General features: G+C 64.2%; 50 protein-coding genes, 1 tRNA gene, 2 pseudogenes and 1 riboswitch (2 of these 54 only partly in view). Of the genes and pseudogenes, 17 read left to right on the forward strand and 36 right to left on the reverse strand.

What is annotated here, in order from left to right:
• From PSELUDRAFT_RS17550 to PSELUDRAFT_RS19535, 5 genes are all read right to left on the reverse strand, one after another.
• Positions 1–617, reverse strand: the 5' end (the start) of a protein-coding gene (locus PSELUDRAFT_RS17550) for a nitrate reductase subunit alpha (protein WP_088968055.1). The gene continues 3,073 nt to the left of window position 1, outside the view; the window shows 617 of its 3,690 coding nt (coding positions 1–617); the start codon lies at positions 615–617; its stop codon lies beyond the left edge, outside the window.
• Between the two features lie 317 nt (positions 618–934).
• Positions 935–2,077: an acyl-CoA dehydrogenase family protein gene (locus tag PSELUDRAFT_RS17555; RefSeq protein ID WP_088968056.1), complete on the reverse strand. Its 1,143-nt coding sequence runs from the start codon at positions 2,075–2,077 to the stop codon at positions 935–937.
• Between the two features lie 10 nt (positions 2,078–2,087).
• Positions 2,088–3,272, reverse strand: a complete 1,185-nt coding sequence (locus PSELUDRAFT_RS17560) for an acetyl-CoA C-acyltransferase (RefSeq protein WP_088968057.1) — start codon at positions 3,270–3,272, stop codon at positions 2,088–2,090.
• Between the two features lie 101 nt (positions 3,273–3,373).
• On the reverse strand, positions 3,374–3,769 hold the full coding sequence (locus PSELUDRAFT_RS17565; protein ID WP_088968058.1) for a MerR family DNA-binding transcriptional regulator: 396 nt from the start codon (positions 3,767–3,769) through the stop codon (positions 3,374–3,376).
• Positions 3,766–3,933, reverse strand: coding sequence for a hypothetical protein (locus PSELUDRAFT_RS19535; protein ID WP_157725170.1), 168 nt, complete (start codon positions 3,931–3,933; stop codon positions 3,766–3,768). The genes PSELUDRAFT_RS17565 and PSELUDRAFT_RS19535 overlap by 4 nt, the downstream gene beginning before the upstream one ends.
• A 207-nt stretch (positions 3,934–4,140) precedes the next feature.
• Between PSELUDRAFT_RS19535 and PSELUDRAFT_RS17570 the strand changes: the two genes are divergently transcribed.
• The 8 genes from PSELUDRAFT_RS17570 to PSELUDRAFT_RS17605 all read left to right on the forward strand — a co-directional run bounded on the left by PSELUDRAFT_RS17570 (position 4,141) and on the right by PSELUDRAFT_RS17605 (position 13,467).
• On the forward strand, positions 4,141–4,989 hold the full coding sequence (locus PSELUDRAFT_RS17570; protein WP_088968059.1) for a 3-hydroxybutyryl-CoA dehydrogenase: 849 nt from the start codon (positions 4,141–4,143) through the stop codon (positions 4,987–4,989).
• Positions 4,990–5,077: 88 nt separating this feature from the next.
• The gene (locus PSELUDRAFT_RS17575) at positions 5,078–6,577 is read left to right on the forward strand and encodes a CoA-acylating methylmalonate-semialdehyde dehydrogenase (protein WP_088968060.1); all 1,500 of its coding nucleotides are present in this window, start codon (positions 5,078–5,080) and stop codon (positions 6,575–6,577) included.
• A gap of 22 nt (positions 6,578–6,599) precedes the next feature.
• Positions 6,600–7,760 carry an acyl-CoA dehydrogenase family protein gene (locus PSELUDRAFT_RS17580; protein ID WP_088968061.1) on the forward strand — a complete coding sequence of 387 codons (1,161 nt, stop codon included), beginning with the start codon at positions 6,600–6,602 and terminating at the stop codon, positions 7,758–7,760.
• A gap of 19 nt (positions 7,761–7,779) precedes the next feature.
• Positions 7,780–8,559: an enoyl-CoA hydratase gene (locus PSELUDRAFT_RS17585; RefSeq protein ID WP_088968062.1), complete on the forward strand. Its 780-nt coding sequence runs from the start codon at positions 7,780–7,782 to the stop codon at positions 8,557–8,559.
• 174 nt (positions 8,560–8,733) lie between these two features.
• Positions 8,734–9,852 (forward strand): enoyl-CoA hydratase/isomerase family protein, encoded by a 1,119-nt coding sequence (locus PSELUDRAFT_RS17590; RefSeq protein WP_088968063.1) that lies wholly within the window; start codon positions 8,734–8,736, stop codon positions 9,850–9,852.
• A gap of 30 nt (positions 9,853–9,882) precedes the next feature.
• Positions 9,883–10,767, forward strand: coding sequence for a 3-hydroxyisobutyrate dehydrogenase (gene mmsB / locus PSELUDRAFT_RS17595; RefSeq protein WP_088968064.1), 885 nt, complete (start codon positions 9,883–9,885; stop codon positions 10,765–10,767).
• 163 nt (positions 10,768–10,930) lie between these two features.
• The gene (locus PSELUDRAFT_RS17600; RefSeq protein WP_088968065.1) at positions 10,931–11,353 is read left to right on the forward strand and encodes a VOC family protein; all 423 of its coding nucleotides are present in this window, start codon (positions 10,931–10,933) and stop codon (positions 11,351–11,353) included.
• A gap of 365 nt (positions 11,354–11,718) precedes the next feature.
• Positions 11,719–13,467, forward strand: a complete 1,749-nt coding sequence (locus PSELUDRAFT_RS17605; protein WP_088968066.1) for a DEAD/DEAH box helicase — start codon at positions 11,719–11,721, stop codon at positions 13,465–13,467.
• Between the two features lie 106 nt (positions 13,468–13,573).
• Here the strand turns inward: PSELUDRAFT_RS17605 and PSELUDRAFT_RS17610 are convergent, their stop codons facing one another.
• The 12 genes from PSELUDRAFT_RS17610 to PSELUDRAFT_RS17665 all read right to left on the reverse strand — a co-directional run bounded on the left by PSELUDRAFT_RS17610 (position 13,574) and on the right by PSELUDRAFT_RS17665 (position 26,278).
• Entirely contained in the window at positions 13,574–14,335 is a 762-nt protein-coding gene (locus tag PSELUDRAFT_RS17610) for a molybdopterin-binding protein (protein WP_088968067.1), read from the reverse strand.
• A 5-nt stretch (positions 14,336–14,340) separates the two neighbouring features.
• Entirely contained in the window at positions 14,341–15,114 is a 774-nt protein-coding gene (locus PSELUDRAFT_RS17615) for a YdcF family protein (protein WP_088968068.1), read from the reverse strand.
• A gap of 105 nt (positions 15,115–15,219) precedes the next feature.
• Complete coding sequence (locus PSELUDRAFT_RS17620; protein WP_088968069.1) at positions 15,220–15,930, reverse strand: ABC transporter ATP-binding protein; 711 nt, start codon at positions 15,928–15,930, stop codon at positions 15,220–15,222.
• Positions 15,927–16,697: an ABC transporter ATP-binding protein gene (locus tag PSELUDRAFT_RS17625; protein WP_088968070.1), complete on the reverse strand. Its 771-nt coding sequence runs from the start codon at positions 16,695–16,697 to the stop codon at positions 15,927–15,929. Before PSELUDRAFT_RS17625 ends, PSELUDRAFT_RS17620 begins: the two co-directional genes overlap by 4 nt.
• A 3-nt stretch (positions 16,698–16,700) precedes the next feature.
• Entirely contained in the window at positions 16,701–17,759 is a 1,059-nt protein-coding gene (locus PSELUDRAFT_RS17630) for an ABC transporter ATP-binding protein (protein ID WP_088968071.1), read from the reverse strand.
• Positions 17,760–17,781: 22 nt separating this feature from the next.
• On the reverse strand, positions 17,782–18,711 hold the full coding sequence (locus tag PSELUDRAFT_RS17635; RefSeq protein ID WP_088968072.1) for a branched-chain amino acid ABC transporter permease: 930 nt from the start codon (positions 18,709–18,711) through the stop codon (positions 17,782–17,784).
• A 495-nt stretch (positions 18,712–19,206) separates the two neighbouring features.
• Positions 19,207–20,556: an N-succinylarginine dihydrolase gene (gene astB / locus PSELUDRAFT_RS17640; RefSeq protein WP_088968073.1), complete on the reverse strand. Its 1,350-nt coding sequence runs from the start codon at positions 20,554–20,556 to the stop codon at positions 19,207–19,209.
• Positions 20,553–22,013: a succinylglutamate-semialdehyde dehydrogenase gene (gene astD / locus PSELUDRAFT_RS17645; protein WP_088968074.1), complete on the reverse strand. Its 1,461-nt coding sequence runs from the start codon at positions 22,011–22,013 to the stop codon at positions 20,553–20,555. Before astD ends, astB begins: the two co-directional genes overlap by 4 nt.
• Positions 22,010–23,041 (reverse strand): arginine N-succinyltransferase, encoded by a 1,032-nt coding sequence (astA, locus tag PSELUDRAFT_RS17650; protein WP_088968075.1) that lies wholly within the window; start codon positions 23,039–23,041, stop codon positions 22,010–22,012. Before astA ends, astD begins: the two co-directional genes overlap by 4 nt.
• A complete protein-coding gene (locus PSELUDRAFT_RS17655) occupies positions 23,038–24,075 on the reverse strand; it encodes an arginine N-succinyltransferase (RefSeq protein ID WP_088968076.1) in 1,038 nt (345 codons plus the stop codon). The genes astA and PSELUDRAFT_RS17655 overlap by 4 nt, the downstream gene beginning before the upstream one ends.
• Positions 24,076–24,191: 116 nt before the next feature.
• Positions 24,192–25,412 (reverse strand): aspartate aminotransferase family protein, encoded by a 1,221-nt coding sequence (locus tag PSELUDRAFT_RS17660; protein ID WP_088968077.1) that lies wholly within the window; start codon positions 25,410–25,412, stop codon positions 24,192–24,194.
• A gap of 185 nt (positions 25,413–25,597) precedes the next feature.
• Entirely contained in the window at positions 25,598–26,278 is a 681-nt protein-coding gene (locus PSELUDRAFT_RS17665) for a Crp/Fnr family transcriptional regulator (protein ID WP_088968563.1), read from the reverse strand.
• 101 nt (positions 26,279–26,379) lie between these two features.
• Here PSELUDRAFT_RS17665 and PSELUDRAFT_RS17670 point away from each other — a divergent pair, with 101 nt between their 5' ends.
• The 3 genes from PSELUDRAFT_RS17670 to PSELUDRAFT_RS17680 all read left to right on the forward strand — a co-directional run bounded on the left by PSELUDRAFT_RS17670 (position 26,380) and on the right by PSELUDRAFT_RS17680 (position 29,859).
• Positions 26,380–27,570: an NnrS family protein gene (locus PSELUDRAFT_RS17670; protein ID WP_157725171.1), complete on the forward strand. Its 1,191-nt coding sequence runs from the start codon at positions 26,380–26,382 to the stop codon at positions 27,568–27,570.
• 106 nt (positions 27,571–27,676) lie between these two features.
• Positions 27,677–28,660, forward strand: a complete 984-nt coding sequence (locus tag PSELUDRAFT_RS17675; protein WP_088968079.1) for a response regulator transcription factor — start codon at positions 27,677–27,679, stop codon at positions 28,658–28,660.
• Between the two features lie 152 nt (positions 28,661–28,812).
• Positions 28,813–29,859: an oxidoreductase gene (locus PSELUDRAFT_RS17680; protein ID WP_088968080.1), complete on the forward strand. Its 1,047-nt coding sequence runs from the start codon at positions 28,813–28,815 to the stop codon at positions 29,857–29,859.
• Positions 29,860–30,354: 495 nt separating this feature from the next.
• On the opposite strand, the gene PSELUDRAFT_RS17685 is transcribed toward PSELUDRAFT_RS17680, so the two are convergent.
• The 6 genes from PSELUDRAFT_RS17685 to PSELUDRAFT_RS17710 all read right to left on the reverse strand — a co-directional run bounded on the left by PSELUDRAFT_RS17685 (position 30,355) and on the right by PSELUDRAFT_RS17710 (position 37,309).
• Positions 30,355–30,942, reverse strand: a complete 588-nt coding sequence (locus tag PSELUDRAFT_RS17685) for an SIS domain-containing protein (protein ID WP_088968081.1) — start codon at positions 30,940–30,942, stop codon at positions 30,355–30,357.
• 224 nt (positions 30,943–31,166) lie between these two features.
• A complete protein-coding gene (locus PSELUDRAFT_RS17690) occupies positions 31,167–32,855 on the reverse strand; it encodes a methyl-accepting chemotaxis protein (RefSeq protein ID WP_088968082.1) in 1,689 nt (562 codons plus the stop codon).
• A 385-nt stretch (positions 32,856–33,240) separates the two neighbouring features.
• Complete coding sequence (locus PSELUDRAFT_RS17695; RefSeq protein WP_088968083.1) at positions 33,241–34,188, reverse strand: ABC transporter ATP-binding protein; 948 nt, start codon at positions 34,186–34,188, stop codon at positions 33,241–33,243.
• Entirely contained in the window at positions 34,175–35,650 is a 1,476-nt protein-coding gene (locus tag PSELUDRAFT_RS17700; RefSeq protein ID WP_088968564.1) for an iron ABC transporter permease, read from the reverse strand. Before PSELUDRAFT_RS17700 ends, PSELUDRAFT_RS17695 begins: the two co-directional genes overlap by 14 nt.
• Before the next feature lie 53 nt (positions 35,651–35,703).
• The gene (locus tag PSELUDRAFT_RS17705; RefSeq protein WP_088968084.1) at positions 35,704–36,288 is read right to left on the reverse strand and encodes a GNAT family N-acetyltransferase; all 585 of its coding nucleotides are present in this window, start codon (positions 36,286–36,288) and stop codon (positions 35,704–35,706) included.
• Positions 36,289–36,292: 4 nt separating this feature from the next.
• The gene (locus PSELUDRAFT_RS17710; RefSeq protein ID WP_088968085.1) at positions 36,293–37,309 is read right to left on the reverse strand and encodes a thiamine ABC transporter substrate binding subunit; all 1,017 of its coding nucleotides are present in this window, start codon (positions 37,307–37,309) and stop codon (positions 36,293–36,295) included.
• 51 nt (positions 37,310–37,360) lie between these two features.
• A riboswitch (TPP riboswitch) is annotated at positions 37,361–37,467 on the reverse strand.
• A gap of 104 nt (positions 37,468–37,571) precedes the next feature.
• On the opposite strand from PSELUDRAFT_RS17710, the gene PSELUDRAFT_RS17715 reads away from it, so the two are divergent.
• The 3 genes from PSELUDRAFT_RS17715 to PSELUDRAFT_RS17725 all read left to right on the forward strand — a co-directional run bounded on the left by PSELUDRAFT_RS17715 (position 37,572) and on the right by PSELUDRAFT_RS17725 (position 40,620).
• Positions 37,572–38,978, forward strand: a complete 1,407-nt coding sequence (locus PSELUDRAFT_RS17715; RefSeq protein ID WP_088968086.1) for a DUF1800 family protein — start codon at positions 37,572–37,574, stop codon at positions 38,976–38,978.
• Positions 38,979–38,989: 11 nt separating this feature from the next.
• Positions 38,990–40,180 carry a DUF1501 domain-containing protein gene (locus tag PSELUDRAFT_RS17720; RefSeq protein WP_088968087.1) on the forward strand — a complete coding sequence of 397 codons (1,191 nt, stop codon included), beginning with the start codon at positions 38,990–38,992 and terminating at the stop codon, positions 40,178–40,180.
• A 364-nt stretch (positions 40,181–40,544) separates the two neighbouring features.
• Positions 40,545–40,620, forward strand: a tRNA-Thr gene (locus tag PSELUDRAFT_RS17725).
• 73 nt (positions 40,621–40,693) lie between these two features.
• Here the strand turns inward: PSELUDRAFT_RS17725 and PSELUDRAFT_RS20155 are convergent.
• The 6 genes and pseudogenes from PSELUDRAFT_RS20155 to PSELUDRAFT_RS19970 form a co-directional block, all read right to left on the reverse strand.
• A complete protein-coding gene (locus PSELUDRAFT_RS20155) occupies positions 40,694–40,984 on the reverse strand; it encodes a tyrosine-type recombinase/integrase (protein WP_197693904.1) in 291 nt (96 codons plus the stop codon).
• Positions 40,972–41,742 carry a hypothetical protein gene (locus tag PSELUDRAFT_RS17730; protein ID WP_197693905.1) on the reverse strand — a complete coding sequence of 257 codons (771 nt, stop codon included), beginning with the start codon at positions 41,740–41,742 and terminating at the stop codon, positions 40,972–40,974. Before PSELUDRAFT_RS17730 ends, PSELUDRAFT_RS20155 begins: the two co-directional genes overlap by 13 nt.
• A gap of 19 nt (positions 41,743–41,761) precedes the next feature.
• A complete protein-coding gene (locus PSELUDRAFT_RS17735) occupies positions 41,762–41,977 on the reverse strand; it encodes a DUF4224 domain-containing protein (protein ID WP_088968088.1) in 216 nt (71 codons plus the stop codon).
• A gap of 74 nt (positions 41,978–42,051) precedes the next feature.
• On the reverse strand, positions 42,052–42,570 hold the full coding sequence (locus tag PSELUDRAFT_RS17740) for a hypothetical protein (RefSeq protein ID WP_088968089.1): 519 nt from the start codon (positions 42,568–42,570) through the stop codon (positions 42,052–42,054).
• Entirely contained in the window at positions 42,567–43,238 is a 672-nt protein-coding gene (locus PSELUDRAFT_RS19965) for a DNA cytosine methyltransferase (RefSeq protein ID WP_255374060.1), read from the reverse strand. Before PSELUDRAFT_RS19965 ends, PSELUDRAFT_RS17740 begins: the two co-directional genes overlap by 4 nt.
• Positions 43,239–43,296: 58 nt before the next feature.
• A pseudogene (locus PSELUDRAFT_RS19970) lies at positions 43,297–43,485 on the reverse strand (DNA cytosine methyltransferase); the annotation flags it as partial.
• A 228-nt stretch (positions 43,486–43,713) separates the two neighbouring features.
• On the opposite strand from PSELUDRAFT_RS19970, the gene PSELUDRAFT_RS17750 reads away from it, so the two are divergent.
• The gene (locus tag PSELUDRAFT_RS17750) at positions 43,714–45,717 is read left to right on the forward strand and encodes an acyltransferase family protein (protein WP_088968090.1); all 2,004 of its coding nucleotides are present in this window, start codon (positions 43,714–43,716) and stop codon (positions 45,715–45,717) included.
• A gap of 169 nt (positions 45,718–45,886) precedes the next feature.
• Here PSELUDRAFT_RS17750 and PSELUDRAFT_RS17755 read toward each other — a convergent pair whose 3' ends face one another.
• Together PSELUDRAFT_RS17755 and PSELUDRAFT_RS20160 are read right to left on the reverse strand one after the other, a co-directional pair.
• A complete protein-coding gene (locus PSELUDRAFT_RS17755) occupies positions 45,887–46,123 on the reverse strand; it encodes a hypothetical protein (RefSeq protein ID WP_088968091.1) in 237 nt (78 codons plus the stop codon).
• Positions 46,124–46,169: 46 nt separating this feature from the next.
• Positions 46,170–46,349 (reverse strand): annotated as a pseudogene (locus PSELUDRAFT_RS20160) (DNA translocase FtsK); the annotation flags it as partial.
• 825 nt (positions 46,350–47,174) lie between these two features.
• Between PSELUDRAFT_RS20160 and PSELUDRAFT_RS17765 the strand changes: the two are divergent.
• Both PSELUDRAFT_RS17765 and PSELUDRAFT_RS17770 read left to right on the forward strand, forming a co-directional pair.
• Positions 47,175–47,603, forward strand: coding sequence for a MarR family winged helix-turn-helix transcriptional regulator (locus PSELUDRAFT_RS17765; protein ID WP_088968565.1), 429 nt, complete (start codon positions 47,175–47,177; stop codon positions 47,601–47,603).
• Entirely contained in the window at positions 47,603–49,147 is a 1,545-nt protein-coding gene (locus tag PSELUDRAFT_RS17770) for an MDR family MFS transporter (protein ID WP_231895256.1), read from the forward strand. Before PSELUDRAFT_RS17765 ends, PSELUDRAFT_RS17770 begins: the two co-directional genes overlap by 1 nt.
• Here PSELUDRAFT_RS17770 and PSELUDRAFT_RS17775 read toward each other — a convergent pair.
• The 5 genes in view from PSELUDRAFT_RS17775 to PSELUDRAFT_RS17795 are tightly spaced (at most 2 nt apart) and all read right to left on the reverse strand, a layout consistent with a single transcriptional unit that may run on beyond the window.
• Positions 49,144–52,563 (reverse strand): ATP-binding protein, encoded by a 3,420-nt coding sequence (locus PSELUDRAFT_RS17775; RefSeq protein ID WP_088968093.1) that lies wholly within the window; start codon positions 52,561–52,563, stop codon positions 49,144–49,146. The genes PSELUDRAFT_RS17770 and PSELUDRAFT_RS17775 overlap by 4 nt on opposite strands.
• 1 nt (position 52,564) lies before the next feature.
• The gene (locus tag PSELUDRAFT_RS17780) at positions 52,565–53,824 is read right to left on the reverse strand and encodes an EAL domain-containing protein (protein ID WP_088968094.1); all 1,260 of its coding nucleotides are present in this window, start codon (positions 53,822–53,824) and stop codon (positions 52,565–52,567) included.
• Positions 53,808–54,893 carry a chemotaxis response regulator protein-glutamate methylesterase gene (locus PSELUDRAFT_RS17785; RefSeq protein WP_088968095.1) on the reverse strand — a complete coding sequence of 362 codons (1,086 nt, stop codon included), beginning with the start codon at positions 54,891–54,893 and terminating at the stop codon, positions 53,808–53,810. The genes PSELUDRAFT_RS17780 and PSELUDRAFT_RS17785 overlap by 17 nt, the downstream gene beginning before the upstream one ends.
• Before the next feature lie 2 nt (positions 54,894–54,895).
• Complete coding sequence (locus PSELUDRAFT_RS17790; protein ID WP_088968096.1) at positions 54,896–55,390, reverse strand: chemotaxis protein CheD; 495 nt, start codon at positions 55,388–55,390, stop codon at positions 54,896–54,898.
• Positions 55,387–56,117: the 3' portion of a protein-glutamate O-methyltransferase CheR gene (locus PSELUDRAFT_RS17795; RefSeq protein WP_197693907.1), read on the reverse strand. It continues 94 nt past the right edge of the window; only the last 731 of its 825 coding nucleotides appear in the window; the start codon falls outside the window, past its right edge; the stop codon is at positions 55,387–55,389. The genes PSELUDRAFT_RS17790 and PSELUDRAFT_RS17795 overlap by 4 nt, the downstream gene beginning before the upstream one ends.

Genomic DNA, 56,117 nt, shown 5'->3' on the forward strand with positions numbered 1-56,117 from the left:
AGGTAGCGGCTGCCGGCGGCGTAGCTCACCATGGACATTGCCGGAATCGGAGAGAAGCCCACCACGCGGTCCGGGCCGTAGTTCTTGATGGTGAAGGCGTTGGCCGCAGCGATCAGCTCGTTGGTTTCTTCCCAGGTGGCACGTACGAAGCCGCCCTGGCCGCGCTTGGACTTGTACTGCTTGGCGGTTTCCGGGTTCTGGCTGATCTTTTCCCAGGCCTCGATCGGGCCCATGGTCTTGCGGGCTTCGCGCCACAGCTTCATCAGCCGGCCGCGAATCATCGGGTATTTCACGCGCTGGGCGGAATACACGTACCAGCTGTAGGAGGCGCCACGCGGGCAGCCGCGCGGTTCGTGGTTGGGCAGGTCCGGGCGGGTGCGCGGGTAGTCGGTCTGCTGGGTTTCCCAGGTGATCAGGCCGTTCTTCACATACACCTTCCAGCTACAGGAGCCGGTGCAGTTCACGCCGTGGGTGGAGCGCACGATCTTGTCGTGCTGCCAGCGTTGGCGATACCCGTCTTCCCACTTGCGGTCTTCCTTCACCACCGCACCGTGGCCGTCGGCGAAGGTGGATTTCACCTTGCCCAGAAAATTCAGTCTGTCGAGAAAGTGGCTCATTTTGCCTCCGAATGGTTGCCGCCTGGCGGCCCGCAAAGGTTGGCCGCATTGCCGTTGCGGACACCTGTGGTCACGCTGAGAAGCTTAGGCCGGCGACACCAGTGCGCCCATTCGCCACAGGTGGCAGCGGACACTGGCAGACGGAGGAAGGGAACTAGCTCGAAAGGAGTAGCCGCACTGGCCGTGCGGCGGGTGCGGTTGCCGGCAAGGGGCCTTGCCGGGCGGGCCTGCCGTGTGCCCGACGGGCAAAAGACAAGGGCCGGTGCATGGCACCGGCCCTTGTTGTTTCCAGCTGCGGCCAACGTTGGCCGCAAGCATTACGCCACTTCGTCCTCCAGCGCCCGGGCGATCACCAGCTTCTGCACGTCCGAGGTGCCTTCGTAGATCTGCGCCACGCGCACGTCGCGGTAGATGCGCTCCAGCGGGTAGTCGGCCAGGTAGCCGTAGCCGCCCAGGGTCTGGATGGCCGCCGAGCACACCGCCTCGGCCATTTCCGAAGCCACCAGCTTGGCCATGCTGGATTCCTTCAGGCACGGCTTGCCGGCATCCTTCAGCGCCGCCGCATGCCACACCAGCTGCCGCGCCGCCTCCAGCTTCGCCGCCGCCTCGGCCAGGCGGAAGCCCACCGCCTGGTGGCGGATGATGGCCTGGCCGAAGGTGTGGCGCTCGGTGGCGTAGCGGGTGGCAAACTGCAATGCCGCGCGCGCCATGCCCAGGCACTGCGCGGCAATGCCGATGCGGCCGGATTCCAGGTTGGCCAGCGCAATGCGGTAGCCCTCGCCTTCCTTGCCCAGCAGGTGGCTGGCCGGCACGCGCACCTGGTCGAATACCACCTGGCAGGTGTCGGAGGCATGCTGCCCCATCTTGTCTTCCACCTTGGCCACGCTGTAACCGGCGGTGGCGGTGGGCACCAGGAAGGCGCTGATGCCCTTCTTGTGCGCCGCCGGGTCGGTCACCGCGAACACGATGGCCACGTCGGCATGCTTGCCGTTGGTAATGAACTGCTTCACGCCGCTGATCACCCAGTCGTCGCCGTCGCGCACCGCGCGGGTGCGCAGTGCCGAGGCGTCGGAACCGGCATCCGGCTCGGTGAGGCAGAAGGCGGAAACCCACTCGCCACGGGCGATCGGGCGCAGGAAGGTGTCCTTCTGCCAGTCGTTGCCGAAGCGCTCGATCGGGCCGCAGCCCACCGAGTTGATCACCGAGATGATGGTGGACAGCGCGCCGTCGCCGGCAGCGATCTCCTCTATCACTGCGGCCAACGTCACGTAGTCGAGGCCAGCGCCGTCCCAGTCCGCCGGCACGGTGAGGCCGAAGCAGCCCAGCTCGCCCAACCCCATCAGCGCCTGGCGCGGAAAGAGGTGGCTCTTGTCCCATTCGGCAGCATGCGGCGCGATTTCGCGCTGCACGTAGTGGCGAACGGCGTCTACTACCAGTTCCTGTTCAGCAGTCAGCAGCATGTCGCGCTCCTTACACCAGCTCTACCGCCAGCGCGGTGGCTTCGCCGCCGCCAATGCACAGGCTGGCCACGCCGCGCTTGAGGCCGCGGGCCTGCAGTGCGGCCAGCAGCGTCACCACGATGCGCGCGCCGGAAGCGCCGATCGGGTGGCCCAGCGCGCAGGCGCCGCCGTTCACGTTCACCTTGTCGTGCGGCAGCGCCAGATCGTGCATCGCCGCCATGGTGACCACCGCGAAGGCTTCGTTGATCTCGAACAGGTCCACGTCGGCCACGTTCCAGCCGGCCTTGGCCAGCAGCTTCTGCATCGCGCCCACCGGCGCGGTGGAGAACCATGCCGGTTCGTGCGCATGGGTGGCATGCGCCACGATGCGCGCCAGCGGGCGCAGGCCGCGTGCCTCGGCCTCGCTCTGGCGCATCAGCACCAGCGCGGCAGCACCGTCGGAAATGGAGCTGGCATTGGCCGGGGTAACCGTGCCGTCCTTGCGGAACGCCGGCTTGAGGGTGGGAATCTTGTCCAGGTTGGCTTTCAGCGGCTGCTCGTCGGTATCGATCAGCTCCTCGCCCTTGCGGCCAACTACCGTCACCGGCGCGATCTCGCCCTTGAAGGCGCCGCTGGTGATGGCTGCCTGGGCGCGGGTCAGCGAGGTGATGGCGTATTCATCCTGCGCGCTGCGGCTGAAGCCGTACTTGTCGGCGCAGGCCTCGGCGAACACGCCCATCAGCGTGCCCTTGTCGTAGGCGTCTTCCAGGCCATCCAGGAACATGTGGTCCTTGATCTCGCCATGCCCCAGCCGCAGGCCGCCGCGCGCCTTGGGCATGATGTAGGGGGCATTGCTCATGCTTTCCATGCCGCCGGCCACCATCACGCTGGCGCTGCCGGCCAGCAGCAGGTCGTGCGCCAGCATCAGTGCCTTCATACCGGAGCCGCACATCTTGTTCACTGTGGTGGCACCGGCGGACAACGCCAGCCCGCCCTTGATCGCCGCCTGGCGCGCCGGCGCCTGGCCCTGGCCGGCCGGCAGCACGCAGCCCATGATCACCTCTTCCACCGCTTCCGGCGCCAGGCCGGCGCGTTCCACCGCGGCACGGATCGCCGCCGCGCCCAGCTCGCTGGCGCTCAATGCCGACAAGCTGCCCTGAAAGCCCCCCATGGCGGTACGCGCCATGCCCACGATTACGATTGCATCTTGTTGCATTACAGCCTCCGGCGTGATGTGTACGTTTACGTTAACGTAAAGCAATAGTGAAAAACAAGCCGCCTGCCCGGCGGCTGTCGCGTATCCGCGAAAATTCCTGCTCAGCTCTTGCTGCGCGTGTGCAGCCACTCCTCGCACTGGCCGCGCACCTGGCCGATTTCCTTCAGCACCAGTTGCAAGTCCTGCATCTGCCGCTTCAGCTGCTGCTCGCGGCTGCTGAGCAGGTCGATGAATTTCTTCAGCTGCGGCTCGTCGGTGTTGGCCGCATCGTACAGCTCGAACAGCTCGCGGATTTCCTGCAGCGACAGGCCGATGCGTTTGCCGCGCAGCGTCAGCATCAGCCGTACGCGGTCGCGGCGGGTGTAGATGCGGCGCTGCCCTTCCCGTGCGGGTGACAGCAAGCCCTCAGCCTCGTAAAAACGGATGGCGCGGGTGGTGACATCGAACTCCTGCGCCAGTTCGGAAATGCTGAAGGTGCGGTCAGCAGCTACGTTCACGACAACTCCTGGAAAGGTTCGGCAAAACTTCGGCACGGGGCCGGCGGATACGGAATCACGAAATTGTAATACGTGGCAGCGTTTGCGGCATCCGGCTTATCCCGCATTGCAACAAGGTGCGCCTCGAAAAACGCCTGCTTTCGTTGCGATACTGCGTTGCTCACGAAAAATTCCTCCTTACATATCAACCATATGCCGCGTCGGAATTTTGCGTTCGCGCCTTGTCTCGCTTAGAAAACAGGGTTTTCGCGGCACCCCACAGTGCAACATCTTCCCGCCCATGGTAAATCATGCAGGATTTTTTCATTATAGTTGACGTTTACGTAAACTAGAATTAGTTTTGCCAACCATCCATCAGCGGAGGAAGCAAGATGAGCATGACCACCATCGGCGTTGTCGGCGCCGGCACCATGGGCAACGGCATTGCCCAGGTATTCGCCCAGGCGGGCTACAACGTGATCATGGCCGACGTGGGCCAGCAGGCGCTGGATCGCGGCCTGGCCAGCATCAGCAACAGCCTGAGCCGGCTGGTGAAGAAAGGCCAGTTCAACGACAACGAGGCAGTGGCCACCCTGTCGCGCATCCGCGGCAGCGCCCAGCTGGCCGACCTGGCCGGCTGCCAGCTGGTGGTGGAAGCCGCCACCGAAAACGCCAGCATCAAGGAAAAGATCTTCCGCGACCTGGCCGGCATCGTGGCGCCGGACTGCATCCTGGCCAGCAATACCTCGTCGATCTCGCTCACCACCATCGCCTCCTGGGTAACGCAGCCGGAACGGGTGATCGGCATGCACTTCATGAACCCGGTGCCGGTGATGCAGCTGGTGGAGATCATCCGCGCGCTGCAGACCAGCGACGCCACCCACGCCGCCGTCCACGCGCTCAGCCTGCAGCTTGGCAAGACGCCGGTCACGGTGAAGGACGGCCCCGGCTTCGTCTCCAACCGCGTACTGATGCCGATGATCAACGAGGCCGCCTTCGTGCTGTACGAGAACCTGGCCAGCGCCGAGGACATCGACACCGTGCTGAAGCTGGGCATGAACCACCCTATCGGCCCGCTGGCGCTGGCCGACCTGATCGGCCTGGACACCTGTTTGTCCATCATGGACATCCTGTACCGCGAGTTCCGCGACTCCAAGTACCGCGCCTGCCCGCTGCTGGTGCAGCTGGTGGCCGCCGGCCACCTGGGACGCAAGAGCGGCCAGGGTTTCTACCGCTACTGATGCCGGAATGATTCGCCGGGCGGCGAATCCAACACTACAGATCGATTGATCGTGCGTGCTGCGCACGCCAGCAGGAAGGAGCAACACCATGTCTCAGCTTCCCACCGTCAAGCTGCTGATCGGCGGCGAATTCGTCGAATCGCAGAGCAGCGAATGGCGCGAGGTAATCAACCCCGCCACCCAGCAGGTGCTGGCACGCGTGCCGATGGCCACCGCGGATGAAGTAGCCGCCGCGGTAGCCGCCGCCAGCCGCGCCTTCAAGAGCTGGAAGAAAACCCCGATCGGCGCCCGCGCCCGCATCTTCCTCAAGTACCAGCAGCTGATCCGCCAGCACATGCAGGAGCTGGCCGCCATCCTCACCGCCGAGCAGGGCAAGACCCTGGCCGATGCCGAGGGCGACATCTTCCGCGGCCTGGAAGTGGTGGAGCATGCGGCCAACATCGGCACCCTGCAGATGGGCGAATTCGCCGAGAACGTGGCCGGCGGCGTGGACACCTACACCCTGCAGCAGCCGCTGGGCGTGTGCGCCGGCATCACCCCGTTCAACTTCCCGGCCATGATTCCGCTGTGGATGTTCCCGATGGCCATCGCCACCGGCAACACCTTCGTGCTCAAGCCTTCGGAGCAGGACCCGATGGTGACCATGCGCCTGGTGGAACTGGCGCTGGAAGCCGGCATTCCGCCGGGCGTGCTCAACGTGGTACACGGCGGGCCGGAGGTGGTGAACACCATCTGCGACCACCCGGACATCAAGGCGGTGTCCTTTGTCGGCTCCAGCCGCGTTGGCAGCCACGTCTACCACCGCGCCAGCCAGAACGGCAAACGCGTGCAGTGCATGATGGGCGCCAAGAACCACGCCATCGTGCTGCCGGACGCCAACAAGGACCAGGCGCTGAACCAGCTCACCGGGGCCGCCTTCGGCGCCGCCGGCCAGCGCTGCATGGCGCTCAGCGTTGCCGTGCTGGTGGGCGAGGCGCAGCAGTGGATACCCGAGCTGGTGACACGCGCCAAATCGCTGCGCGTGGGCCCGGGCCAGGACAACCCGGATCTCGGCCCGCTGATCAGCTGCACCGCGCGCGAACGCGTCACCAGCCTGATCGCCAAGGGCGCTGCCGAAGGCGCGCGGCTGGAGCTGGACGGCCGCCACGTGCATGTGGCCGGCTACGAGCAGGGCAACTTCGTCGGCCCCACCATCTTCAGCGGCGTGAAGCCGGGCATGAGCATCTACGAGCAGGAGATCTTCGGCCCGGTACTGTGCCTGGTGGGCGCAGACACCCTGGACGAGGCCATCGACATCATCAATGCCAACCCGCACGGCAACGGCACCGCCATCTTCACGCAAAGCGGCGCCGCGGCACGCAAGTTCCAGGAAGAGATCGACGTGGGCCAGGTGGGCATCAACGTGCCGATTCCGGTGCCGGTGCCGCTGTTCTCCTTCACCGGTTCGCGCGGCAGCAAGCTGGGCGACCTGGGGCCGTACGGCAAGCAGGTGGTGCTGTTCTATACCCAGACCAAGACCGTCACCAGCCGCTGGTTCGACGATGAAGCCAGCAGCGGCAAGGTGCACACCACCATTGCGCTGCGCTAGCCGGCCGACGAAAGGACGCCACATGGATTTCGCCCTTACCGACGACCAGAGCGCGTTTCGCGACAGCGCGCGCGAGTTCGCCCAGCACGAGCTGGCACCGCATGCCGCGCACTGGGACGAAGCGGAAATCTTTCCGCTGGACACCCTGCACCGCGCCGGCGAGATGGGCTTTTGCGGCCTGTACTCGCCGGAGCAGTACGGCGGGCTGGGCCTCTCCCGGCTGGATGCCGCCATCGTGTTCGAGGAGCTGGCCGCCGGCTGCACCTCCACCACCGCCTACCTCACCATCCACAATATGGTGAGCTGGATGGTGGGCAGCTTCGCCCGCCCGGAAGTGGCCGCCGAATGGGCGCCGCGGCTGGCCAGCGGCGAGCTGCTGGGCAGCTACTGCCTTACCGAGCCCGGCGCCGGCTCCGACGCCGCCTCGCTGCGCACCCGCGCCGAGCGCCAGGGCGACAGCTATGTGCTGAACGGCAGCAAGGCCTTCATCTCCGGCGCCGGCAGTACCGATGTGCTGGTGGTGATGGCGCGCACTGGCGGGCCGGGGCCCAAGGGCATCTCCGCCCTGCTGGTGCCGGCCGATACCCCGGGCATCCGCTACGGCAAGAAGGAAAAAAAGATGGGCTGGAACAGCCAGCCCACCCGCATCATCACCTTCGACAACGTGACCGTGCCTGCGGCCAACCTGCTGGGCGAGGAAGGCCAGGGTTTTGCGCTGGCAATGAAGGGGCTGGATGGCGGCCGCATCAATATCGCCACCTGCTCGGTGGGCACCGCGCAGGCCGCGCTGGAGGCCGCCACCCGCCATGTGCAGGAGCGCCAGCAGTTCGGCCAGCCGCTGGCCGAGTTCCAGAGCGTGCAGTTCCGCCTGGCCGACATGGCCACCGAGCTGATCGCCGCGCGCCAGCTGGTAAGGTTGGCCGCATGGAAGCTGGACAACGCCAGCCCGGATGCCAGCAGCTACTGCGCCATGGCCAAGCGTTTTGCCACCGATACCGGTTTCAAGGTGGCCAACGAAGCGCTGCAGCTGTTCGGCGGCTACGGCTACATCAAGGAATACCCGCTGGAGCGCTACCTGCGCGACAACCGCGTGCACCAGATCCTGGAAGGCACCAACGAAATCATGCGCGTGATCATCGCCCGCCGCCTGCTGCAGGAAGGCGCGCTGGACACGCTGCGCTGACCCGAACACAGGAACCCACATGAGCTACACCAATCTGCAGGTCGAAAAAATCGGCCACACCGCCCTCGTCACCCTTGCCAACCCGCCGGCCAACACCTGGACCTACGACAGCCTGCAGGCGCTGAAGCGCCTGGTGGCCGACCTGAACGCCGACCGCGACATCTACGCGCTGGTGATTACCGGCGATGGCGAGAAGTTCTTCTCCGCCGGCGCCGACCTCAAGCTGTTCGCCGATGGCGACAAGGGCGTGGCTGCCAGCATGACCATCCTGTTCGGCGAAGCCTTCGAGACACTGTCGGCGTTTCGCGGCGTGAGCATCGCCGCCATCAACGGCTATGCCATGGGCGGCGGGCTGGAATGCGCGCTGGCCTGCGACATCCGCATCGCCGAGGAACAGGCACAGATGGCACTGCCGGAAGCCGCCGTCGGCCTGCTGCCCTGCGCCGGCGGCACGCAGCACCTGCCGTGGCTGGTAGGCGAAGGCTGGGCCAAACGCATGATCCTGTGCGGTGAGCGAGTGGATGCCGCCACCGCGCTGCGCATCGGCCTGGTGGAAGAAGTGGTGCCGCGCGGCGCCGCCCGCGACGCCGCGCTGGCGCTGGCGGAAAAAGTTGGCCGCCAGTCGCCCTGCTCCGTCACCGCCTGCAAGACCCTGGTACAGGCGGCGCGCCACGCACCGCCTGCGACCAACCTGATTCACGAGCGCGAGCTGTTCATCAAGCTGTTCGACACCCAGGACCAGCGCGAAGGCGTGCAGGCGTTTCTGGAGAAGCGCACGCCGACCTGGAAAAACGCCTGAGAACCCGCTTGCGATCTGCTGCGCTTTGGCGATACGGCGTTGAATTCGATTCAGGGATGCGCATTGACCGCATGCCAACTCCGCGCCCCTCAGTTTTCGCCTTGTCTCGCCCTGACTCGCCAGATCGCAAACAGGTTCTACCCACGACTTCCGCACAAGAACAAAGGGAACACCATGAACGACGCGGTACTGTTTGACGAAATCGCCACCGCCGGCGGCCAGCGCATCGGCGTGGCGCTGCTCAATGCCGAGAAATCGCTGAACGCGCTCAACCTGGAGATGATCCGCCTGCTGGATGCGCGGCTGTCGATCTGGGACCGCGACGACGGCATCGTGGCGGTACTGCTGCGCGGCAGCGGCGACAAGGCGTTCTGCGCCGGCGGCGACGTGCGCGCCATGCGCGAGGCGATACTGGCCGACGACAGCTACCCCAACCCGCTGGCCACCGAATTCTTCAGCCGCGAATACACGCTGGACCACCGCATCCACACCTACCGCAAGCCGCTGCTGGTCTGGGGCCACGGCATCGTGATGGGCGGCGGCCTGGGGCTGATGGCCGGCGCCAGCCACCGCGTGGCCACCGCCAGCACCCGCATCGCCATGCCGGAAATAACCATCGGCCTGTACCCGGACGTGGGCGGCAGCTGGTTCCTGCAACGCATGCCGGCACGCTGCGGCCTGTTCCTCGGCCTGACCGGCACACCGCTGAACGCCCGCGACGCGCTGCTGACCAACCTGGCCGACCACATCCTGCCGCAAGCCGGCTGGCCGCTGCTGCTGGATCTGCTGCGGCAGAGCGCCTGGCAGCCGGAGCCTGCGGCCAACCATGAGCTGCTCACCGCGCTGCTGGGCGAGCTGGAAGCCGGCAACGGCGACGCGGTGCCGGAAGGCAATCTGGCGCGCAACCTGCCGGCCATCCATGCACTGCTGAACAAGGGCTCGCTGGCCGCCTTCGACCACGCGCTGCGCCACGGCAGCTTCAACGACCCGTGGCTGGCGGCGGCCACCGACACCTACCGCGCCGGCTGCCCGGCCAGCGCCGCGGTGTGCTGGGAGATCTTCCACCGCGCGCGCCACCTGTCGCTGGCCGATGTGTTCCGCATGGAGTTGGCGCTGTCGGTGAACTTCTGTGCCGCACCGGATTTCCGCGAAGGCGTGCGCGCGCTGCTGGTGGACAAGGACAGACAGCCACGCTGGTCGCGCCCCGCGCTGGCCGATGTGGATAGCAGCTATGTAGCGCAACATTTCGCTTCACCTTGGCGGCCACAAGACCATCCATTGGCTACCCTTTAAACAGGATTCCTCACTGCAAGGAGCCGCATCATGCAACACATCGCATTCATTGGCCTGGGCAATATGGGCGGCCCGATGGCCATCAACCTGGTGAAGGCCGGCTACGCCGTGCGCGGCTTTGACCTGTCGCCGGAGGCACTGGCGCACTTCGCCACCCACGGCGGCAACGCGGTGCGCTCGATAGCCGAAGCCGTGAACGGCGCCGATACCATCATCTCCATGCTGCCGGCCGGCAAACACGTGGCCGGCCTGTACCTGGGTGAAGAAGGCCTGTTCGCCAGCCTGCCGCAGGGCACCCTGGTGATCGACTGCAGCACCATAGACGCGCAGACCGCGCGCGAGGTTGGCCGCGTGGCCGAACACAGCGGGCTGTGCTTCATCGACGCCCCGGTATCCGGCGGCACCGCCGGCGCTGCCGCCGGCACCCTCACCTTCATGGTGGGCGGCGATGCGGCCAACGTGGATGCCGCGCAGCCGCTGCTGTCGGCCATGGGAAAACGCCTCTTCCACGCCGGCGACATCGGCGCCGGGCAGATCGCCAAGGCCTGCAACAACATGCTGCTGGGCATCCTGATGGCCGGCACCGCCGAAGCACTGGCCATGGGCGTTAAAAACGGGCTGGACCCGGCGGTACTGTCGGAGATCATGGTCAGCAGCTCCGGCCGCAACTGGGCGCTGGAGTTGTACAACCCGTGGCCGGGTGTGATGGACAACGTACCGGCCAGCCATGGCTACCAGGGCGGCTTCATGTCCGAGCTGATGCTGAAAGACCTGGGCCTGGCCGAAGAAATGGCACTGCACAGCCATGCGGCCAACCCGCTGGGCGCACTGGCACGCAGCCTGTACGAACAGCACGTGGCCGCCGGCAACGGCAAGCTGGATTTCTCCAGCATCGTGCAGCAGTTCCGCCGCTGAGCAGGCGCAGGGCGGAAGCCCGGCTATGCCGGGCGTTCCGCCACCGCCAGTCGAATCAGTACTGGCGCACAAGGCGGATCGCCCCTGCGGGGCATCCGCCCTGCTTGTCAGCTGCCCATGCAGCTTGCGGTTGAGCAAAGCCTACCCCTCCGGAGCCATCGCCATGTTTACCTACGTCTGCCTGGGCACCAACGATCTTGCGCGGGCTTGCCGGTTTTACGATGCGGCAATGGGTGCGCTCGGCCTGTCGCGCTGCGATATCTCGCAGGAAGCTGACTGGGAAGGTTGGGCCGGCTGGGGCACTTATGAACATGGCGGCCAGCAGGAAGTGGCGCTGTGGGTATGCAAACCATTCGATGGCGCACCGGCCTCACCCGGCAATGGCAGCATGGTGGCTCTGCGGGCCAGCAGCTGGCGGCAGGTGCAGCAGTTCCACGCCGCGGCCCTGGCCCATGGCGGCACGTCAGAAGGCGAGCCGGGTCTGCGCCCGCAGTACGATGCCGATTTCTATGCCGCCTATGTCCGCGACCCCGATGGCAACAAGCTGGCAGCCGTTTGCCGGGGCTTCACTGCGCCGCAGGCGTAGTCATTGAGCCGGGCACCAGCCAGGCTGATGCGGCCAACCTTTGCCTCAGCGGACAGCACATCAGCAGCACCCGCAGGCAAATAAACACCCGCACAAGCGCCATTTTCTGCCCCGCTCACGCCACAACCCGCCCGCCACGGTACTGTGTTATCGAAATTAGCAACAAAAGCACCACAATGCCTGCATTTTCAACAGCAAGGCCCAGGTAATCGGAGTACACTAGCGGCTCGCGTTCTTCCCAATCAGCGCGATCTCTTCTTGGCCCTTGGCTTCCTGCCCGGCCCACCTTCGACAAACAGAACTCTTGCCCTCCCGGATTGGTATTGCGTTGCGCAATGGGTAGGCAGCTGCTTGCAAACTAATAAATGTCAGAATCGAATTTTGCCGCACTGGGCCTTGCCGAGCCCATCCTGCGAGCCGTAGCCGATACCGGCTACACCCAGCCTACCCCTATCCAGGCGCAGGCCATTCCGCAAGTACTGCAAGGTGGCGACCTGTTGGCCGCAGCCCAGACCGGTACCGGTAAAACCGCCGGCTTTACCCTGCCGCTGCTGCACCGCCTGATGGATGCCCCCAGCAAACAGAAAGGCCGCCCGCGCGCGCTGGTGCTGACCCCTACCCGCGAACTGGCGGCCCAGGTGGAAGAATCGGTACGCGAGTACGGCAAATACCTGTCGCTCAAATCCATGGTGATGTTCGGCGGTGTCGGCATCAACCCGCAGATCAACGCGCTGAAAAAGCCGGTGGACATCCTGGTGGCCACCCCGGGCCGCCTGCTGGATCACGCCGGCCAACGCACCGTTGACCTGTCCGGCGTGGAGATCCTGGTACTGGACGAAGCCGACCGCATGCTGGACATGGGCTTCATCCACGACATCAAGAAAGTGCTGGCGCTGCTGCCGGCACAGCGCCAGAACCTGCTGTTCTCCGCCACCTTCTCCGATGACATCAAGAAGCTGGCCGACAAGCTGCTGAACCAGCCCAAGCTGGTGGAAGTGGCGCGCCCGAACACCACCAACGAGCAGATCGCGCAGAAGGTTCACCTAGTGGACCGCGACCGCAAGACCGATCTCTTGATCGAAATGATCAAGTCCGGCGACTGGCACCAGGTACTGGTATTCACCCGCACCAAGCACGGCGCCAACCGCCTGGCGGAAAAACTGGAAAAGGCCGGCATCGCCAGCATGGCGATTCACGGCAACAAGAGCCAGGGTGCGCGCACCAAGGCGCTGGCCGGCTTCAAGGACGGCAGCCTGCCGGTACTGGTTGCCACCGATATCGCCGCCCGCGGCCTGGATATCGAAGAGCTGCCGCACGTGGTGAACTACGAGCTGCCCAACGTGCCGGAAGATTACGTGCACCGCATCGGCCGTACCGGCCGTGCCGGCTGCACCGGCGAGGCGATCTCGCTGGTCTGCGTGGACGAGCTGGGCTTCCTGCGCGACATCGAGAAGCTGACCAAGAAACCGGTTGAGCGCTTCAGCCTGCCGGGCTTCGAAGCCGACATGGACGCGGAACCGCAAGCCATCGAAATCGGCCTCGGCCGCTACATCCACGGCGCACTGGTACCGACCACCGCACCGAAAGGCGCCAAGGGCGACAGCCGTGGCCGCGGCGGCCAGCGCCGCCAGGGCCAGGGTCAAGGCCAGAACCGTGCCAAACCGGCCGATGGCGGCGACAAACCGCGCCAGCAGCAGGCCAAGCCCGCAGCCAAGCAGAACGATGCCGGCAAGCCGCGCAGCGACAAGCCCCGCTCCGACCGCCAGCAGCCGCAGGCGCAGCAAGGCCAGAAGCGCCAGCAACAGCAAGCGCAGCCGCAGCAACGCAAGCCGCAGGAAAAGCGCAACAAGCCGCTGCCGGGCATGAACGAGCCGAACGGCAATGTGTTCTACGACGATGGCCCGCGCCAGCCGTCGCTGACCATGCACGAGCTGAGCCAGGGCCTGATCCCGGGCAAACAGCCGCGCCAGGGCAATGGGCCGCGCCAGCAGCAGGGCTACAGCCAGGGTGGCAGCAATGGCGGCAACAACAGCAACCGTCGCGGTGGCAGCGGCAAGCCGCGCCAGCAGCAGTCGGCGCTGTTCAGCCCGCCGCCCAAGCGTGGCGAGCGCTAAGCCGCTGCGAGCGATCTGCTGCGCGTCGGCGATACGGCGTTGAAAACAGATCCACAAAACAAAAGCCACCGCATGCGGTGGCTTTTTTGTTGCCTGCGCCGGACGTTCAGGCCGCAGCAGGCCGTTCGCGCAGCTCGTAGCCACGCGCCTGCAATGCCTGCCGCCATTCCGCCAGTGCAATCGCCACCAGCGCCGGCTGGCCGCTGAAGCCGAATTCGATGTGCATCTCCGGAATCGCCTCGCTGCCGAAGCTCGGCAGGCAGGAAAAACGCAGCGCCGGGTAGCGGTCGACAAACTCCTGCATCAGGCTGATCAGGTCGCCCTCCTTCGCCCGCAACGCGATGCAGCCCTGCTCCACGTCCGGACTGTCGCTGTGCAGCTGGCGGTAGTGCGTGTCCAGCACCCATTCCACCATCGGCCAGGCCATGCTGGGAAAGCCCGGCACGAAGTGCACATTGCCGCAGCTGAAGCCGGGAATCTGGTTCACCGGGTTGGGGATGATGCTGGCCGATGCCGGAAAGGCACCCATATTGATGCGGTGCGGATAGGCTTCCGCGCCGAAGCGGCCTTCGATCAGTTCACGTGCCTGCGGGTGCACGGTCAGCAATTCGCCCAGCGCCCGTGCGGCACAGCCACGGGTATGGTCGTCCGGCGTGGCGCCGATGCCGCCAAAGCTGAACACCAATTCGCCACTGGCAAAGGCACGGCGCAGCGCGGCTTCGATGCGCTGCGGGTCATCCCCCAGGTATTCCGCCCAGGCGAGCTTCATGCCACGCGCCGCCAGGATGCGGATCACTGCCTGCAAGTGCTTGTCCTGGCGTTTGCCGGACAGCAGCTCGTCCCCGATGATCAGCACGCCCACCTTCATATGCCTTACCTCGCGATAAATGACCGGACTGTATAGTACGCCAGCCCCAGCAGTTCGCGCAGTGCCTGATGCGTCTCCTGCATCGCCCTGCCCTGCGGAATCCACAACAGCAGACCGCTGCCATCGTAGCGGGTAAAGCCGGTAGGCGCCGCCACCACCTGCAGACCCTGCGCGGTGAAGAACGGCACCGCCCGCCGCATGTGCCAGGCCTGCGTCACCAGCGTGATGCGGCCAACCCCTGCCGGCTTGAGCAGCGAGGCGCTGAGGCGCGCATTGTCCAGCGTGGTATCGGAGCCCGACTCCACCCAGCGCGGCTGCAGGCCGTAATCTTCGCGCAGCGTGCGCGCCATCACCTGTGCCTCCGGTTCGCCACCCAGCGGCGCCCCGCCGGTCAGCAGCAGCGGCAGCCCGGTACGCCGAGCCAGCCACGCGGCGTAGCGCAACCGGCCGGCGGTATCGGCGCTCAGCACGTTGGCCGCATACTCCGGCGCCGGCCGCTTGCCACCGGACAGCACCACGATGGCCTGGGTATCGGCCACCTGCGCCAGCGCTGCCGGCGGGTAGCGCTCCAGCCAGCCATTGAGGGTGATGGCCGTAATCGGCAAGGACAGCAGCCAGGCCAGCAGCAGGCTGCCGGCAAGCAACAGCCGGCCACATGCCGGCCAGCGGCGGCGGCAGGCCAGTGCCAGCAGCAGCGGCAACAGGTAGCTGAATGGCGGCAACAGCAAGGCACCCAGCAGCTGGTGCCAGAACACGGTGAGACTGATCGCGCTGGTCATGATGATGGCAATAAACAGGTTGGCCGCATGGTAACGGCAAGCAGGACAAGCCACAAACAAAAACGCCTCCGGCAAGCCGGAGGCGTTTGATTGGGCAAGTGCGGTTTATTCGCCGAGGTAGGCGTTACGCACGCGCTCGTCGGCCAGCAGCTCGTGCGCCGGGCCGCTCATGGAGATGCGACCGCTCTCCATTACGTAGCCGCGCTGCGACACTTCCAGTGCCAGCTTGGCGTTCTGCTCCACCAGCAGCATGGTCACGCCTTCCTTGGCCACCATCTGGATGATCTCGAAGATCTTTTCCACGATCAGCGGCGCCAGGCCCATGGACGGCTCGTCCAGCAGCAGCAGCTTGGGCTGGGAAACGATGGCACGTGCCATCGCCACCATCTGCTGCTCGCCGCCGGACAGGGTGCCGGCCAGCTGCTTCTGACGCTCCTTCAGACGCGGGAACAGCTCGTAGCCACGCTCGATGTCGCTCTGGATGCCAGCCTTGTCGTTGCGGTGGAAGCCGCCCATTTGCAGGTTTTCTTCCACGGTCAGCTTGCCGAAGATGCCGCGACCTTCCGGCACCATCACCAGGCCGTTGCGCACAAAGTTGTGCGGCGCAATGGCGGAGGTGTCCTTGCCGTCGAAGTTGATGCTGCCGCCGGACTTCTTCACCATGCCCACCAGGGTTTTCAGCGTGGTGGTCTTGCCGGCGCCGTTGGCACCGATCAGGGTCACCAGCTCGCCCTTGTTGATGTGAAAATCGATGCCGCGCACGGCCTGGATGCCGCCGTAGGCGACTTGCAGGTTTTTGACTTCCAAGAGACTCATGAGTGTGCCGCTCCCAGGTATGCTTCGATAACTTTAGGATCCTTGCGCACCGCCTCCGGCACGCCTTCCGCGATCTTCTTGCCGTAATCCAGCACGGCGATGCGGTCACACAGGCCCATCATGAGTTTCACGTCGTGTTCGATCAGCAGCACGGTCACGCCGTCGTTGCGGATCTTTTCCATCAGTGCTTTCAGACCTTCGGTCTCGCTCGGGTTCATGCCGGCGGCCGGTTCGTCCAGCGCCAGCAGCTTCGGCTCGGTAGCCAGTGCGCGGGCGATTTCCAGGCGACGCTGGTGGCCGTAGGACAGGTTGCGGGCACGCTCGTACGCCACATCCTCGATACCCACGTAGCGCAGCAGCTCCCAGGCCTTGGCCTCGATGGCGGCTTCTTCCTGACGCACGGACTTGGTGCGCAGCACCGCGCCCAGGGCGTTGGCCTTGGAGCGGATGTGACGGCCCACCATCACGTTTTCCAGCGCCGTCATTTCATGGAACAGACGGATGTTCTGGAAGGTACGGGCGATACCGCCGGCCACCACGATGTGCGGAGGGGCACGGAACAGGTCCTGGCCGGCGAAGGTAAAGGTACCTTCGTCCGGGGTGTACAGGCCGGTCAGCACGTTGAACAGGGTGGTCTTGCCGGCGCCGTTCGGGCCGATCAGACCGTAGATTTCGCCCTTGTTGATGTGCAGGGCAACATTGTTGAGGGCATGCAGACCGCCAAAGCGTTTGTGGATGCCTTCGATTTTCAGCAGAACTTCAGCCATGGCTTAACCTTTCTTGGCATCGTCGAACTCGGCCTGGCGTCGCTTGGACGGCCACATGCCTTCTGGGCGGGTCAGCATCATGACAACCATGGCCAGACCGAACAGCAGCATACGAGCATTTTCAGGATCGACGATCATCTTGCCGAAGGTGTGCATCTGCAGCGGGCCGATCACGTCACGCAGGATTTCCGGCGCAATGGTCAGCACCACGGCACCCAGGATCACGCCCGGGATGTGGCCCATACCGCCCAGCACCACCATGGCCAGGATCATGATCGATTCCAGCAGGCTGAAGGATTCCGGCGAGATGAAGCCCTGGAACGCCGCGAACAGGCCACCGGCCACACCACCGGACAGCGCGCCCAGTGCGAAAGCCAGCAGTTTGATGTTGCGGATGTTCAGGCCCATGGCGGAAGCCGCAATGTAGTCTTCACGCATCGCCACCCAGGCACGACCGATACGGGAGTGCTGCAGGCGGGAAACCATGATCACTACCAGTACGGTCAGTGCCAGGAACATGTAGTAGTACAGGTGTACCGGGTTCAGCGAGAGGGAACCGATGATGGTTTCCTTGCCCAGCGAGAAGCCGGCGAACTGGATCGGGTCTACCAGGTTGATACCCTGCGGGCCGTTGGTGATGTTGATCGGTGCGTTCAGGTTGTTCATGAAGATACGCACGATCTCACCGAAACCCAGGGTCACGATGGCCAGGTAGTCACCCTTCAGCTTCAGTACCGGAGTACCCAGCAGGATGCCGAAGAAGGCGGCACAACCTGCGCCCAGCGGGATGGTGATGTAGAACGGCAGGTGGATGCCGAAGTGCGGCGAACCCAGCAGCGCGAAGGTGTAGGCACCCACGGCGTAGAAGGCGATGAAGCCCAGGTCCAGCAGGCCGGCAAAGCCCACCACGATGTTCAGACCCAGCGCCAGCATTACGTACAGCAGCGCAAAGTCGATGGTACGCACCCAGGCGTTGCCCAGCGTGCCGCTGACCACGAAGGGCAGCACCGCCAGCACGATGGCCGAAGCCAGGAAGGTGCCGAGTTTCTTGTTGCTTGTCATTTAGATGTGCTCCTACCTGGACTTATGCGCGATCGGCAATCTTTTCGCCCAGCAGACCGGACGGACGGAAGATCAGCACGACGATCAGCACGGCAAAGGCGAAGATGTCCTGGTAGTTGGAACCCAGGAAACCGCCAGTCAGGTCGCCGATGTAGCCGGCGCCCAGGCTTTCGATGATGCCCAGCAGGATACCGCCGGCTACGGCGCCACCCAGGTTGCCGATGCCGCCCAGTACTGCAGCGGTAAAGGCCTTCAGGCCGATCATGAAGCCCATGTAGTAGTGGGCCTGGTCATAGTTGGTTGCAACCATCACGCCGGCGATGGCGCCGAGGCCGGAGCCCATCACGAAGGTAGCGGACACGATGGTGTTGACGTTCACGCCCATCAGACCGGCCACGCCCGGGTTCTGGCTGGTGGCGCGCATGGCGCGGCCCAGTTTGGTCTTCTCGACCACCAGCAAGAGACCAGCCATCAGCACCAGGCACAGGATCACGATCAGCACTTGCAGCTGGGTGATGGTGGCGCCAAAGATATCGATGGTGTCGTGGTTGAGGATCGGCGGGAACGGAATGTAGTTACGGCCCCAGATCATGATGGCAGCCTGCTGCAGCACGATGGACAGGCCAATCGCGGTAATCAGCGGCGCCAGCTTGGGCGCATTGCGCAGCGGGCGGTAAGCCACGCGCTCGATGGTGAAGCCCAGCAGCATACATGCCGGAATCGCCACCATCAGGGCGATCAATACCATTGCGCCACCCGGAAGGTGCACGCCGGCATTGGTCATGGCGGAAATGACGGTAATGGTGACCATGGCGCCAAACATCACCACTTCGCCGTGCGCGAAGTTGATGAGGCCCATAATCCCGTACACCATCGTATAGCCGAGTGCGATCAGGGCATAAATACTGCCCAGCACCAGGCCATTGAGGATCTGTTGCACAAAAATGTCCACGGTGGGATCTCCTTTGGATGAACTTCCCGACGGCTTTTTTGACGGGATGACTCCCGCTGCCGCCTTACCAGCCGTGTAGCGCCGACTGTCAACCAGCCCTACAAGCCGAGCGGATTATGGAGTCGTATCCAATCGACTGTCAATCTTAAAACAGCCAAAACAGGACGTTTTCTGACAAATTTTCCACATGATGTAATTTGTTGATTTTATTGAGAAAAATAACATTTTAAACACAAGCAACCGCCATGTTGCAGTGCAACCAAGCGGTTATTTCGGCTTTCTTTTCACGGCACCGGGCATTTAAAAATTTTCGGTTTTTTTCATTCTGAAATCATATAGTTTCCAATACGAAAATTATTCTGATCGTTTTCGCACCATGCTCGCGCTTTCCGCTGCACCACAACTGGATACAATCTATCTTATTCGTTTGCGAACGCAAAAAAGCCGCTGCACGAAGATCGTGCAGCGGCTTTTTCATGCCAGTCCGGTAGTGAATTACACCAGCTGGAACGGGTACACCGAGCCCAGGCCCAGAATGCCGGTCAGTTCGTCCAGCGCAGTGCGGCATTCCAGCAGCAGCTGCGGGTCGCCCAGGTCGGCCGGGGCAATGCGATCACGATAATGCTTCTCCACCCAAGCATTAAGCGTGCCAAACAGCATGTCGTTCATCATCACCTTCGGATTCACCGCGGCGATCTCGCGCTCGGACAGCGCCACACGCAGACGCAGGCAGGCCGGGCCGCCGCCGTTCTGCATGCTCTGCTTCAGATCGAACACGCGTACTTCGGCAATCGGGCCACCGCTGTTCACCAGCTTCTGCAGGTAGGTCCACACGCGCTCGATGTTGCGGCACTCTTCCGGCACCACGATGATCATCTTGCCATCGGCGCGCGACAGCAGCTGGCTGTTGAACAGGTAGCTCTTCACCGCCTCTTCCACGCTCACTTCCGCCTGCGGCACCTCGATGGAAATGAACTTGCCACCTGCGGCGGCCAGCTTGCGCTCCAGCTCGGCCAGCACATCGGCCTGATGCAGGAAGGACTTCTCGTGGTGGAACAGCACGTTGCGGTTGCCAACCGAGATCACGTCGTTGTGGAACACGCCGGCATCGATGGTGGCCGGGTCCTGCTGCGCGTATACCACGCCCTCTTCCTTCAGGCCGTGCAGACGGGCGATGGCCTGGCTGGCTTCCAGCGTCTGGCGCGCCGGGAAGCGGGCCGGTGCCGGGTAGCGGCTGTCGAAAGCCGCCGCACCGAATACGAAGAACTCCACGCCGGCGCCATCGTATTCGTGGCAGAAGCGGGTATGGTTGGCCGCACCTTCGTCACCGAAGTGCATCTGCGCCGGCAGCGCCTCATGCACCGCGAAGCGCGACTCGTCGGCAAACATCGCCTGCAGGATGCGACGGGTGGTCGGATGCTCGATGGAGCGGTGGAACTTGTTGTTCAGGTTGGCCGGGGTGAAATGCACGCGGCCGTCGGCGGTGTCGCCGGAGGGGCTGACGGTAGCCGCGTTGGCGGTCCACATGCAGGAAGCCGAGCTGGCGGCGGCCAGGATGGCCGGCGCTTCCTTGGCGGCGCGCTCCACTACCTGTGCGTCGGTGCCACCAAAGCCCAGGCGGCGCAGGCTGGCCACGTCCGGGCGCTCATGCGGGGCCAGTACGCCCTGCTTGAAGCCCATGTCGTGCAGCGCCTTCATCTTGGCCAGGCCCTGCAGGGCGGCCAGTTTCGGGTTGGACGCCGCGTTCTGGTTGCCGGTGGAAGCCACGTTGCCGTAGGACAGGCCGCTGTAGTTGTGCGTCGGGCCTACCAGGCCGTCGAAGTTCACTTCAAATGCGTTGCTCACAGTACGATCCCCGGAGAAAGTTGAGACGGAACGGTCAGGCTGTCGCATTCCAGCGATGCCACCGGCCAGGCGCAGTAATCCGCCGCGTAGTAGGCGCTGGGGCGATGGTTGCCCGAGGCGCCGATGCCGCCGAACGGTGCGGCGCTGGAGGCGCCGGTCAGCGGCTTGTTCCAGTTCACCACGCCGGCGCGGCTTTCCAGCAGATAGTGTTCGTATTCGGCACGGTCGTCCGACAGCACGCCGCCGGCCAGGCCGAAGCGGGTGTCGTTGGCGATGTCGATGGCCTCGTCGAAGGAGGTGTAGCGGATCACCTGCAGCAGCGGGCCGAAGAATTCCTCGTCCGGGCGCTGTGCCGCGGTGCTGTCCACGATGCCGGGGCTGAGCAGCGCGCCAGTGTCGGACAGGCGCTTCATTTCCAGCAGCAGCTTGCCGCCATTGGCCAGCAGCGTGGCCTGCGCCTTCAGCAGCGCATCGGCAGCGGCATTGGAAATCACCGAGCCCATGAACGGCTGCGGCTCTTCGTTATACAGACCTACCTTGAGGTTGGCCGCAACCTGCACCAGGCGCGCCACGAAGGCATCGCCCCACTGCCCTGCCGGCACCAGCAGGCGGCGCGAGCAAGTGCAGCGCTGGCCGGCGGAGATGAAGGCAGACTGGATCACGTGATGCACGGCGGCATCCATATCGGCCACCTTGCCGACGATCAGCGGGTTGTTGCCGCCCATTTCCAGCGCCAGGATCTTCTCCGGCTGGCCGGCGAAGTTCTTGTGCAGCAGGTTGCCGGTAGCGGAGCTGCCGGTGAAGAACAGGCCGTCGATGCCGTGGTGGCCGGCCAGGGCAACGCCGGTATCGCGCGCGCCCTGGGTCAGGTTGATCACGCCCGCCGGCAGGCCGGCTTCGTTCCACAGGCGCACGGTTTCCTGCGCGGTCCACGGGGTAAGCTCGGACGGCTTGAAGATCACGGTATTGCCCGCGATCAGCGCCGGCACGATGTGGCCGTTGGGCAGGTGGCCGGGGAAGTTGTACGGGCCGAACACCGCCACCACGCCGTGCGGCTTGTGACGCAGTACCGCCTGGGCATCGCCCATGGCTGCGCTACGCTCGCCGGTGCGTTCCTGGTAGGACTTCACCGAGATATCCACCTTGTTCACCATGGTGGTCACTTCGGTCTGTGCTTCCCACAGCGGCTTGCCGGTTTCCTTGGCAATGATCTCGGCCAGCGCGGCCTTGTTGGCCGCAAGCAGCTCGCCAAAACGGCGGGCGATGGCAATGCGCTCGTCCAGTGGGCGGCGCGCCCAGGCCTTGAACGCGGCACGCGCGGCGGCCACGGCGGCATTCACCTGCTCGCTGCCGGCGGCATTGCCGTGCCAGATCGCTTCGCCGGTGGCCGGGTTGTTCTTGCTCATGGCTTCGCCGCTGCCGGCCAGCCACAGACCATTGATGAACTGGGTACTCACTGTGCAGTCTCCTTCGGCGACAGCGCGACCACGCGCACCATGTCGCCCTGCTTGATATTCAGTGCCGCGGCCTGTTCGGCCGTGATGTCGATGCCGTCGCGGCCAACCTGTTGCGCCGCCATGATCACGCGGAAGCCTTCCAGACTGGTATTGGACAGCAGCTGGAAATCGCCTTCGCTTACCGCGGCCACGATATTGGCCGGCAGCAGGCGGCTGTCGCGTACCGCGCGGATGTCATTGGTGTAGGACTGTACCGTCGGGCCGCCGTCGAAGATGTCGACGTAGCCTTCGTAGCGGAAGCCTTCGCCGTACAGCATGGCCACCGCCGGGCGGGTGTTTTCGTGGGTCTGGCCAATCACCGCCTGCGCTTCCTGCGGCAGGAAGTCGATGTACACCGGGAATTTCGGCATCAGCTCGGCCACGAACGCCTTCTGCCCCACGCCGGTCAGGTAATCCGCCTCGGCAAAATCGATGGAGAAGAAGTGGCGGCCCAGCGCCTCCCACAGCGGCGATTTGCCGTTGGCGTCGGACACGCCGCGCATTTCGGCCACGACCACCTTGCCGAACAGCTGCGGGAACTGTGCCAGGAACAGGAAACGGCTCTTGGACAGCAGGCCGCCATTGCGGTTTACCCGGAAATCCGGGTGCAGGAACAGCGTGCACAGCTCGCTGTAGCCGGTGTGGTCGTTGGACAGGAACAGCGTTTCGTGACGCGTGTACACGCCCAGCTCTTCCGAAGCATGCACGATGTTGCCGACCCGGTAGTTGTACCAGGGCTCTTTCAGGCCCACGGCGGCTTCCAGCGCGCAGATGCCGCCGACGCGGCCGCTTTCGCTGTCTTCCAGCACGAACACGTAGCCGCAGTCGGCCAGTTCGGCTTCGCCGGCAAAGGTTTTCTCCGAGCGCGCGATGCGTGCGGCCAACCTTTCAACGTTCACCGGCAGCGAGGTCAGGCCCACGCCGGCGCTGCGCGCCAGCTCCATCAGGCCGTCCAGGTCGCTGTCGCGAATCGGGCGAATGATCATCATGCTGCAGTCCTCCCTGCTTCCGGCAGCAGCGGCGCCACACAGGCTTGCTGGCCGCTGGTGAGTGCCAGCACGCGAGCGGTGTCCGGCGTAATGAACAACACCTCGTCCACCACCGCGCCACGCGCCTGGGTAACAACGAATTCGTCGCTGCGATGGTTGGAGATCAGCATCTCGCCGGCGCCTTCCGGCAGCTGCGGCGCCACTTCCACCCGGTGCATGCGCTGCGAGCGCTGGGTGAACAGCTGGTCCACCTCGGCGGTGAGCACGGCGCCGCCGTCGAAGATGTCGATATAGTTGTCGGCCTCGAAGCCTTCGCGGGTCAGGATGTCGAACGGACGCTCGAAATCCGGGTGGATCTGGCCGATGGCGCTCTGCGCGGAATCCGGCAGCAGCGGCACGTAGATCGGGTAGGACGGCATCAGCTCGGCAATGAAGGTCTTGCTGCGCTGGGCGAAGGCCTGCTCCACCTGCGGGAAATCCATATTAAAGAAGCGGCGGCCGATGGCGTCCCAGAACGGCGACTGGTCGTTATCGTCCAGAATGCCCTGCATTTCCACCAGAATGCGGCGGCCGAAACGGGCGCGCGCAGCGGCGATGTACATCAGGCGGGCACGCGACAGCAGCTCGTAGGCGCGCAGCTGCTCCTTGGGCGAACAGAAGAAGCCGCACAGCTGGATCTGGCCGGTCAGGTCATGGCACATGTTCAGCACGTGGATGCGGTTGTTCACCTTCAGCGCGCGCGAGGCGTGCACCATGGTTTCGCTGCGGTAGCTGTAGAACGGCTCTTCGAAACCGGCGGAGGCGCTGATGGAGGCAGTGCCCACCACTTCGCCCTCGACTTCCAGCACGAACATATAGTATTCGCGGCCGGTGCCGGCGATGGCCTCGTGCTCGAAAGCGCCGAGCGAGGACTGGATCTTTTCGTAAAGCTTTTCGCGATTGTTCGGCAGGCTGGTAACGCCGATCCCGCTGTCTACCGCCATCTTCTCGATGACCGGCAGGTCGGAAATACGAACTGGGCGCACTGTCAGCATGGCGTGCCTCTCTCTCGTAGTAAGCCGGAAGGCGGGCGCAGCAGCGCCCGTCCTGCCGCCGTCTGGCGGCAGGATTCCCCTGGATTGGTAATGAATGGATTAAGTCGCGGGTGGAATCAGCCGCGGTTGGCCGCAACCACCGCTGCCACGGCGGCGTCGAAGCGGGCCAGACCTTCGTCGATGTCCTTGTCTTCCACCACCAGCGACGGGGCGAAGCGCACTACGGACAGGCCGGCTACCAGCACCATCAGCTGCTGGGCTTCGGCGGCCTTCAGGAAGTCACGGGCACGGCCGGCGAACTCGTCGGTCACCACGGCGCCGATCAGCAGGCCCATGCCGCGGATTTCCTTGAACACGTTGTACTTGGCGTTGATGGCGTTCAGGCCGTCAACAAAGCGCTGGTGCTTGGCGGCCACGCCGGCCAGCACTTCCGGGCGGGAAACGATTTCCACCACTTTCTTCGCTACCGCGGTAGCCAGCGGGTTGCCGCCGTAGGTGGTGCCGTGGGTGCCCACTGCCAGGCTCGGCGCCACCTTGTCGGTGGTCAGCATGGCGCCGATGGGGATACCGCCGCCCAGGCCCTTGGCAGAGGACAGGATGTCCGGGTTCACGCCGTAAGCCTGGTAGGCGTACAGGGTGCCGCAACGGCCCACGCCGGTCTGCACTTCATCAAAAATCAGCAGCGCGTTGTGCTGGTTGCACAGCTCGCGCGCGGTTTCCAGGAATGCCTGGCTGGCCGGCAGTACGCCGCCCTCGCCCTGTACCGGCTCGATAACCACGGCGCAGGTCTTGTCGGAGATCGCTGCCTTCAGCGCTTCGACATTGTTGAATTCGATATGGGTGATGCCGGCCGGGTTCGGGCCGAAACCTTCGGCGTACTTCGGCTGACCGCCCACGTTGACGGTGAACACGGTACGGCCGTGGAAGGAGTTCTTGCAGGAGATGATTTCGTGCTTGTCGGCGCCGAAATGATCATGAGCGTATTTGCGTGCCAGCTTGAATGCCGCTTCGTTGGCCTCGGCGCCGGAGTTGCAGAAGAACACGCGGTCGGCGAAGGTCTTTTCCACCAGCAGCGATGCCAGTTCCAGCGCCGGCTCGTTGGTGAACACGTTGGACAGGTGCCACAGCTTGTGCGCCTGTTCGGTCAGGGTAGCCACCATCTCCGGGTGACAGTGACCCAGGGAGTTCACTGCGATACCGCCGGCAAAGTCGATGAACTCGCGGCCTTGCTGGTCCCATACGCGGGAACCCTCACCCTTTACCGGGATGAAACCGGCCGGGGAGTAGTTGGGGACCATGACCTGGTCGAAAGTTTCGCGGCTGACTTGCTTGCTCATTGATGGGTTCCTTCCTGCAATTCGTCTTGAGTTCTTGTGTGGCGCCCCGCCATCGTGGGGTTGGCGGGGCTGTCCCGTGGGCTTCTGTCGATTCTAATCGAAACTTTTAAGCCGACCATATCCGCTTTGCGACATGGCCTTACACTTTTTCAAGAGATGTAAGAAGATGAGCAAAAAACAAAAAATCAAGTCAGTTCAATGAGTTGCTGCAGCTTATCGGCATCCGGTATGTGAATTTCGCGCCCTTCCACCACAATCTGCGCCTGCTCCGACAGTTTCTGCAGCACCCGCGAGAAGGTTTCCGGCGTCAGATTCAGCCGTGATGCCATTACCTGCTTGTTCACCGGCAAGGTCACCGCGCCGGCATGCTCGTCCTCGCCCAGTGCCTGCAGCAGATAGCTCACCACCCGTGCCACCGCGCCCTGCAGGCTGTAGCTGGCCACATCCTGCAGCAGGCCGTGCAGGCGCATCGACAGGCCGGCCAGCATGCGCCGCGCCAGCTGCGGGTCGCTGTCCAGCAGCGCCATCAGCGGCGCCGCCGGCACGAACAGCACCAGCGCATCCTCCAGTGTCTGCGCCATGACCGGGTAGTTGCCGGTCATGAACATGATCGCCTCGCCGAAGCTCTGCCCCGGGTAGATGATCTCCACCACCTTCTCGCTGCCGCTGCGCGAGGACACGGTGAGCTTGATCTTGCCGTACACCAGCACGTGCATGCCGTCGCAGGGGTCGCCACGCTGAAACAGCACACTGCCCTTGTCGTAACGGTGTTCGGTGGTGACATTGGCGATCTGCTGCAGGTGGTCCGGCGAGCAGCTGGCAAACAGTGGCAAGTGCTGCAAAAAGCGGATGGCGGATGCTTGCATGGTGGGGCTCCTGTTTTCTTGACGGTCATCATTCACGCGGCGCCGGGTGGAGCGGACACTGCGGTTGTTATGTTTATTTGCTGTTAATAACAGTTAGCGCCATGGCCCACCATCCACCATTAGAGCTAATTACCCGCTCGCCACACCGCGCCGGCTTCGTTCCCGGCATCGCCATCTGCCTGCTGCTTACCGTGTTCTGGGCCACCGAGTTGGCCGCACGCGTAACCGGCGGCAGCTTTGCCACCAGCATCGCCATTTCGCAGGCGCACGGGCTGGTGATGCTGTATGGCATCTTTCCCTTCTTCATGTGCGGCTTCTGCTATACCGCGGTGCCGCGCTGGCTGAACGTGGCCAACCCGGCGCCGCGCGTATTCGTGGGCATGCCGCTGCTGCTGCTGGGCGGCGTGCTGTGCTGGCTTGCCGGGCTATGGCTGGGCAAGGGCTGGCTGCTGGCCGGCAGCCTGCTGCAGCTGGCGGCGTTCGCCGGCCTGGCGCTGACGCTGGGCAGCATGATACGCCGCAGCCAGGTAGCGGACCGCCAGCATGCACGCCTGGTGGTGGCCGCCTTCCTGCTGGGCGCCGCCGGGCTGCTGTGCTCGCTGCTGTGGTTTGCCGGCCTGTTCACTAATGGCTGGTGGTGGACCCGCCACCTGGCGCTGTACGGCTTTCTGCTGCCGGTGTTTCTGACCGTAGCACATCGCATGCTGCCTTTCTTCAGCAGCAGCGTGCTGCAACCCTATACCCCGTGGCGCCCGTACTGGCTGCTGCGGCTGTGGCTGGCCGGCAGCCTGCTGCATGGCCTGCTGGGCATCGCCCTGCTGCCGCAATGGCCGCTGGATCTGCTGCTGGCCGCCTCGTTCGCCTACACCAGCTGGCGCTGGCAGCTGCGCCGCAGCCTGGCGGTACCGCTGCTGGCCATGCTGCACCTGGCGTTTGCCTGGCTGGCCGCCGCCTTCCTGCTGCTGGCGCTGGCCAGCCTGGGCTGGTTCTCGCCACTGGCCGGGCTGCATGCCATCACCATCGGCTTCTTCATCACCATGCTGGTGGGCTTTGCCTCGCGGGTGATGCTCGGCCACTCCGGGCGGCCGCTGCAGGCTTCGCCCACGCTGTGGCGGCTGTACCTGCTGCTGCACGTGGTGGCGCTGCTGCGCGTAGCCGCCGACATGGCCGGCCATGCGGCCAACCTGCTGCTGGCCATCGCCGCCGGCCTGCTGGCACTGTTGTCGCTGCTGTGGCTGCTGCTGGGTGCGCCCTGGCTACTGAAGGCGCGCATTGACGGCAAAAACGGCTGATACACCCGTACGGCATGCGGCTTTACCCGGTGCGCAGTGAAATAACATCTACGCTGGAGAAAAGATGCAGTAAAGTTGCCGCCTGCCACCGTTCCGGGAGAAAGACATGTCCGAGGCCACCCTGCTGATCGTGGAAGACAGCCAGAGCCAGTGCGCGCTGTACCGCAGCCTGTTCGACGGCCTCTACACCCTGCAGTTTGCCGCCACCGGCCTGGCGGCACTGGACAGCGTGGCAGGCAGCCCGCCCGACGCCATCCTGCTGGACGTGGAGCTGCCGGACATCGACGGCTACCGCGTGTGCCAGCAGCTGCGCAGCAACGGCCACGAACTGCCCATCCTGTTTGTCTCCTCCCACGGCAGCCTGGAAGACCGCCTGCAGGGCTACGATGCCGGCGGCAACGATTTTCTGCGCAAGCCGATCGACGGCCGCGAAATCGTGCTGAAGGTGGCGCTGGCGCTGCGCGCCCATGCCGAAAAGCGCGAGCTGCAGCAAAGCGGCCAGCACGCCTTCTCCGCCGCGATGACGGCGATGAGCGCGATGTCGGAAATGGGGGTGCTGATCGATTTCATCCGCAACGCCTCGCGCCTGGCCAGCTACGGCGACATCGCCGCCGCCATCTGCGGCACGCTGGAAGCCTACGGCCTGCACGGCTGTGCGCAGGTGTACGGCAGCAGCGGCGAAACCACCCTCTCCACCGACGGCAGCCCCAGCGCGCTGGAAGCCAGCATCATCGCCAATGCCCGCACGCTGTCGCATATCTATTCCAGCGGCTGCAACACCTCGTTCAACTACCCGAATTGCTGCCTGATCGTGCGTGACATGCCGGTAGACGACGACACCCGCTGCGGCCGCCTGCGCGACCACCTGGCCATCCTGGCGGAAGTAGCCGCCGCCCGCGCCCAGGCGCTGGACGAGCTGCAGCAGCAGACAAGCACCCTGCAGCAGCAACTGGATGCGCTGCACAGCGCCGTGCTGACCCTGCGGCGCGAGCTGCCCGCCGCCGGCGCCAGCCTGGGCCTGAGCGACGAGCAGCAGCAGCGGCTGGTACGCCTGTTCGACAGCAAGCTTGCCGAACAGGGCAAGCGCTAGGTTAATCCTGCAGGGCAAGGTTGGCCGCAAAGCCTTGCCAGTCAAGCTTTTGCGGCTTTTTTAACGTAGTGTCGCAACTACAGCAAAAGCAGCCTTGTCAGCCAGTTTGGGCTACGGTAAAAGCTGATTCCCTCCTGTTCTCGAGACATGCCATGTCTGCACCGCTGAATGTTGCCCTGGTGGGTTACGGCTATGCCGGACGCACCATCCATGCCCCGCTGATCCAGGCCAGCCCGCGCCTGAAGCTGCATACCGTCGTCAGCAGCAAGGGCGAGCAGGTCCAGGCCGACCATCCCGGCGTACAGGTTGCCAGTGACACCTCGCAGGCGCTGGCCGACCCGCAGATCGACCTGGTGGTGATTGCCAGCCCCAACAATAGCCATTTCGTGCATGCCGACTCGGCACTGGCCGCCGGCAAGCACGTGGTGGTGGACAAGCCGTTTACCGTCACCCTCAGCGAAGCACAGCAACTCATCGTGCAGGCCAAGCACCACCAGCGCCTGCTGTCGGTGTTCCACAACCGCCGCTGGGATGCCGACTTCCTTACCGTGCAACAGCTGCTGGCCGCCGGCACCCTGGGCGAGATCGCGCTGTTCGAATCGCGCTTCGAGCGCTACCGCCCGCAGGTGCAGGTGCGCTGGCGCGAATCCGACGTGGCCGGCGGCGGGCTGTGGTACGACCTGGGCCCGCACCTGCTGGACCAGGTGCTGCAACTGTTCGGCATGCCGCATGCCATCCACGCTGACCTGGCTTGCCAGCGCCCCGGCGCCGTCACCACCGACTACTTCCACGTACAGCTGCGCTACCCGCGGCTGCGGGTGCTGCTGTCCGGCAGCTGCCTGATCAGCGGCGGCTCGCCGCGCTTTGCCGTGCACGGCAGCGGCGGCAGCTACGTGAAATACGGGCTGGACAACCAGGAGGCCATGCTCAAGCGCGGCCAGCAGCCGGGCGATGCCGGCTGGGGCGAGGACACGCTGCACGGCATGCGCTACTGGCAGGTGGATGGCGAGCCGCACGGCGTGCTGCACACCACCCGGCACGGCGACTACCGCCGCTACTACGATGGCGTGGCGGCAGCCATTCTCGATGGCACTACCAACCCGGTGCCGGCCGAACAGGCGGCGCAGGTGATGCGCCTGATCGAGCTGGGCGAGGACAGCGCGCGGCGCGGCCAGGAGTTGCCGGTCAACGGTTACTGAGACACCAGACGACAAAGCCCACCAGCGGCGGGATGGTGTTCACTTAAGAAATCGCGCCCAACCACTTTGGCGTTAGAACGGTAGCGACTTGCCCCAAACCCGTTGGCGCGAGCCGTGTAAAACGGTATGCCCCAGGTTTTAAGACGCCGATCTGTTTGAGTCCCGAGCCGTTAGCGAGGGACGAGTTCGGCGGCGCCTGGGGCGTGCCTTTTTGCACGGGGTTTCGAGCAGCCCCGGGGAGCCGGGGATTGTTAAGGGGGCCGCGGGGGCCCCCTTAACCTGTCCGCCGGGCGGAACCGGCATCAAAATCATTATCCACGTAGCGGATTCCACGCTAAAACAAGCCATACCACAACTGCAACACGGTAAACGTTGGGCCTCGCTGGGCTCGACCCAAGCTACTCTCTGAACCAACAAATAAAAATGGTGTTCACTTGCTTAAGTGAACACCATTACACCAGCGGCGGGCCTTGTCGCGCCCGACCCGGTTAGGGCTCAGGCGTAGTTCTGCGGGAACAGCGCGCGCTCCACCGATTCGATCAGGATGTGGATCACCTTGATATGCAGCTCCTGCACCCGGTCGGCGTACTGGCCGCCCGGGGTGCACACGTCGATGTCTGCCAGCTGGCCGATCACCGAATCCGGCCGCCCGGTCAGCGCCACCACCACCATGCCCAGCGCCTTCGCCTCCTTCACCGCCGCCAGCACGTTCTTGCTGCTGCCGCTGGTGCTGATGGCCAGCAGCACGTCGCCGGCGCCGGCATGCGCTTCCAGGTAGCGCGAGAAGATGGCCTCGTAGCCGTAGTCGTTGCCCACGCAGCTGATGTGGCTGGGGTCGCTGATCGAGGCTGCCGGCAGTGCCTTGCGATCCAGCCGATAGCGGCCGGACAGCTCCTCGGCAAAGTGCATGGCATCGCACATTGAGCCGCCGTTACCGCAGCTGAACACCCGGCGACCGTTGCGGTACGCCGTCACCAGCGCATCGCCGGCGGCGTCGATGGCGGCCAGCGCCTGCTGGTTGGACAGCAGTGCGTCCAGGGCACTGCGCGCTTCGGTGAGGGTGGCAACAATATGCGGTTTCATGGTGTCAGCCTGGTTTTATCTTGATGGCCGGGCATTGTACCCGCCTCGCCCCGCCTGCGCAGTACCTCTTCCGGCGGAAGCCGGTGCCGGCGCCAACAACAGCACGGGCCCCGCGGGGCCCGTGCGTGTATTGAACAAGCCCTTTCGCAGCGCGGAAGGGCCTGGTTTTACAAACAGCAAGGCTGCCGATGCGATTGCCCGGCAAAGCACCTGGCCAGTACGGCTTACGCCGGCTGCAGCCGCACGGCCGGGCGCAGGCTGGCCGCCGCTGCCACCGCCAGCGGCGGCAGGGTGAAGAAGGCGATTGCCGCTTTCAGCTCCCCTGCCATCTGTTCCAGCTGGCTGGCGGATACCGCGGTCTGGGTGGCGGCGGTGCTGGTTTCCTCGGTCATCTGCGCCACCTGCTCCACGTTGCCGGCGATATTGCCGCTGGCCGCCTGCTGCTGCGCCAGCGCCGCCGATACCGACAGGATCGCCTGGTTGATGCGGCCAACGTTGCCGCTGATGCCGGCCATATTGTCGCGCGCCTGGCGGGTCTGCAGCAGTCCTTGCTCCATGCCGGCCACGGTCTGGTGAATGTCGGCCACCACCTGCTGGCTGCTGGACACCATCTCGGCAATGATCTCGCTGATCTGGCTGGTGGAATGCGCGGTGCGTTCCGACAGCTTGCGCACCTCGTCGGCCACCACGGCGAAGCCGCGGCCGGCCTCGCCGGCGCGCGCCGCTTCGATGGCGGCGTTCAGCGCCAGCAGATTGGTCTGCTCGGCCACGTCGCGAATCACTTCCACCACGCCGGAGATCTGCTGCGACTTGCTGCCCAGCAGATTGGCCTGCTGCTGCGACGCCTGCACCTGCGCGCTGACCTGCTGGATGGTATCCAGCGTGCCGCTGATGCTGGCTTCGCCGGCGCCGGCCAGCTGGCCGGCACTGCCGGCATCGCGCGCCACTTCGCGGGTATTGTCGCTGACCGAGGCGATGCTCACCGACAGCTGCTCCACCGATGCCGACATGGCGGCAACGGAGCGGGTCTGCTCCTCCGCCGTTACCGCGACCTGCTCGGAGGATGCGGCCAACTCGGTGGCGTTGATCGACAGCCGCTCGATCACCTGCTCCAGCTCCTGCACCAGCCGGCCCAGCGATTGCTGCATGACGGCCATGCAGGCCACCACGCTACTGTCGTCGCCGGCCCGCACCGCCAGGCTCTGGCTGAGATCGCCGGCGGCAATGCGCCGTGCCAGCTGCACCACATCTGCCGGCTCGCCGCCCAGCTGGCGCAGCAGGTTGCGGATGATGAAAAAGCCCATGCTGCTGCCCAGCGCCAGACCGGCCAGCATCAGCACGATCGACATATTGGTACTGTGCTGCGCGGAAACCTGCGCCTTGGCGTACTCCTCGGCAGCCACCCGCAGCTGCAGCTCGATCAGCGCGTCGATCTGCCGTGCCACCGGGTCCATCGCCGGGTACAGCTGCTGGTCGGTGAACTGCTGCAGGCCGGCGGCATCGCCCGCCTGCGCCAGCTGGCGCAGTTGCACGGTGGCGGCATTGGCCACCTGCATTGCCTGCTCCGCCCGGGCAGCCAGGCCCTGCTCTTCTGCGGTCAGATAGGTGGCACGGTAAGCCTGCCATTGTTTGTCGATGTCGCTGCGTGCGCTGTCCAGGTTCTGCAGAAAGGTATCGCGGCTGATGCTACCGGCGTGCAGCTTGTGAGTGGCATCCACGATGCTGCTGGCGTAGCCGTCCGCCACGTGCTTGAGCTGCTGCAGCGGCAGCACGCGGTCGTTATAGGTGGTGGCAAAGGCGCCCATGATTCTGGATTGCACATACATGCCGTAGCCGCCCAGGGTGGCGGCTATCAGCAGCAGCAGCCCGAGCAGCAGGCTCAGGCGCTGGCCTATGGTCAGATGACGGAACATGTCGTTACTCCGGTGGGTGAGGTGAGAACGTCAACATTTGTTAATTCATCTGTTAGTTAGCCATTATCAAATTACATGTCAATGCAATAAGCCGCCGCTAGGTAGTTACACCTAGCGGCCACTCCAGCCCGCGCCAGCGCTCTGCCACCACCTCGCTGGCAATAAATGGCCACAAAATGTCTATACCAACCAATAAAGCGCCGGCTTGCGCCATAAAATGCCAATGGCAAGCCGGATTAGCCGCAGATTGCCGGCACAACACCCGTGATGCTTCATGCCAAAAGCATTGCTGCATTTGCACATAGCCAGGCACGGCCACGCGCGGCAATAAAAATGCCGCCCAGCCAGTGGCGTGGGCGGCATGGTGGCGGCGCTCCGGGCGCGATCAGCCCTGCCAGCGCAGCAGCGCCTCCGCGCGCACCCCCAGCGCCAGGCTGCGGCCAACCTGCGGCTGCGGCATGCCGGCCAGCTCGCGCGGGCTGAGCAGCAGCTGCCACGGCGCGTCGTCACCCGCCACCGTCAGCCGCCAGCCATCGGCCTGCGGCGCCACCGCCAGGATGCGCCGCTGCGGCTGGCCATCGCCCAGCACGAAGGCCTGCGGCGGGATGGCGTAGCCATCGAACACATTGTGAAAGCCGACGAAGCGCGCCACCCAGGCACTGGCCGGCTGCGCCAGGATCTCCGCCGGCGTGCCCTGCTGCACGATGCGGCCGTGCTGCAGAATGGCCACCCGCTGCGCCAGGGTGAATGCCTCGTGACGGTCGTGCGTTACCAGCAGCGCCGGCACCTGCAGGCCGGCCAGGTGCTGCGCCACATCGGCCAGCAGCTGCTGTTTGAGGTCGGTGTCCAGGCTGGAGAACGGTTCGTCCAGCAGCAGCAACTGCGGCCGGCACACCAGCGCGCGTGCCAGCGCCACCCGCTGCCGTTCGCCGCCGGACAGGGTGTGGCAGGCGGCGCGGCCACGGCCGGCCAGCCCCACCGCCGCCAGCATGTCTTCGGCCTGCTGCCGCGCCGCACGTGGCGGCTGGCCGCGCTCGACCAGGCCGAAGGCAACGTTGGCCGCAGCGTCCAGGTGCGGGAACAGCGCATGATCCTGGAACATCATCGCCAGCTGGCGGCGCTCCGGCGGCAGCGCCAGCAGGTCGCGGCCGTGCAGGCTGACACTGCCGGCATCCGGCCGCTGCAGCCCGGCCAGCACCGCCAGCAGGCTGGACTTGCCGGCGCCGGACGGCCCCAGCAGCGCCAGCGTCTCACCTGCCGCCACCTGCAGCGACACGCCGTCCAGCACGCGGCGGCGGTGGAAGGCCAGGCTCAGTTGTTCAATCCGCAGCACGATGTTTCTCCGGCCATTCGATGATCAGGAACGCCAGCAGGGCAAAGCCCAGCAGCAAACAGGTAAGCAGCATGGCCTGCTGCAGGTTGGCCGCACCGGGGCGGCCCAGCCGCTGGTAGATCAGCGTGGTGAGCGTGGTCCACTCCGGGCGCGACAGGAACAGCGTCACCGCGAATTCGCCCACCGCGGTGGCAGCGGCAAACGCCAGCCCGCGGCGCAGCGCCGGGCGGATCAGCGGCAGGCTGACGCGGAGAAAAGCGCGCCAGCGGGTGGCGCCCAGGGTGCGCGCCGCCGCCGGCAGGCTGGGCGGCAGACTGGCCAGCGCCGCCGCCACCGCCTTGGCCACAAAGGGGTAGCCCAGCAGCGCATAGGCCGCCAGCAGCAGCCCCAGGCTGGCGCTGAACTGCGGGTACAGCAGCAGCAGGCCGAAGGCCAGCATCACCGGCGACACCATGAAAGGCAGAAAGCCCAGCCCGCGCAGCCACCACCAGCGCGCCGCCGCCACGCCGTGCGTCAGCCCCAGCAACAGCGCCAGCAGCACCGCGCCGGCAGAAAAACGCAGCGTGTTGCCGATGGCGCCCAGCACCTCGCCATCCCACAGGCTGCGCCAGCTGGCGGCATCGGCCTGCAGTGCACGCCAGACAATCGCGGCCAGCGGCGCGGCGCAGCACAGCGCCAGCAACAGCAGCGCCGCCAGCAGCTGCAGGCGTTGCGGCCAACCTTGCGGCGGGCGGCACAACGTGGGGCCGGGGCGGTTGTCCCGCACCAGCCGGCGCTCGACCCAGGCATAGCCGCCTACCGCCAGTGCACCCACCGCCAGTGCCAGCAGTGCCAGCGCGCCGGCATCAGCCAGGTTCAGCTCGTAAGCCACCAGCGAATAGATTTCCACTTCCACCGTGGCGTAGCGCTGCCCGCCCAGCAGCAGCGCCAGGCCGAAACCGGCAAAGCAGTACAGGAAGATCAGGCACAGCGCGGAGCCCAGCCACGGCCGCAGCACCGGCCACTCCACCCGCCAGAAGCAGCGCCACGGCGTGGCGCCCAGCGTGCGCGCCGCCTGCAGGCGGCTGGCCGGCACCTGCGCCAGGCCATCCACCCCGGCACGCACCAGCAGCGGCAGGTTGTAGAACAGGTTGCCGTACAGCAGCAGCCACGGCGTGTCCTGCAGATTGATGCCGCTCACGCCATGCGGGCCGAACAGCGCCAGCACGCCGAGGCCGGCCACCAGGGTGGGCATCACGAAGGGTAGCAGCAACAACCGCAGCAGCAGGCGGCGGCCGGGAAAGTCATAGCGCGCCAGCACCCAGGCCAGCGGCAGGCCAATGAGCAGGCACAGCAGACAGCTGGCCAGCGCCTGCCCCAGCGACCACGCCAGCCGCCACTGCAGGTAGCTGTCCTGCAGCAGCGCCGGGCTGAACGCCACCCCGCCCTGCCACAGCAACCGCGCCAGCGGCGCCGCCACCATGGCGGCCAGGAACAACAGCGGCAGCAGCGCCAGGCTGCTGCGCAGCGGCCAGTTCACGCAGCGTGCTCCAGCAGGAACACCTGCTCGTCGCCGTCTTCCGGGTCGTGCCAGCTGCCCACCTGGCAAAAGCCGAAGCGGTGCGCCAGCGCCAGCGACGGCTGGTTGTGCGGCGCGATGGACAGCACGAAGCGCTGCTGCCCGTGCTCGCGCCGCGCCCAGTGCAGCATGGCGGCCAGCGCCTCGGCGGCGTAGCCCTGGCGACGGTGCGCGGCGTACACGGTGTAGCCCAGCTCCACCGCGCCCGGCGCCAGCTCATGCAGATACGCCGGCGCCGGCGTGCTGTGAAAGCCGATATGCCCCAGCATGCGGCCGCTGTCGCGGCACAGCATGGCGCGCAGCGACCACGGCGCGTAGCCGTCATCGGCCAGCATGTCCGCCAGCCGCAGCGCCATCAGCGCCTGCTCGCCCAGCCAGTCCGCCGGCAGCACGGCGCCCAGCCGGGCGCCGGCCTCGACATGGCGGCCGTTGCTGCCCAGGCGCAGTACCTCGGCATCCAGGTGGCGCAGTATCAGCCGCGGGCTGTGGATGTCGCCGTGGCGTCCAACTGCAAGATTGGCAGCAAGGTTGGCCGCAAGCATGGCGTCAGTTACCGGATTTCAGCACCAGCCGCGTCCAGCGGCTGACCCAGCCGGCGGTCTTGGCCTGCATGGCGTCAAGCTTGGGGTTGCTGAACGCGGTGGGCTGCGGCGCGTGCTTGTACACCGGGTCCAGGCTCACGCCGTCCACTGCCGGGTACATCCACATTTCGGTGGGAATCGCCTGCTGCGCCGCATTGCTGCGCATGAAATCGACAAAGGCCTGCGCCGCCTGCGGCTCCTTGCCTCCCTTCACCCGCGCCACGCCTTCCACCTGCTGGAACACGCCGCCCTTGAGCAGCAGGTTGGCGGTGGGCGCCTCGCTGAGTTTTTCCTTGCTGTAGAACACCTCGGCCGCCGGGCTGGTGGCATAGCTCACCACGATGGGGCGCGCGCCGCCGTTGCGGCTGAACTCGGTGTAGTAGGCCTCGCTCCAGCCTTTCACCACCTTCATGCCGTTATCGCGCAGCTTCTCCCACCACTGGAAGGCGCCGGCCTCGCCCTTGCCGGCGATGGTGGCCAGCAGAAAGGCCAGCCCCGGGCTGGAGGTAGCCGGGTTTTCCACCACCAGCAGGTTCTTGTAGGCCGGCTTGGCCAGGTCGTCCAGGCTGGCCGGCAGCGGCAGCTTGTTCTTGGCGAACCAGGCCTTGTCGATGTTCAGGTTCACGTAGCCGTAGTCCACCGCTACCGCGCCCGGCAGGGCAACGCCGGCCACGCTGCGGCCAACCTTGCTGCTGGTGGGCTCCAGCACGCCGGCGGCATTGGCCTTGCCGATCAGGGTGTTGTCGATGCCGTACACCACGTCGGCAATGGGGTTGGCGCGGGTGAGGATCAGCTTGTTGAGCATCTCGCCGGCATCGCCGGCCTTGATGATGGACAGCTTCACGCCGGCCTGCTGCTCGAACTCGGCCAGTTTGTCCTTGGGCAGGCTGAACGAGCTGTGCGTCAGCACGCGCAGCTCGCCGGCTGCGGCACAAAGGGAGACGCCGGCCAGCGCCAGCAACATGATGGTTTTCTTGAACATTGCAGACATCCTCTTTTGCTTACGGCACCCAAAAGAAGAAGCGGCACGCGGCATGGCCGCACATCACACTTCCTCCGCTGGCATGACCCAGATCAGGTTCTGGGGTATTTCTCAGTCCGCCTGGCCAACATGCCTGGCGGGCACCCCCGGTGATCGAGCGGCAAGTATAACGCTTCATGCCACAATCCTTAACAGCTGTGCGCAACCCGCCCCTGCCCTGGCAGCTAGACTGTGAACTGCCTTTTTACATTCCACTGCCATCATGCTCCTGCTGCGCCGCCTGCTTCCGCTCCTGCTCCCGCTGTCTGCCCTGGCTGCGCCAATCGGCGAGGACGGCGCCCGCCTGCTGCTGCAGCGCACCGGCTTTGGCGCGCCGCCGGCGGCCATCCGCCAGCTGGCACCACTGGAACGGGCGCAGGCGGTGGACCGCGTGCTGGACGAGGCCCACCACGTGGCACAGACCCCGCCACCGGGCTGGGCGGAGCAGGAACTGCAACTGCCGCCGCGGCGCGACATGAGCGAGGAAGAGAAAAAGGCATTCCAGCGCGAGGAGCAGGAAAAGGGCCTGGCGCTGCGCGGCTGGTGGCTGCAGGAGATGTATGCCAGCCACAGCCAGATCAGCGAAAAGATGACCCTGTTCTGGCACAACCACTTCGTGTCGGCACTGGAAAAAGTGAAAGTGCCGGAGCTGATGTACCAGCAGAACGTGCTGCTGCGCCGCGATGCGCTGGGCAACTTCGCCACCCTGCTGCACGACGTCGCCCGCGATCCGGCCATGCTGCGCTACCTGGACACCGCGGCCAACCGCAAGGGCCAGCCCAACGAGAACTTCGCCCGCGAGGTGATGGAACTGTTCACCCTGGGCGAAGGCCATTACAGCGAGCAGGACATCCGCGAGGCGGCACGCGCCTTCACCGGCTGGAGCCTGCAACCGGGCAGCATCAGCTTCGTCTACCGCCCGCGCCAGCATGACGACGGCAGCAAGACCGTGTTCGGCCGCAGCGGCAATTTCGACGGCGACGAGGTGCTGGACCTGCTGCTGGCGCGGCCGGAAACCAGCCGCTTCATCACCCGCAAACTGTGGCTGTACCTGGTGTCGCCGCAGGTGGACGAGCAAAAGGTGCAACAGTTGGCCGCAAGCTTCGCCCGCGACTACGAGATCAAACCGCTGCTGCGCAAGCTGCTGCTGAGCGATGCCTTCTGGCGCAGCGCCGGCCAGCAGGTGAAATCGCCGCTGGAGCTGACCGTGGGTACGCTGCGCACCTTCGAGCAGCCGGCGCCGGACTGGCGGGCGCTGGCGGTGCTCAACCGCGGCATGGGACAGGACGTGTTCAACCCGCCCAATGTGCGCGGCTGGCCCGGCGGCGAAGCGTGGATCAACAGCGCCACCCTGCTGGCACGCAAACAGTTCCTGGATCGCCTGTGGCGCGACGGTGGCAACCGGCCGGCCATGGACCCGGCCGCCAGGCCGCTGGAGAAACGCGCCGAGCGCAGCATGAATCAGCTGGTGCTCCCGGCGGACGACTGGCTGCAAGGCACCGGGCTGAGCATGGCGCAGCTGCCGCACTACCTGCTGGCGCTGCCGCCCACCCAGCCGCTTGCGGCCAACCTGCCCGCCAGCCAGACGCTGCGTGCGCTGTTGATGGATCCGGCTTACCAGGTGGAATGAGGGAGACCCCGATGCAAAGACGCGACTTTCTCAAAACCCTGGGCGCCGGCCTGCTCACCGTGCAACTGCCCGGCCTCGCCTACGCGCTGGCACCGGCCGGCTATGAGCGGCTGCTGATCCTGGTGGAGCTGAAGGGCGGCAACGACGGCCTCAACACCGTGGTGCCGTTCGCCAGCAGCGATTACTACCGGCTGCGCCCCAGCCTCGCCATTGCCCGCGAACAGGTGCTGCAACTGAACGAAAGCAGCGGCCTGCACCCGGCGCTGGCACCACTGCTGCCGCTGTGGCAGGCCGGCCAGCTGGCCATCGTGCAGGGCGTGGGCTACCCGGAACCCAATCTGTCGCACTTCCGCTCCATCGATATCTGGGACAGCGCCAGCAACAGCCAGCAATACCTGAGCGACGGCTGGCTGACGCGGCTATTCCAGCACTACCCGCCGGGTGATGCCTACGCCAGCGACGGTGTCATCCTCGGCAGCCAGACACTGGGGCCGCTGGCCGGCGGCGCCCGCGCCGTGGTGCTCACCACGCCGGACAGCTTCGCCCGCCAGGCCAGGCTGGTACAAAGCCACGCAGCCGGCGGCAGCGGCGCGCTGGCACACATCCTGAAAGTGGAAGACGACATCCGCCATGCGGCTGCGGAGCTGGGTGGCAGCGGTGGCGGCATGGCCGCCATGGCACCGGCTGGTGCGCGCGACGAAGGCAAGCTGCCGGCCGCGCCCGGCGCCTTCGGCCAGGCTATCCGCACCCTGCTGGCCACACTGGACGGCGGTGCGCGTATCGCGGTGGCGCGGCTGACGCTGACCGGCTTCGACACCCACAGCAACCAGCCCGCCACCCAGGCGCGGCTGCTGGGTGAGCTGGCCGAAGGGTTGGCCGCATTGCAGCAGGGGCTGGACGCACGCGGACGCTGGCGCGACACCCTGCTCATGAGCTATGCCGAGTTCGGCCGCCGCCCCCGCCAGAACGGCAACAACGGCACCGACCACGGCACCGCCAATGCCCACTTCGTATTGGGCGGACGGGTAAAAGGCGGCCTCTACGGCCAGGCACCGCAGCTAGCCGACATTAGCGACGGCAATCTGCCCTACGCGGTGGATTTTCGCCAGCTGTACGCCACGGCCATCGAACAGTGGTGGGGCAAGCCCTCCGCCGCCATGCTGGGCAATACCTTCCGCCCGCTGCCGCTGCTGGCGGTGTAGCCCGCCATCGTCTACAACGCATACAGCATAAGCTGTCGGCCCGGCGCCGCCTTATAGCCGCACGCAAACAATCAGTTATTGGAAATCAATTTAACAAAGTTATAGTTCGCCGCCATACTGCAGCCATCAACACGGAGCAACCGCCATGAAACGCTTCCTGCCCAGCCGTGAACTGCTAGACGACATCCTCGCCAACCTGGTGTGGCTGCAATAAGCCCCCCGCGATGAGCCCGGCGCAGCAGCAACTGCTGTTCAACAGCAGCGCCGCGGCGGTGGAGATATTTTTGTAAAACCGGCGTTTTGGCAGCCGAATTAAAAAAGCGCTTGCCAGCGGCAAGAAAGCTGACTAATATTCGCCGCCTACGCCGGTGTAGCTCAGTTGGTAGAGCACCTGACTTGTAATCAGGGGGTCGCGAGTTCGATTCCTGCCGCCGGCACCAATACAGAAGGGCCTCACAGCGATGTGAGGCCCTTTGCTTTTGCTTCGCAATTCCGGCCTTGCTCCGCAAAAAGTCATTTCGTCGGCCCTACTTTGGCCCCTCTCCGGTTCCTAATGTACTGCTCAGTCATAGTGACTGAGCTGTGGCCAAGCTGTTTTTGCGCCTGGCGGATATCACCAGAAGCGTCCGCTTTGTCGGTACCGGCTTTGGCCCGGAGATCCCGGAATTGGAACGCGGCAATCTCGGCCGCCAGTTGGGGAAACTTCAGCGCAGCATCCCTGCGCGCATCTTCAAACCGTCCTCGCAGACCGCCTTTCGTCAACGGCCTCCCATCGTCTTTGACGATCAGCTTCAGCGGGCGCACTTTGAAGGCGGACTTCCGGCGATTGATCCTGGCCAGCAACTCGGCGAGCTACCTTCCACAGACACCCGTAACTTGGTGCCGGTCTTGTGCTGGTCAAGGTAAATGAAGCCATCACGCATGTTATGGTCGCTCAGCTTCAACGTATCCGCCGGCCGCTGCCCAATGAGGTAAGCCAAGTCCATGGCGTCGCGCAGCGCCTGGTCGCCGGCCTCGTACACAACTCGGAATACGTCGTCCTCGACGTAAATATTGCGCCCGGCCTCAGAATTCCCACGGATGCCGGTGCAGGGGTTGGGCTGGTTGGTATAGCCCCAGCCACGCGCGCAGTTCCAGATATGCGAGAACAGCGCCTTTTCCCGGTTGGCTGCTACCGGGGAACCACTACGCCACGTCATGTACTTCCTGATGTGATGCGCTTCGATGTCATCCAACGGCGCCGGCTCGGGGTCGCAGAAGAACTTCAGTAGGAACTTGGATTCGCGGAGATTGTTTATCTGGCTGCGCGGGGCCTTGGCCGGAAGCACCTCTTGCAGATATCGCTCCCAGGCATCCCGAAATGTTGGCCGGTTTACTGGCGGCACTTTGGCCTGCTCCAGTTCTGCCCACTTCATCACAGCCAAGGGGTAGTCTGACCCCAGTGGTATCTCTCGGCGTGGCTTCTCGCCGGTATCGTAGTAGTAATAGACGACACCACTGCGCTGCTTGCGCGCACGCATACCGCGCGGCAGATTCAGATTTACAGTTGGTTTGCGCCCCATGATGTAGTCCTGTCTGTCCTTAAATCGCCGGCTGCCATTTAGGCTTGGCGGCAACTTCCTTCTTCGCACTGCCTTCCACTGCAGACCTTGTCACCACCGGCCTTCCGCAGGCATTTACCCTGAACGGGACGCCCATCATTCGCAGGGCCTCTACCTGTTTCGATTTCAGCTTTCTACCCGTCAATGTTGCCACCTCATCAGCGGTCAAAAACAGGGCATCATTTATGTCCGTCATAGCATCCTCCCAACCCTGGCGATATTGAAAACGCCGACCATCTGGCCGGCGTGTCGTCGATTCGTGTCTACATGTCAGGCGGCCTTGCGCTCCGCCAGCCTCACCCGCTTCGCCGTCTCGATTCCCTCCTCCACGATCAGTGCCGCTTCGTGCAACACCGTCAGCAGCTCGCCGCGCGTCAGCACCGGGATGATGTTGCGCATGGCGTCCAGGGCGTCCTTGACGTTGCGGTATTGCTCGCCCGTGCCTATCAGCCGGCCGGTGGTGCGATAGCGTTCACCGATAGCCTGCAGCTCGTCCGACGCCACCATGCCGGTCATGCGGAAGGTCGCGCCCAGCTCCTTTGTCTCCGGCGTGCCGCGTTCGATCAGCAGCTTGCCGGCGCAGAAGGTGGCCACGGCCATCTCGCACAGCCGGGTGAAGCCTTCCACATCCACCGTGCCCAGCAGCAGGCGCTCGTAGTCGGCCAGCGGCTCGTCCAGGATGTCCACGTCGTTGGTGGCGGTGTTCATCGCCTGGCCGATGGCCAGCTTGAACGTGTCGAAGCTGGGGCGGTGCTTACGCGGGTTATACTTCTTGCGTGGCTTACTCATGCGGCCTCCCTGATTGCGTTGATGATGTCGTGCATCACCGGCGGACATACCGCATTCCCCAACATGTGAACGGCGAGGTGGTGTTGCTCCGGCAGGATGTAGCCCGCTGGAAACCCCATGGCTGTCCGGCATTCCTGCGCAGTGAGCATCCGCATACGGTCACCATCGATGATGGCCCACCGGTCACGCGTCGTGATCGTGCCGATTGGGCGGCCTAGGCTGCGGCCAGTTTCTCCGGAGCCGGTGCCGTAATACGGAGCTAAGAAGCGATCACCAAAGCGGGCCCGGCCTGCCGCAATTCGTTTCAAGGTTGCGGGGCTGCGCCCTGGTCGCTCGATCTGGCTCCAATTGCCTGCGGCGAAGTCAATGAAGCTGTCGGCGCCGATGTGCTCATGCTTTGGCAGTCGCAGCTCAATCGGGTGCTGGCTACGTGTCATCACCAGATAGAGGCGATCTCGGTTTTGAGCCACGCCGTGGTCGGCTGCGTCTAAGATGTAAGGCTGGATGGCATAGCCCAGCGCGTGCAGTGCTTGCCGCCATGCCGGATACAGCTTCCAGCGCGTGAATGCCGGAACGTTCTCCACCACGATGAAATCCTGCAGGTGGTATGGCAACCGCGATGACAGACCACGCTGTTGCGCGGCTGCTGTCATGTTGCGGGTTGCCATTCGCCTTTCCGCGAGCCGGGCTGTGCCCCTGGCAGCACGGGCTAGCCAAGAAGCCGTCGTGCGCCGGAATGGTAGATGGGTCAACCTGGTGCATGTCCTGACATACATGCATGTCACCCGGGTGGTTGCGTGCTTGCAGCTCCACTGCGGCGGGCCAGTGATTACCAGTCCAGACCCCTTCGGCGCCTGCCATGATGGCGCCCTCACTGGCGCCGCCCATGCCGGCAAATCCGTCAGCTACTTTCATGCTGTACCCCAAGTGAATCAGGCCGCCCAGTAGGCGGCCCGTCGGGTGATCTTGTTTGGCATCGCATCCCTATCGCTTATCGGAAGCTGTCCGCCTAAGTGTGGAGCCGCCCCCGTCGTGACATATTTAACGACAGTCGAATGCCAACCTAGTAGAATTGATAGACTCTAACCTTGGTAAACACAGCACAAAACTAGACACAAAGCAAGTTTTGTAACTGACCGTCCAATGACTACAACAGAAAAGACAGCAAAGCTTGACAGTTTTGCGAGTGGAATGAGCGGGAGTAGTACAGCATCACGTGCTGCTCAGCACCCAATAGCATATCGCCCAGACATTGATGGTCTTCGCGCCTTAGCAATTTTGTCTGTACTCCTATATCATGCATTCCCCACATTTATTCGAGGGGGATTTATAGGGGTTGATATATTTTTTGTTATATCTGGTTATTTAATAACTAGCATTATATTTAATAAAATTCAAAATAATGAGTTTTCTTTTTTTGACTTCTACATAAGGCGAATAAAAAGAATATATCCAGCATTACTACTTGTATTGACTTTCACAACGGCATTTGGCTGGATTATCCTATTGCCATCAGAATTTTCCACCCTTGGGAAACATGTTGCGAGCAGTGTGTTCTTCGTACAAAACTTCACTCTATATCACGAATCTGGGTACTTCAATCCGCAAGCCACCCTAAAACCTCTTTTGCACATCTGGTCGCTAGGGATAGAAGAACAGTTTTACTTGATATTTCCTGTAATACTTTTTTCCGCAAAAAAATCAAACAGGAAATTGGCATGGATAATACCAACAATTGCGGCAACATCATTTTTGATTAATATCATTAATGTAGCAAGCCATCCAGAAAAAACATTCTTCCTTCCGCACACACGATTCTGGGAGCTGCTTACCGGTTCAATCGTTGCATTAATTGACAAAAAAACAGAAACGCAAAACATTAAGAAATATAGCGGGCTTTTTTCAGCGCTCGGCATTGCACTAATACTGACAGGTGTCTTCACAACAAAAGAAAGCGACATCTTCCCTGGCTGGCTTGCATTGATTCCAGTCATTGGCAGCGCCCTCATAATTTACGCCGGGCCGAAGTCAATCACAAACGAAAAAATCCTATCAAACAAGCTGATAATTTTGGTTGGACTGATAAGTTATCCACTTTACCTTTGGCACTGGCCAATAATATCCTACTTATATATACTGGGCAATGGCACGCTAAGCGTAGAAAGTGGTTTTTTTGCAATCTGCATAAGCTTTGCATTAGCCACAGCAACATATTATTTTATTGAAAAGCCAGTCCGCTCAAACAAAAAACAATATAAGTTATTAGCTTATATGGCAATTACGTCAGCAATATTGACCACCATTGGTTTAGCCATCAATTTTGGAAAAATAACTCCATTTGTCACCACAACACCTCTCCGAGATGTTTCTTACGCAATCAACGAGTGGGAGTATCCACAAGGTCTTTATACCACAAAGATCAACAATAGCGAGATAAATAAAATAAACGGGGAGAAATATACATTATTTATTGGCGACAGCAACATGGCCCAGTACTCCCCTCGGGTTGTTTATTTAGCGAAAAATAAACTAACAAAAAAGGGAGCCATTTTCTTCACAAGAAGCGGCTGCCCCCCAGTAAGTGGAGCGTTCGAAAAAAAAACCGAGCACTGCAAAACAGCCTTTTTAGACATCAATGTCGCAATAGAAAACCCAGATGTTGACACGGTAGTAATAGGGGCGGCGTGGGTCTCATATCTAGGCTTGTCCGCCGATTTTATATACAACAACAAAATAATGAACACTCCGGAGGGCAGAAAAGAACTATTCCTCCAATTAGAAAAACAAATAAAAACCATAAGATCAAATGGGAAAAAAATTTTTGTTTTGCTTAACATTCCGACTGGCAATGAACTAAATCCATCAAATATCATTAATAGAAATTCGCTTTTAAAATTCAATGCAACCAGAAATTCAGAAATGATTTCAAAATCAGATATTTACATAAAATTTCCATGGCTATCCGAGCTAAAGCGGGTTGCCACAATAAACGGCGCAACGGTAATTGACCCTTTAGATTATCTATGCAATCAACAAACATGCAGTGGCACAACACCTTCCGGAATGGCTATTTATAGAGACGCCAATCATTTGAGGCCAACATATGTGCGAAAATATATAAAATACATAGACGCCACAATGCAGTAATTACCCCACTCGCTCTAAAAAAACATTCTGAAAGTGACAACAAATAGAGAGGGGCATTTCATGCCACCTCCCGCACCAACTGAATCACGTTGTCCTGACTGCCTTCGGGCAGCTTGGCCACTACCAGCGCGGCGCGAAGTTCCTGTTTTTCGGCGTCCGCTGCGGCCGACTAGCGCTCCAGCATCGCAATGCGCTCGGTGGCTGACTGCAGCTCAATCTCGGCGTACTCCTTCTCCGCCCCCAGCGCGAAGTTCTCGCAGCCCAGGCGCTTGATGCCAGCTTCGTTGGTGGCGATGGTCTGCTTAAGGATGGCGATCTCCTCTATCTGCGCGACGATCTTTTGTGACTGGGCGGTGAGCAGCTCGGCAACGGCCTTGTGCACCGGGAAAATGGCGGTTACTTCCATGGTGTATCCCTCAATCAAAAGCCCCGCACTTGGCGGGGCTGTGGGGTTATGCGTATACGGTTCGATTACCGTCTGAGTGCATGGGGCTAACCACCCCGAGCACTTCCATGTTTTCGATCAGGCGCGCCGCTTGGTTGTAGCCGATGCGCAGATGGCGCTGCACCGAGGAGATGGACGCCTTGCCAGTGCTGCGCACGATACTTACGGCGTCTTCGTATAGCGGGTCTCTTGTCTTCAGCACGTTTTCACGCTGATAGACTAGTTGGGACAGGGTCTTGGAAAGTGCGAAGACGGTTTCCTCCAGGTCTCCGCCTCTCTCGTAGAAACGCACCAGCAGTGCCATCGCCTCGGCAAAGCTGCCTTGCACCTCGGCTAACTCAGCTATGGCAGCCTTCTTCCCAGCGGGAACTTCGATCACCACCTTGTTTCCCTGTGCAAAGCACAGGTACTCGCTGATGAACGATGCACCAGTGAAGATCTCGAACTGTCGGACCTTGCTCAGTGGCATCGACGACTCAGCTAACCAGCAGTAATAGGTTTTAAGCCCCCCCCCATTAGGTCGGCCATCACCTCGGCCGGGCAGCGCAGCTTCTCTGCCGCGTGCTCGGTGCACAGATCTATTGCCTCACCCGCACAGCCCAGACCAGAATTCTCGCCAAACAAACAAGGAATTAGCCAATGATGCTTCCTACTGCAGCAGCAATCAAATACTGCCCGACGCTTCGCACTTCAGTGACAAAAACGGCACAAACCTGCTCAAGGTGGCGCCGTTTTTATCGCTTTTTTGCATTTCTTTCTCAATGACCCTGAGCAGTGGATAGCCGCGTGGTTATTGGCTTTCTGGCCTTTTTTCTCCACAAGACTCCTGGGGTCAAACGCCCCCCCCCCCCCCACACACATGCGCAGCATTCCCCGGCCGCCCGGCCACGACAATGATTACGCACATGGCATGCGGCGCCACCACCAAGCGCGGAACGCGCTGCATTTGCCTCTACAGCCGCTACGTCGCATAATTAGTTAGGTTTCTAACTTTTCCGTGGTTATGGCTGTGATGACTCTCGAAGAACGCTTCTCCCGCGCGCTGCACAACACCGCCCGCGCCTGGCGCCTGGCGCTGGACCGCCGCCTGAAGGACCTGGGCGTCGGGCAGGCCGGCTGGATGACCATTGCCACCGTGGCCAAGGCCACCGAGCCGCTGTCGCAGTCCGAACTGGCCAACCGTCTGGGGGTGGAAAACCCCACCGTGGTCAGCATGGTGGATCGGCTGGTGAAGGCCGGGCTGCTGCTGCGCGAGCCGTCCACCAGCGATCGCCGCATCAAGTATCTGGTGCTGACCGATGCCGGCCAGCAGCTGTACCAGCGGGTGCGTGCCGAGGCGGATGCCTTCCGCATTGAACTGCTGCACGACATCGACCCCACGCTGCTGGCAACCATGACCAACGTGCTGGAGACCCTGCAAAGCCGCGCCGAGCAAGCCTGATGACCGAGCACAATATCCGGCATCGCGGCATGATCACGCTGTCGATCATGCTGGCCACCATTATCCAGGCGCTGGACGGCACCATTGCCAACGTGGCGCTGCCGCACATGCAGGGCAGCCTGTCCGCCTCGCAGGATCAGATCACCTGGATTCTCACCTCCTTCATTCTGGCCTCGGCCATTGCCACGCCGCTTACCGGCTGGCTGTGCGATCGCTTCAGCCTGAAGAACGTATTCATGGTGTCGATTGCCGGCTTTACCCTGGCCTCGGTGTTGTGCGGGCTGTCGGAGTCGCTGCTGCAGATCGTGCTGGCCCGCTTCCTGCAGGGCGTGTTCGGCGCCGCGCTGGTGCCGCTGTCGCAATCGGTGCTGCTGGAGATCAACCCGCGCGAAAAGCACGGCTCGGCAATGGCGGTGTGGGGCATGGGGGTGATGGTCGGCCCCATCCTGGGCCCGACGCTGGGCGGCTGGCTTACCGACAGCTACGACTGGCGCTGGGTGTTCTTCATCAATCTGCCGGTGGGCATGCTGGCCTTCTACGGCGTGTGGCGCTACATCCAGCCGGCAGAGCCGCGTCGCGGCATGCGCTTCGACCTGTTCGGCTTTGCCATGCTCAGCCTCGCCATTGGCGCGCTGCAGATGATGCTGGACCGCGGCGAGCAGAACGACTGGTTCAACGCCACCGAGACCTGGATAGAAGCCGGCACCCTGCTGCTGTCCAGCCTGTATTTCATCGTGCACACCGCCTGCACGCAGCCCGGTGAATCGTTCTTCGATTACCGCCTGCTGCTGAACCGCAACTACGCCACCGGCCTGCTGCTGATCTTCGTGGTAGGCATGGTGCTGTACGCCACCCGGGCGCTGACCCCCACCCTGCTGCAGGGCCTGCTCGGCTACCCCGCCAAAACCGCAGGCATGGTCACCGCACCCAGCGGGGTCGGCACCATGCTGGCGATGATGCTGGTTGGCCGCATGGTGGGCAAAGTGGACTTGCGGCTGCTGCTGATGGCCGGCTTTGGCCTGACGGCGCTCTCGCTATGGCAGATGAGCCACTACAACCTGTCGCTATCGCCGGCCGACATTGTCTGGCCCGGCCTGATCCAGGGCATCGGCCTGGGCCTGGTGTTCGTGCCGCTGAGCACCGCCACCTTCGCCACGCTGTCGGCACAGATGCGCACCGAGGGCACTGCCATCTACAGCCTGATCCGCAATATCGGCAGCAGTATCGGCATCGCCCTGGTGCAGACCCTGCTGGTGCGCAACAGCCACATCATGGAAGGCTCGCTGGCCGCCAGGGTGTCGGCCGCCAGTGGTGGCTGGCTGGACCCGCAGGCGCAGGGCGCCTTCGCGCTGGACAGCAGCAACGGCCTGGCGACCATGCTGGCCGAGATCCGGCGCCAGGCCAGCATGGTGGCCTATGTGGACGATTTCTGGATGATGTTCCTGGTCACCAGCGCCATCATTCCGCTGCTGTTGCTGGTCAGCCCCGGCCAGCGCACCACCCCGGCGGACGCAGCCGAAAGCGCCCACGCCGCCATGGATTAAACGCCGCCGGCGTGATGGGCTGCCAGCCAGCGCCGGCAGTCCTGGATCATCGCGCTATAGTCGTCCACAAAGTGCAGCAGCATAGGCTCCAGCCGCTCCGGCTGCTGCAGCAGCTGCTCCATTTCGCGGCAGGATTGCTGCAGCTGGCTGGCGCCGATCGCCCCCAGAATGGAGCGCCCGGTGTGCAGCAGGTCTTCGATCTGCTGCCATTGCCCGTCGCAGTAGGCCTGCTGTAGCTGGGTGGCCAGCCCGGCGCGCTCGCCCACCACCCTGGCCAGCAGCCGGGTGTACAGATCGGCGCTGCCCATGGTGCAGGCCAGACCCTGCTGGATGTCGATGCCGGTCATGCTGGCCAGCGCATCCAGATCCTGCCCCACCACCGCTTCGGCCTTGCCATGCGCCGGCGCCAGTTCATCGAAACAGCGCTGCAGGGTGTCGAACAGCAGCGGCGGCTCCAGCGGCTTGGTCAGGTAGTCATTCATGCCGGCCGCCAGGCAGCAGGCACGGTCGCCTTCCAGCGCGCGCGCCGTCAGCGCCACAATGGGCAGGCTGGCGAAGCGCGGGTCACTGCGTATGCGTGCCGTGGTCACAAAGCCGTTCATGCCCGGCATGTGCACGTCCATCAGCACGCCGTCGAACGGCGGCCCCTCCAGCCGCTGCAGCGCTTCCTCGCCGCTGCCCGCCACCGTTACCCGTACCCCGACCTGGGCCAGCAGGCCGCAGACCAGCTCCTGGTTGATGGTGTTGTCCTCCACCAGCAGCACATGCCGCCCCTGCAGCTGCGGCCAACCATTGTCGGGCGTGCTGGCCTGGTAGTACTGCAGCGTATTGCAGCACAGCTCGAACAGCGCGCTGTCGTCCGGGTCGAGCGGCAGCCACCATTCGCCGGCCGGCAAGTTCCCCGCCGGCTCGCCCAGCAGCACCAGGCTGCCGCCGTGCCGCAGCAAGGTTGGCCGCAACACCTCGCTGAGCTGCGGCTCCAGTTCGGGCAGCCCGGCATCCAGCAGCAGCATGGCGTAGCCGGCATCGCGGCGCACCGCCTGGGTCAGCTGGCGCGCAGCCTGCGCCGTGCTGTCCACCTCGTCCACCCGCAGCCCCAGGCTGGCCAGCCGGCTGGCCAGACGCTGGCGCAGCTCGCCGTCCGCCATCGCCAGCAAGGCGCTGCCGATGTGCTCGCCGGCGGCGGCATGTGCCGGCCGTGGCGCCTGGCTGGCCTGCAGTTCGACCTCCAGCACAAAGATGCTGCCCTTGCCCTCCTCGCTGCTCACCGCCACGTGCCCGCCCATCAGCTCCGCCAGCTTCTTGCTGATGGCCAGCCCCAGCCCGGTGCCTTCAAAGCTGCGCGTCGCCGAGTTATCCAGCTGCTGGAACGGTGCGAACAAGCGCGCCACCTGCGCCGGCGCGATGCCGGGGCCGGTGTCTTCCACCTCGAAACGCAGGTGCAGCTGCCCGTGCAGCCGAAACAGGCAGCGCACCCGCAGGATCACCCGCCCCTGGACGGTGAACTTGACGGCATTGTTGGCGAAATTGATCAGCACCTGGCCGATGCGCATGGCGTCGCCACTGAGGTGGTCCGGAATGCCCGGCTCGATGTCGATGGACAGCTGCAGGCCCTTGGCGTCGGCGGACACCCACACCAGCCCGGCCACGTGCTCCAGCAGCTTCTCCAGCGAGAACTCGGCCACATCGATGGGCAGCTTGCCGGCATCCATGCGCGACAGGTCCAGGATGTTGTTGACGATGTGCAGCAGGTGCCGGCTGGACGCCTTGACCTGCTGCAGCTGGAAGCGCAGCTGCGGAACAGCCGGCTGCTGCAGCGCCAGGTGCGTCATGCCGATAATGGCATTGAGCGGGGTGCGGATCTCGTGGCTCATATTGGCCAGGAATTCCGCCTTGGCATTGCCGGCGGCCTCGGCCTGGTCGCGCGCCGCCGCCAGCTCGCGGGTACGCTCGGCCACCTTCTCCTCCAGCGTGCGCGCCAGCTCTTCCAGCTGCCGCTGCGCGCGCACCTGCTCGGTAATGTCGATGGCCGCCGCGCCCACCGCGATGACATTGCGCTTGCCGGCATCGCGAATCGGAAAACGCACCACGCGGTAGATCTGCTCGCTGCCGTGCTCGCCCTGGCAATGCCGGGTGCTGATCAGCGCCTCGCCGCTATTCACCACCGCATCGTGCTCCTCGTGGCGCTGCAGTTCCGGCTGCCCGGGGAACAACTCCGCGTCGGTGCGCCCCAGCGCCAGGCTGGCCGGCACTTTCAGCTCCGCCTCGCACAAGGGGTTGATCATCAGATAGCGGCCATCCAGTGACTTGATGTGAAAACCGGCGGGAATGTTGTCGCGAAACGCCACCATCATGCCTTCGCTGCGCGCCAGGTGCCGGCGCGAACGCCATTGCGCATAGTTCAGGCCGATGATCAGCGCCATGGCGATGATGGCCATCAGCTCCACCACGTTGCGGGCAAACAGGTAGGGGCCGAATGCCTCGTCCAGATCTTCCTCCACCACGATGCCCATATCGCTGGCCGGCAGCCACTGCGCCGCCCCCACCACCCGCACGCCGCGGTAGTCGGGATAATCCACCAGCACGCCGCTGCTGCCACGGCTGGCCAGCATGGCGCTGACTACCCGGGTCAGCGGCCCGACGCCCACCCTGGAAGGCGATGGCGAACGGGCACTGAGCAGGAACTCGGCCACCGTGTGGCTGGAATGGCTCGCCACCGGCGACAGGATGCGCCCGCCGGCATCCACCACGTAGGCCTCGCTGGTTTCGCCCACCTGGTTGGTCTGCAGCATGCGGAACAGCCGCAGCTGCGGGTTCTCGCGCAGGCACAGATAACCCAGCAGCGTGCTGCCGCGGTCGATGCGGGCGCAGGTATTCTGGTAGGCGCTGCCCGCCGGCTGCTCCATGCCGTCGCGCAGGAACGGCCGCGGTGCCGGCGTCGGGCGGCCGCTGCCCACGCCGAAGCGCTGCGCCTGCAGCAAGGCATCATGCGAAGCCGCCGTGGATACCGTCTTGCCGACATAGCCCGGGCTGCTGGCGGCCACGATGATGCGCGCATCCGGCGAAATCAGGCTGTAGCCTTCGAAGCCGCGGCTGCGGTAGATGGGCGTGAGCCAGCTTTCGTATGCGGCCAACAGTGGCTTGTCCTGCGGCGACTGCACCAGCTTCTCGAACAGCGCCAGGTGGGTGGGATCGACCGCTACCGTGCGCACCCGGGTAATGGCATCCTGCTGCAACAGGCCAACCAGCTGGGTCATGGTGTCCAGCGTGCCCTGGATATGCTTGCTGACGATGCGATGCTGCTCGCGCTCCAGCGCACCCAGCATCGCGACACAGGCCAACCCCAGCGACACGCAGGCCAGCAGCGCCATGCAGATACTGGCCAGGGTATCGCGCCGCCACACCGCCCAGTGCATATCAGCCTCCCCGGCTGGCAGCCGCCAGACGGCAGATGCCCTGCAGCCGCTCGCGCTCCCGCCCTGCCCAGGCCGGCAGCTCCGCCGCCGGCATTGGCGCCGCAATCAGGTAGCCCTGCGCATATTCACAGCCCAGGCTGTACAGCAGGGCCAGCTCCTTCTGGGTTTCCACCCCTTCCGCCACCGTGGCCAGGCCCAGGCGCTGCCCCATGCTCACCGCCGCTTCCAGAATGGTACGCAGCTGCCACTTGTCCGGCGAGTGGCGCACGAAGGAGCCATCCAGCTTCAGCTCGCTGAACGGCAGCCGCGACAGCTGCTGCATTGACGAGAAGCCGGTGCCGTAGTCGTCGATGGACAGCCCGAAGCCCTTCAGCCGCAGCCGGCCCAGCGTACCCAGCGCCGCAGCCAGGTCGCCCACCAGCGCACTTTCGGTGATCTCCAGCACAATGGCGGACGGCGGAATGTTGGCCGCAGCCGTGCGTTCGATGATGGCATTGCCGAAGCCGCGGTCGGACAGCGATGGCGCCGACACGTTGATCGCCACCGTCGGGTTGAAGCCCAGCGCATGCCAGCGCACCAGGTCATGCAGCACCTGGTCGAGAATGGTCAGCGTCAGCTCGTCGATCAGGCCGTTCTTTTCCGCCACCTCGATAAAGCTGACCGGCGGCACCAGCTTGCCGTCCGGCTGCCGCCAGCGCGCCAGCGCCTCCAGCCCGGCCACTTCGCCGTCGGCCATGCGGATCTTGGGCTGGTAGTAGGGAATGATCTGCCGCTGCTGCAGCGCCTCGGCCAGCGCCGGCACCGCCACCTGCGGCGGCGGCGTGGCGGCCACGCCCTTGACGTGGGTGCTCTCGAAGTGTGCCAGCGCCAGCGACAGCGTCTGCTGTGTCAGCGGCTTGCGCAGCGTGCCCAAGAGCGGCAGGCCCAGTGCCTCGGCCATGCCGGCCACGGCATTGAGAATCGATGGTTCGGCGCTGCTGGCAATCAGCAGGCTGGGGCAGTTTTCCTCCTGCACCAGCTGCTGCGCGGTTTCGATGCCGTCCATGCCCGGCATTTCCAGGTCCAGCAGAATCACCGCCGGCGTGGGCTGCAGCATGCGCAGCAGTTTCAGCGCATCGTGGCCGTCGGCGGCCTCGTACAGCTGCTCCACCCCCATGCCGCGCAGCAGCTCCACCGCGCTGTGGCGCTGCACCGCGCTGTCATCCACCACCAGCACACCAAAGCGGCGGATCAGCGGCGAGAGTTCAATTTGCGTGTCCATAGCGCACAATCATTGCGGGAATATCTTCCAGCGCCGCCACCTCGGCAGCACCACCATGACGAATCGCCTCCTTGGGCATGCCGAACACGATGCAGCTGGCCTCGTCCTGCGCCACGGTCGGCGCGCCGGCATCGTGCATCTCCTTCATGCCGCGCGCGCCATCGTCGCCCATGCCGGTCATGATCACGCCCAGCGCGTTGGCGCCGGCCGATTTGGCCACCGAGCGGAACAGCACGTCCACCGATGGCCGGTGCCGCGATACCGGCGGGCCGTCCACCACGTCCACTACGTACTGCGCGCCATTGCGCTTGAGCAGCATGTGCCGCCCTCCGGGGGCGATCAGCGCGCGGCCGGTCACCACCCGGTCGCCGCTGGCAGCCTCCTTCACCTCGATGCGCGACAGGTCGTTCAGCCGCCGGGCAAAGCTCTGCGTGAACTGCGCCGGCATGTGCTGCACGATCACCAGCCCCGGCACGCTGGGCGGCAGCCGCGGCAGCAGGTATTCCAGCGCCTGGGTGCCGCCGGTGGAGGTGCCGATGGCGATGACGCGGTCGGTGGTCTGCGACAGCCGCGGCGTGTTGCGCGGCGGCTCCAGGATGGCGTCGGCGGTGAGCTTGGGCGGTGCGGCCGCCGTCGCGGCGGCGCTGGCGGCATTGCTGCGCAGCCGCGACAGGTTGGCGCTGGCGGCGGCGCGCACCACCGCCACGATGTCCTCGTCCTGGCTGCGCAGGAAGTCGCTCAGCCCGGCGGTGGGCTTGGCCACGATGCTCACCGCGCCGGCGCGCAGCGCCTGCAGGGTGATTTCCGCGCCTTCCGTGGTCAGCGTGGAGCAGATCACCGTCGGCGTCGGGCGCTGGCTCATGATCTGGCGCAGGAAGGTCAGCCCGTCCATGCGCGGCATTTCGATATCCAGGATCAGCACGTCCGGCCATTGCTGGTTCATCTTGCCCAGCGCGAACACCGGGTCCGGCGCGGTAGCGATTACCTTGATGTCCGGCTCGCGCTGCAGGATATCGCTGATCACGGAGCGCACCACGGCGGAGTCGTCTACGATCATCACCTTGATCATGCCTAGGCCCCCTGTTGCCGCCGCGCAAGCTCGGGCTTGCGTGGCCGCGCGGTCTTGTGACGGCGGATGCGCAAAGTGCCATCCGCCAGGTTGAACTGCACGGTACGGTACCAGTTGCCGCCCACATCGCAACTGTCCACCTGCACGCGCGCCTGCTGCAGCAGCGCCATGACCTGCGCCACATTGCGCCCGCCCACATCCTGCGGGCCCTGCTCGAAACCGTAACCGCCACCCACCACGTAACACGTGCACTCCTGCAGCGGCATGCCTTCCCTGGCCAGCAGGCGCTGCATCATCTGCCAGGATTCATCGGCATAGCGCCCCGGCTCATCGTCGTTGCGCTTGACCAGCCGCTGCGGCAGCAGCACATGGTTCATCAGCGCCTTGCCACTGGGCGCATGCCACAGAATGGTGCTGACGCAGGAGCCCAGCACTGCCGCCAGGACATCGCCACGCTGCCCGGCCTGGATTTCGCCGATACCCACCCAGCGTCTCATGCTGCGCCGCTCTTGCGATAGATCGAAGGCTGGAGGTTATCCAGCGGCAGGTCCATGCCATACAGGGTTTCGGAACGGCCGACATACAGCCAGCCACCGGGGCGCAGCGCCTGCAGCGCCAGGGAAACAATGCGCTCCTTGGTCTTCACATCGAAATAGATCAGCACATTACGCATGAAAATCACATCGAACGGCCCCATGCCTTCCGGCCGGTGAGTCAGGTTATGTTCGGCAAACTGCACCCGCTCGCGCAGGCCCGGCGCCACCCGCAGCATGCCCTGGTACTGGCCGGTGCCGCGCAGGCAGTAGTTGCGCAGCACGTCCGGCGGCATATTGTCCAGCCGCGCCATCGCATACACGCCGCGCCGCGCCCGCTCCAGCATGCGCCGCGACAGGTCGGTGGCCAGCACGCTCCAGCGGCCATCGGCACCGAGCTGCTTGTCCAGTGTCATGGCGATGCTGTACGGCTCCTCGCCGCTGGACGATGCCGCACACCATACTTTTACCTCGCGGCTGCCGAACGTCGGCAGCACCTGCTCGGCCAGGTGGTTGAAATGCACCGGCTCGCGAAAGAAATAGGTTTCGTTGGTGGTGAGCAGATCCACCACGATGCGGGCCTCTTCCTGCCCGTCGCGGCCGTGCAGCAGCCGGCAGTAGGCGTCGAAATCCGGCAACTGGTGCAACACCAGTCGGCAGCGCAGCCGGCTCGCCACCAGCGGCATCTTGC

Origin of the sequence: Vogesella sp. LIG4 (assembly GCF_900090205.1) — a bacterium.
Lineage (GTDB): Bacteria > Pseudomonadota > Gammaproteobacteria > Burkholderiales > Chromobacteriaceae > Vogesella.

What these genes read in the sequence shown, in the direction of transcription:
- PSELUDRAFT_RS17755 (WP_088968091.1), bottom strand. Translation starts at nt 46,123, where the DNA reads ATGGAAGTAACCGCCATTTTCCCGGTGCACAAGGCCGTTGCCGAGCTG.
- PSELUDRAFT_RS17605 (WP_088968066.1), top strand. Translation starts at nt 11,719, where the DNA reads ATGTCAGAATCGAATTTTGCCGCACTGGGCCTTGCCGAGCCCATCCTG.
- PSELUDRAFT_RS17580 (WP_088968061.1), top strand. Translation starts at nt 6,600, where the DNA reads ATGGATTTCGCCCTTACCGACGACCAGAGCGCGTTTCGCGACAGCGCG.
- PSELUDRAFT_RS17630 (WP_088968071.1), bottom strand. Translation starts at nt 17,759, where the DNA reads ATGACAAGCAACAAGAAACTCGGCACCTTCCTGGCTTCGGCCATCGTG.
- PSELUDRAFT_RS17655 (WP_088968076.1), bottom strand. Translation starts at nt 24,075, where the DNA reads ATGCTGACAGTGCGCCCAGTTCGTATTTCCGACCTGCCGGTCATCGAG.
- PSELUDRAFT_RS17770 (WP_231895256.1), top strand. Translation starts at nt 47,603, where the DNA reads ATGACCGAGCACAATATCCGGCATCGCGGCATGATCACGCTGTCGATC.
- PSELUDRAFT_RS17570 (WP_088968059.1), top strand. Translation starts at nt 4,141, where the DNA reads ATGAGCATGACCACCATCGGCGTTGTCGGCGCCGGCACCATGGGCAAC.
- PSELUDRAFT_RS17625 (WP_088968070.1), bottom strand. Translation starts at nt 16,697, where the DNA reads ATGGCTGAAGTTCTGCTGAAAATCGAAGGCATCCACAAACGCTTTGGC.
- PSELUDRAFT_RS17590 (WP_088968063.1), top strand. Translation starts at nt 8,734, where the DNA reads ATGAACGACGCGGTACTGTTTGACGAAATCGCCACCGCCGGCGGCCAG.
- PSELUDRAFT_RS17710 (WP_088968085.1), bottom strand. Translation starts at nt 37,309, where the DNA reads ATGTTCAAGAAAACCATCATGTTGCTGGCGCTGGCCGGCGTCTCCCTT.
- PSELUDRAFT_RS17735 (WP_088968088.1), bottom strand. Translation starts at nt 41,977, where the DNA reads ATGACGGACATAAATGATGCCCTGTTTTTGACCGCTGATGAGGTGGCA.
- PSELUDRAFT_RS17775 (WP_088968093.1), bottom strand. Translation starts at nt 52,563, where the DNA reads ATGCACTGGGCGGTGTGGCGGCGCGATACCCTGGCCAGTATCTGCATG.
- PSELUDRAFT_RS17680 (WP_088968080.1), top strand. Translation starts at nt 28,813, where the DNA reads ATGTCTGCACCGCTGAATGTTGCCCTGGTGGGTTACGGCTATGCCGGA.
- PSELUDRAFT_RS17780 (WP_088968094.1), bottom strand. Translation starts at nt 53,824, where the DNA reads ATGGACACGCAAATTGAACTCTCGCCGCTGATCCGCCGCTTTGGTGTG.
- PSELUDRAFT_RS17705 (WP_088968084.1), bottom strand. Translation starts at nt 36,288, where the DNA reads ATGCTTGCGGCCAACCTTGCTGCCAATCTTGCAGTTGGACGCCACGGC.
- PSELUDRAFT_RS17785 (WP_088968095.1), bottom strand. Translation starts at nt 54,893, where the DNA reads ATGATCAAGGTGATGATCGTAGACGACTCCGCCGTGGTGCGCTCCGTG.
- PSELUDRAFT_RS17685 (WP_088968081.1), bottom strand. Translation starts at nt 30,942, where the DNA reads ATGAAACCGCATATTGTTGCCACCCTCACCGAAGCGCGCAGTGCCCTG.
- PSELUDRAFT_RS17660 (WP_088968077.1), bottom strand. Translation starts at nt 25,412, where the DNA reads ATGAGCAAGCAAGTCAGCCGCGAAACTTTCGACCAGGTCATGGTCCCC.
- PSELUDRAFT_RS17675 (WP_088968079.1), top strand. Translation starts at nt 27,677, where the DNA reads ATGTCCGAGGCCACCCTGCTGATCGTGGAAGACAGCCAGAGCCAGTGC.
- PSELUDRAFT_RS17615 (WP_088968068.1), bottom strand. Translation starts at nt 15,114, where the DNA reads ATGACCAGCGCGATCAGTCTCACCGTGTTCTGGCACCAGCTGCTGGGT.
- PSELUDRAFT_RS17715 (WP_088968086.1), top strand. Translation starts at nt 37,572, where the DNA reads ATGCTCCTGCTGCGCCGCCTGCTTCCGCTCCTGCTCCCGCTGTCTGCC.
- PSELUDRAFT_RS17750 (WP_088968090.1), top strand. Translation starts at nt 43,714, where the DNA reads ATGACTACAACAGAAAAGACAGCAAAGCTTGACAGTTTTGCGAGTGGA.
- PSELUDRAFT_RS17720 (WP_088968087.1), top strand. Translation starts at nt 38,990, where the DNA reads ATGCAAAGACGCGACTTTCTCAAAACCCTGGGCGCCGGCCTGCTCACC.
- PSELUDRAFT_RS17765 (WP_088968565.1), top strand. Translation starts at nt 47,175, where the DNA reads ATGACTCTCGAAGAACGCTTCTCCCGCGCGCTGCACAACACCGCCCGC.
- PSELUDRAFT_RS17700 (WP_088968564.1), bottom strand. Translation starts at nt 35,650, where the DNA reads ATGGTGGCGGCGCCGCTGGCGCGGTTGCTGTGGCAGGGCGGGGTGGCG.
- PSELUDRAFT_RS17620 (WP_088968069.1), bottom strand. Translation starts at nt 15,930, where the DNA reads ATGAGTCTCTTGGAAGTCAAAAACCTGCAAGTCGCCTACGGCGGCATC.
- astA (WP_088968075.1), bottom strand. Translation starts at nt 23,041, where the DNA reads ATGATGATCATTCGCCCGATTCGCGACAGCGACCTGGACGGCCTGATG.
- PSELUDRAFT_RS17585 (WP_088968062.1), top strand. Translation starts at nt 7,780, where the DNA reads ATGAGCTACACCAATCTGCAGGTCGAAAAAATCGGCCACACCGCCCTC.
- PSELUDRAFT_RS17665 (WP_088968563.1), bottom strand. Translation starts at nt 26,278, where the DNA reads ATGCAAGCATCCGCCATCCGCTTTTTGCAGCACTTGCCACTGTTTGCC.
- PSELUDRAFT_RS17690 (WP_088968082.1), bottom strand. Translation starts at nt 32,855, where the DNA reads ATGTTCCGTCATCTGACCATAGGCCAGCGCCTGAGCCTGCTGCTCGGG.
- PSELUDRAFT_RS17575 (WP_088968060.1), top strand. Translation starts at nt 5,078, where the DNA reads ATGTCTCAGCTTCCCACCGTCAAGCTGCTGATCGGCGGCGAATTCGTC.
- PSELUDRAFT_RS17790 (WP_088968096.1), bottom strand. Translation starts at nt 55,390, where the DNA reads ATGAGACGCTGGGTGGGTATCGGCGAAATCCAGGCCGGGCAGCGTGGC.
- PSELUDRAFT_RS17740 (WP_088968089.1), bottom strand. Translation starts at nt 42,570, where the DNA reads ATGAGTAAGCCACGCAAGAAGTATAACCCGCGTAAGCACCGCCCCAGC.
- PSELUDRAFT_RS17600 (WP_088968065.1), top strand. Translation starts at nt 10,931, where the DNA reads ATGTTTACCTACGTCTGCCTGGGCACCAACGATCTTGCGCGGGCTTGC.
- PSELUDRAFT_RS17670 (WP_157725171.1), top strand. Translation starts at nt 26,380, where the DNA reads ATGGCCCACCATCCACCATTAGAGCTAATTACCCGCTCGCCACACCGC.
- PSELUDRAFT_RS17560 (WP_088968057.1), bottom strand. Translation starts at nt 3,272, where the DNA reads ATGCAACAAGATGCAATCGTAATCGTGGGCATGGCGCGTACCGCCATG.
- PSELUDRAFT_RS19965 (WP_255374060.1), bottom strand. Translation starts at nt 43,238, where the DNA reads ATGGCAACCCGCAACATGACAGCAGCCGCGCAACAGCGTGGTCTGTCA.
- mmsB (WP_088968064.1), top strand. Translation starts at nt 9,883, where the DNA reads ATGCAACACATCGCATTCATTGGCCTGGGCAATATGGGCGGCCCGATG.
- PSELUDRAFT_RS17730 (WP_197693905.1), bottom strand. Translation starts at nt 41,742, where the DNA reads ATGGGGCGCAAACCAACTGTAAATCTGAATCTGCCGCGCGGTATGCGT.
- PSELUDRAFT_RS17610 (WP_088968067.1), bottom strand. Translation starts at nt 14,335, where the DNA reads ATGAAGGTGGGCGTGCTGATCATCGGGGACGAGCTGCTGTCCGGCAAA.
- PSELUDRAFT_RS17555 (WP_088968056.1), bottom strand. Translation starts at nt 2,077, where the DNA reads ATGCTGCTGACTGCTGAACAGGAACTGGTAGTAGACGCCGTTCGCCAC.